This is a genomic window from Kitasatospora sp. NPDC056138, assembly GCF_042264695.1.
Classification (GTDB): Bacteria; Actinomycetota; Actinomycetes; order Streptomycetales; family Streptomycetaceae; genus Kitasatospora.
Genome location: NZ_JBHJVK010000019.1, coordinates 1 through 57,671, shown reverse-complemented (window position 1 = coordinate 57,671; position 57,671 = coordinate 1). Strand labels below are relative to the sequence as shown.

Genomic DNA, 57,671 nt, shown 5'->3' with positions numbered 1-57,671 from the left:
GCCGTCTTCGTGGCCGGCATGGCCGCCGCCGGCAACGTCTACTACACCGACAGCAGCAACAACCTGGTCGCCCGCAGCGGCAAGGACGGCACCCAGATCTGGTACGCCGACACCGGCGCCCCCGCCGCCTACCCGCCCGCCAGCGACGACACCCAGGCGTACTGCCTGACCGAGCGGACCGGCCTGCAGGCCGTCCGGCTCTCCGACGGCAAGCAGCAGTGGAAGATCACCGTTCCCTCGGACGAGAAGCGGATGTTCACCCCGCCCCTCGCGGCCAAGGGAGCGGTGTACGCCAGCGACGGCACCCCCTCGGTCTGCGGTTGGGACGCCGCCACCGGCAAGGAGCTGTGGCGCTGCGCCCTGCCCAAGAGCGTCTCGGTGCTGACCGCTCCGGTGCTGGTCAAGGACACGCTGTTCGTGCCCGGTTCGTTCGGGGCGGGCGTGTACGCGGTCGACGTCAAGAGCGCGAGCCTGCGCTGGACCTTCTCCGTCCAGGGCGGCCCGTCGGACGACTGGTCCCTGAGCACGGACGGCGAGCGGCTGTTCGCGCAGTTCGGTCCGCACATCTACGCGCTGCCGCCGGAGTAGGGCCGCAGCAGAGCACCGGGCTGTGGCCCAGACCATGAGGTGATCGGCGGGGCGGCGTCGTAGAGTACTCAGACATGCAGGTCATCCAGTCCAGCAAGCTCGCCAATGTCTGCTACGACATCCGCGGCCCGGTGCTCGACGAGGCGATGCGACTGGAGGACCAGGGGCATCGCATCCTCAAGCTGAACACCGGGAACCCGGCCCTGTTCGGCTTCGAGGCGCCCCCCGAGATCCTCCAGGACATCCTGCGGAACCTCGCCGGTGCTCACGGCTACGGGGATTCCAAGGGCCTGCTCTCCGCGCGCCGCGCCGTGGTCATGCAGTACGAGGAGCGCGGCCTGCACGGCCTCTCGGTCGAGGACGTCTTCCTCGGCAACGGCGTCTCCGAGCTGATCCAGCTCGCCATGACGGCGCTGCTGGACGACGGCGACGAGGTGCTCGTCCCGGCGCCCGACTACCCGCTGTGGACGGCCTCGGTCAGCCTGGCCGGCGGTACCGCCGTGCACTACCGCTGCGACGAGCAGTCGGAGTGGTACCCCGACCTCGCGGACATCGAGTCCAAGGTCACCGACCGGACCAGGGCGCTGGTGGTGATCAACCCCAACAACCCGACCGGCGCGGTCTACCCGCGCGAGGTCCTGGAGGGCCTGGCCGAGATCGCCCGCCGCCACCGGCTGGTGATCTACGCGGACGAGATCTACGACAAGATCCTCTACGACGACGCGGAGCACGTCCCGCTGGCCACCCTGGCGCCGGACCTGTTCTGCGTCACCTTCAACGGCATGTCCAAGTCGTACCGGGTCGCGGGCTTCCGCTCCGGCTGGATGGTGCTCTCCGGCGACCGGGCGCGGGCCCGGAGCTACATCGAGGGCCTCAACGTCCTCGCCTCGATGCGGCTCTGCGCCAACATGCCGGCGCAGCACGCGGTGGCGGCGGCGCTCGGCGGACGGCAGTCGATCAGGGACCTGGTGCTGCCCGGCGGGCGGCTGCTGGAGTCCCGGGACGCGGCGTACCGGCTGCTGAACGAGATCCCCGGCGTCAGCTGTGTGAAGCCCAAGGGCGCGCTGTACGCGTTCCCGCGGCTCGACCCGCAGGTGTACAAGATCAAGGACGACCAGCAGATGGTGCTCGATCTGCTGCGGGCGCAGCGGATCCTGATCGTCCAGGGCTCCGGCTTCAACTGGCCCGAGCCCGACCACTTCCGGCTGGTCACCCTCCCGCGCCCGGAGGAGATCACGGACGCGGTCACCCGGATCGGCGACTTCCTCTCGGGGTACGCGCAGCCGTAGTTCCCCGCGGGGGAACGGACGAACGACCGACGGCCGGGGTCCCGGCCCGGACGGTCTCCGCCTGATCGGAGGAGGCCGCCCGGCTTCGGGACTCCGGCCGTCGGTCGTGTCGTTCGAGTACCGCCGCCCCTGGTGAGGGTAGGAGCGGCGGCGTCTCGGTTCCCGGGCCCGTCAGCCCAGGCGCTTCACCAGCGCGCGGTACTCGTCCCACAGCTCGGTCGGCGTGTGCTCGCCGAAGAGCTCGAGGTGGGCCGGGACCAGCGCCGCCTCCTGGCGCCAGATGTCCGCGTCGACGGAGAACAGCAGGTCGAGGTCGTCCTTCGGGATCTCCACGCCGTCGAGGTCGAAGCCCTCGACGGTGGGCAGCACGCCGATCGGGGTCTCGACGCCCTCGCCGGTGCCCTCCAGGCGCTCGACGATCCACTTGAGCACCCGGCTGTTCTCGCCGTAGCCGGGCCAGACGAACTCGCCCGCGCCGTTCTTGCGGAACCAGTTCACGTAGTAGATCTTCGGCAGCTTGGCGGCGTCGGCCTGCCGGCCGATCTTCAGCCAGTGGGCGAAGTAGTCACCCATGTTGTAGCCGCAGAACGGCAGCATCGCGAAGGGGTCGCGGCGCAGCTCGCCGACGGTGCCCTCGGCGGCAGCGGTCTTCTCGGAGGCGATGTTCGCGCCCAGGAAGACGCCGTGCTGCCAGTCGAAGGACTCGGTCACCAGCGGGACCGCGGTGGCGCGGCGGCCGCCGAACAGGATGGCCGAGATCGGCACACCCGCCGGGTCCTCCCACTCGGGGGCGATGGTCGGGCACTGCGCGGCCGGGACGGCGAACCGGGCGTTCGGGTGGGCGGCCGGGGTGCCGGACTCGGGGGTCCAGTCGTTGCCGCGCCAGTCGGTCAGGTGGGCCGGCGGCTCGTCGGTGAGGCCCTCCCACCAGACGTCGCCGTCGTCGGTCAGCGCGACGTTGGTGAAGACGGTGTTGCCCCAGAGGGTCTCGATCGCGTTGGCATTGGTGTCCACGCCGGTGCCGGGGGCGACGCCGAAGAAGCCGGCCTCCGGGTTGATCGCGTAGAGGCGGCCGTCCGCACCGAAGCGCATCCAGGCGATGTCGTCGCCGATGGTCTCGACCTTCCAGCCCGGGATGGTGGGCTGGAGCATGGCGAGGTTGGTCTTGCCGCAGGCGCTCGGGAAGGCGGCGGCCACGTACGTGGGCCGTGCCTCGCCCGTGGGGCCGACCGGCGGGGTGAGCTTGAGGATGAGCATGTGCTCGGCCAGCCAGCCCTCGTCGCGGGCCATGGTCGAGGCGATCCGCAGCGCGTAGCACTTCTTGCCGAGCAGGGCGTTGCCGCCGTAGCCGGAGCCGAAGGACCAGATCTCGCGGCTCTCCGGGAAGTGCGAGATGTACTTGGTGCTGCTGCACGGCCACGGCACGTCCGCCTCGCCCTCGGCGAGCGGGGCGCCGACGGTGTGGACGGCCTTGACGAAGTCGCCGTCCTCCCCGAGCTGGTCGATCACGGCCCGGCCCATGCGGGTCATCACGCGCATCGACACGGCGACGTAGGCGGAGTCGGTGATCTCGACGCCGTACGCGGCCAGCGGGGAGCCGACCGGGCCCATCGAGAACGGCACGACGTACATCGTGCGACCCTTCATCGCACCGCGGAACAGACCCGTCTCACCGGCGAAGATCTCCCGCATCTCGGCGGGGGCCTTCCAGTTGTTGGTCGGGCCGGCGTCCTTCTCCTCCTCGGAGCAGATGTACGTCCGGTCCTCGACCCGGGCGACGTCCGAGGGGTCGGAGGCAGCGTAGTAGGAGTTGGGGCGCTTCTCGGAGTCGAGCTTCTTGAAGGTGCCCTGGGCGACGAGCAGGTCGGCGAGGCGCTGGTACTCCTCGTCCGAGCCGTCACACCACTCGATGCGGTCCGGCTGGGTCAGCTCCGCGATCTCGCTCACCCAGGCGAGCAGGCGCTTGTGGCGGGTGGGCGCGGATGCGAGAGCAGAGTTCTCGTACGACACGATCGCTCCGTTTCACGCCATCTCGGACAGGAGAAGGCGTTGCGGGGGTTTGAGGGTGGTTACACCGTAGCTCCGACGCACCGGCCCGAACACGGCACCTTGGCGCTTTTGACGGAAGTTTTGCGCCATTGTGTCGAACTAGCGGCCGCTCCCACGGCTCCGGAGGGCCGATCAGGACCCTCCGACGACGGGCCCGAACACTCCAGAACGTCCAAAAGTGAGTAGGGCCACTTCCTACGCATTGGTAACCTACGGTTCCGTAAGTAGCATGTTGGCCATGACTGCCGACCAGAGCACGGCCACTGCGGCCCTCCTTGAACCGGTCAAGCCGAAGTGGCGGGGTTGGTTGCACGCCGCGATGTTCCCGGCCTCACTCGCCGCCGGGATCGTGCTCATATGTCTCGCCGGGTCGACGGCGGCCAAGGTCGCCTGCGCGGTCTACTCGGTCAGCGCCTGGCTGCTGTTCGGCGTCAGCGCCGTCTACCACCGCTTCAGCTGGGGTCCGCGCGGCGAGGCCGTGCTGCGCAGGCTCGACCACGCCAACATCTTCCTGATCATCGCGGGCAGCTACACGCCGTTCACGATCCTGCTGCTGGACGGCGGGCGACGGCAGGTCCTGCTCTGGCTGGTCTGGGGCGGTGCGCTCGCCGGGATCGCCTTCCGGGTGTTCTGGGTCGGCGCCCCGCGCTGGCTCTACACCCCCTGCTACCTCGCGCTCGGGTGGGCGGCGGTCTTCTTCCTGCCGGACTTCCTGCGGACCGGCGGGGCCGCCGTCCTCACCCTGCTCATCGTCGGCGGTGTCCTCTACACCGTGGGCGGCGTGGTGTACGGGCTCAAGCGGCCCGACCCCTCACCCCGCTGGTTCGGGTTCCACGAGGTGTTCCACGCCTTCACGCTGGGCGCGTTCATCGTGCAGTACGTCGGCGTCTCGCTGGTCGCCTACGGCACGGCCGGCTGAGGCCGGCGCGGCCGGGCTCAGTGGTGGTCGAGCCGGGCGCGGGCCCGGCGGCAGCGCTCGCAGTGGGCCGCGTCCGCGCCGTGGACGGGCGGCCCGGCCAGCGCCCGGCTGCGGAACCGGCGTCCCACCCATCCCATGAACACCAGCGTCTCGGCGGCGGCGACCGCCCAGACCGTCCGCTCCCCGCCGAGCAGGTAGCCGACGACCACCGCCAGCGCTGCCGACACCCCCGCCACAGCCCCCCAGAGCTGTCCATACCTGATCGCCATCGGCGCCCCTCCAGCCGCATGACCGCATGACACGACGTCTCCACCCACGGTGACATGCGCTCCTGCCCGTGGGGGCGAACGGGGGATCAACGTTGCATCAATTCCGCGTGCAGACTTCCCGGGCGCGCGCGGGCTCTCAGGGGCGCGCAGGCTCTTCGGGGCGCCGGGGCCCGCCGGGGGCGCGGGCTCGCAGCGGATAGGGGACGGCGCGGGACGGAAGGCACCGGGCCGAGCCGGCCCCGCGGAGAGCCCCTGTGGAGAACGGCGAGCAGGATGCGCCGCCGCGCCGGGAGGTCGCGCCCGGAGGCCGGCCCGCCGGCCCCGGTCTCCCGTACGGCCCCCGCGCCGCCGCACACGGACAGGAGCGGCCCGGAGGTCCGAGACCTCCGGGCCGCTCCGCCGTCCGCCCGGCTTCAGCCCCGGGCCCGGCGGCGGGCCGCCAGCCCCGCCCCCGCCAGTGCGGTGGCACCGAGCGCGGAGCCCGCCAGCAGCAGCGGCACGCCCGCCCCCGTCCCCGCGGGTCCGGTGCTCCCCCCGGGTTCGGCACCGAGCCGGTATCCGCCGCCTTCGCCCGCCCGGTCGTAGCCGGAGCCCGGCAGCTTGTCGGCGTAGCGCCGGTGCACCAGCGTGCGGTACTCGGCCAGGCTGACCCCGGCCGCGCCGACCGAGCGGCGCGCCTCGTCGTCCAGCGGCAGCACCCGGCCGCCGCGCAGCACGTACCAGGCGTTCACCTGCGGCTCGCGGAAGGCCGTGCCGCCCCCGCCGGCCGCAGCCCTGGCCGGGTAGTCGGTCTCGTCACCGCCGGAGGCGATGTTCACCACCCGCCAGCCGGAGCCCTGCCGCACCGTCCAGACGGAGGCGGTCTGCCCGTCCCCGGCGACCACCTTGCTGGCCACGAAGTCCGGCCTGGCGACCGGCGCGCCGGCCGTCCCCTGCACGAAAGCCGCGTCCAGGGTGTAGACGGGGACGGTCGCACCGCTCAGCCGCGGGGCCGCCCGGGCGGCGGCCCGGGCCTCGTCGGCCGCGGTGATGCCGAGCGACTGGTTCGGCGGGACGCCCTTGCGGGCGAAGAAGTGGCTCAACCGGCCCTGGACGGCCGGGGCCTGGACCGCGCTGCGGGCGGCCGCCAGGTCGGCGGCGGCCACCGGCCGCGGGGCGCCGACGCCGTCCGCCGCCGGGGCGAGCGGTGCGGTGGCCAGGCCGAGGGCGGCGGCGAGGACGGTGGCGGCGGCGACGCGGCAGAGGTTCCTGCGGATCTCGGTCATGGTCGTCACCTCACGCGCCGATCCGGTAGAGCGAGTGGGTCCAGGAGAACGAGCCGTTGTCGACGTAGTAGGTGTAGTCCGCCCAGTTGTAGCGGTAGTTGGACGGCCACGGGTCTCCCCAGTACACCCAGTTGCTGCTGGTGTCGTAGCCGTACAGCACGTGCATGTGACCGCCGCCCGAGCTCCACTGGATCCGGGTCTCGATCGGCCGGTTGGCGTCGATCTCGCTCTGCACGGTGGAGTAGCGCAGGTAGCTGTTGACGTACCGGCCCGGGTTGATCCCCACCCGGCTCAGCGCGGACTGCACGTCGTCCAGGGCCGCCTGGCTGTTGGGGCAGCTGGAGTCGGTGGCCCGGCCGAAGGCGGCGTTGCAGAACTGGTTCTGGCTGTAGTCGTAGCCGAAGTAGGTGGCGATGGTGTTGCCGCTCGCCGCCCAGCACCAGTTGTCCCGCTGCTGTTGCTGCATGCTGATGTCGAGCTTGCGCCAGGTGCCGGCGGCCGACGCCGGGCGCTGCTGGGCGGTGAGCCTGGTCTGCGCCGCCGGGTGGCCGGGCCGCTGCTCGACGGCCTGCGCCGGAGTGGTGGCGGCGGAGTTGAGGACCGGCGCCAGGACGCCGAGCGCGAGCGCGGCGAGCGCGCGGCGCAGGCGTATCCGAGGTTGTGACATGTGGGTTCCTCCTGCGGAGTGCACAGGTAGTGCGCTGGGGGACCGCGTCCGGACGCGTTGAGAGCGAGCATCGACCCGCCCGGCGGGGGTGGTCAACGGACTCCGGGCAGGGGTCGGCACCGGTGTGAACGGGCACACCCAGGTGTGAACGCGGCACTACCCCACGGCCCGTCAGTTGTCCAGACCAGATGACAATCCACCGCGCCCGTGTGAATATTCACGGTCAACCGGACAGACCGCGGGAAGCCAGACGGGAGCGGGACATGCAGCCCATCGTCCAGACCGAGCTCTCGGCCGTCCTCAGAACCGGCCCCTTCCACCTCGCCCTGCGGACGGCCATCGCGACCCGGGGACTCGCCCTGCACCGGGTGCAGCAGCACCTCGCCCAGCGCGGCGTCCACGTCGGCGTCACCAGTCTGAGCTACTGGCAGCAGGGTCGCCGTAGACCGGAACGAGCCGAATCCCTGCGCGCGGTCCGGGTGTTGGAGGACGTCCTGGACATCCCCGAGCACTCGCTCACCCGGCTGCTCGGCCCCCGGCGGAACGCCACCGCCCAACCGGCCTCCCCCGTCGTGCGGCCCTACCGCGACCTGATCACCCCCGCGGCCGCCGTGGACCGCCTGCTCGCCAGCATCGCGAGCCCCCGCGACACCGGCCTGCACACCGTCACCCACATCGAGCGCGTCCGGGTCGGCGCCGACCGCCGGATCCTCTGCCGGGACTCCCAGCACGCCCTGCGGGCCCACCGCGACGGCACCGACCGCTACCTCGCCCTCTACCAGGGCGACCCCGGCTGCGACATCGACCGGGTCACCGTGCGGGCCGAGGAGAACTGCCGCCCCGGACGCATCCGTCGCGACCCGGACTCCCAACTCCTGCTCGTCGAGCTGCTGCTGGACCGCCGGCTGCGCGCCGGCGAGACCCACCTGCTCGGGTACGGCTTCGACGACACCCCCGGGCACGCGCCCAGCTGCGAGTACATCCGGGGCTTCAACTCGGGCGCCGGCCAGTACGTCCTGCAGATCAGCTTCGACCGGGACGCCCTGCCCGTCCGCTGCCACCGCTTCCTCAGCCACGCCCCCGGCGAGAAGCCCCGCGAGACCGAGGAGCTGACCCTGGACGGACAGCACCGCGTCCACCTGGTGGCGAGCGGACTGCGGCCGTGCCTGCTCGGGGTCGGCTGGGACTGGGAGTGACCGCCTGCCCCGCGGGCCCGATGGCCGGATCAGCCGAAGTCGAACACCACGCAGTCCTCGACCGGGCGGTACCCCAGCTTCCGGTAGATCGAGTTGCTGACCGGGTTGGCCAGGTCGGTGTAGAGCACGACCTCGCTCGCACCCGCCGTACGGGCGTGGACGGAACCGGCCGCGACCACGGCACTCGCGTAGCCGCGGCCGCGCAGCTCGGGCGGGGTGAAGACCGGGCCGATCCGGGACATGCCCGCGACCACCGGACTGACCCCGGCGAACGCGACCGGGCGTCCCCCGTCCTCCCAGACGTGCAGACCGCCCTCGGCGGTACGCCGGTCGACCGCCGGCGCGTGGTCGGTCCGGTCCGAGCCGCCGATTTCGGTCGTGAACGCCCCGAACCACCGGATCAGCAGCTCCCGGTCGCCCGCACCCGCCCGCCGGGCCCGGCCGCTCGGGGCGGGCGACGGCTCGGTCAACTCGCCCAGCCGGTAGAGCCGTTCGTTGACCCTGACCCGCACCCGCACGCCGGCCTCCCGGCCCCAGGCCGCCGCGAACGCCTCCGCCGGCGCCTTGCCCCCGCCGACCCCGCACAGCTCGGCGCCCCGCGCCCGCAGCAGTGCGGCCAGTTCCGCCGCTGCCGCCGGCGGCGTCAGCCCGAGCCGGGGAGGAGACGGCGGTGTCTGCACGAAGACCCCGCCGACCGGGGCTCCCGGCCCGGCCCGCCACCAGCCGAAGCCGGGCTGCTGCTGCGCAAGGCGCTCCGGGGCCGCCGCAACGAGCCGGTCCAGCAGGGTGAGCAGCACCGTGTTCTCGGCGGGGTGCGCGGCGAGGAAGTCACCGGCCTCGGCGCGGAATTCGTCCGGCGACGAGCTGAGGGTCCAGGTCATGGCCCATTGTGCCCAGCGCCCGCAGCAGCCCGCAGCCGATATACCGGCCCCCTCACCCTCCCGGCGAGCGGTCCGCGTCGCCACGTGCCACCGCACTCTGAGTGTCCACGTCGGACGGCCGCGCTGCGACCGGTTCGGACACGACGGCGTGCCTCCCCCGACGGCCGGCCGGGGGGGGGGACGCCCCCGCGCCCGTGGGACGCCACCCCCCCGCCCCCGGCCGGCCCCCCCCCCCCCCGGGGCCCCCGGGGCCCGCCGGCCCCCCCCCCCGGGCCCCCCCCCCCCCCGCCCGCGCCCGCGGGCCCCCCCCCCGCCGCAGCGCCGGTGCTACTCCTCCCGCGCGCCCAGGCTCGCCGCCAGCACCGCCGGGTCCGCCGTCGGGGCATCGCAGGTGAAGTGCCGGCAGACGTACGCGGCGGGCCTCCCGTCCAGCAGCGGACGGTCCGCGAGCAGCGGGACGTCCACCGCTCCGGGCTCCCCGACGGCGACCACCGCGCCGGGGGCGGTGCCGAGCAGCGCGGTGCGGCGCAGTACGGCGGTGGCCGGGTCCGCGGCCGGGCCGACCACGGCGACCTCGCGCGGGCCGTCGACGAGCGCCTCGGCGGCGGCCAGCCCCCAGCCGATGAAGCGCGGCGCCCGGCTGCCGAGCGCGCCGACGATGCCCAGGGCCCGCTCGGCGGCACCGCGGTGGCGGTCGGAACCGGTGTAGGCGGCGTACGTGAGCAGGGCGTTGGCCGCAGCGGTCCAGCCGGAGGGGGTGGCGTTGTCGGTCGGGTCCTGCGGGCGGCGGATCAGCTCCTCCGCGTCGTCCGCCGTGTCGTACAGGGCTCCGGACGCCGGGTCGGTGAAGTGCGCCAGCACGGTGTCGAGCAACCCGCCCGCCAGGTCCAGCCATTCGGCCTCGCCGGTGACGGCGTAGAGGGCGAGGAAGCCCTCGGCGGTGTCGGCGTAGTCCTCCAGGACTCCGGTGTTCTCCCCCGCCTTGCCGTCCCGGGAGGTGCGCAGCAGGCGCCCGTCGGCCGTCAGGTGGACGGCGAGCAGCAGGTCCGCCGCGCGTTCGGCCGCCTCGACCAGGTCGGGGCGGTCCAGCAGCGCGCCGGTCTCGGCGAGGGCGGCGATGGCGAGCCCGTTCCAGGCGGCCACCACCTTGTCGTCGCGGGCGGGCGCGGGCCGCTGCGCACGGGCCTCGAACAGCCGGGCGCGGATCCGCTGGTAGTCGGCCGGGTCCTCCGGCTCTCCGAGGAGTTGGAGCACCGAGCTGCCGTGCTCGAAGGTGCCGGTGACCTCGAAGAGCTCGACCGCCAGTGCGCCGTCCCGCTCGCCCAGCACCCCGGTCAGCTGCTCCGGTGTCCAGGCGTAGTAGGCGCCCTCGACGGACTTCCCGGTGCCGGGGTCGATGCTGTCGGCGTCCAGGGCGGAGGCGAAGCCGCCCTCTGCCGTGCGGAGTTCACGCAGCAGGAAGTCGGCGGTCTCCCGGGCGATCCGGCCGGCCAGTGCACTGCCGGTGGCCCGCCACAGGTGCGCGAAGACCCGCAGCAGCAGGGCGTTGTCGTACAGCATCTTCTCGAAGTGCGGCACCACCCACTCGGCGTCCACCGAGTAGCGGGCGAAGCCGCCGCCGAGCTGGTCGTAGATGCCGCCCCTGGCCATCGCCTCGCAGGTCCGTTCGGCCATCTGCAGCGCCGCCTCGGAGCCGGTGCGGGCGTGGTGCCGCAACAGGAACTCGATCACCATCGACGGCGGGAACTTGGGCGCTCCGCCGAAGCCGCCGCGCTTCTGGTCGAAGCCCCGGCTGAGCGCGACCAGCGCCTGGTGCAGGTCCGCCTCCCCCGGCGGGTTCAGCGCCCCGCTCCCCGCGCCGTAGACCGAAGCCCGCTCGGCCAGTTCGTCCCTGATCCGGGCGGCCACCTCGCCGACCTCGTCCCGCCGCTCCTGCCACGCCGCGGTGACCCCCTCCAGCACCTGCCGGAACGCGGGCATCCCGTGCCGGGGCTCGGGCGGGAAGTAGGTGCCGAAGTAGAACGGGTCCTTCCCGGGGGTCAGGAAGACCGTCATCGGCCACCCGCCCTGCCCGGTGGCCGCCTGCACCGCCTCCATGTAGACGGCGTCCACGTCCGGCCGCTCCTCGCGGTCCACCTTCACCGCGACGAAGTGCTCGTTGGCGTACGCCGCCACGGCCTCGTCCTCGAAGCTCTCGTGGGCCATGACGTGGCACCAGTGGCAGGCGGCGTACCCGACGGACAGCAGCACCGGCACGCCCCGCCGCCTCGCCTCCTCGAACGCCTCCGGCCCCCAGGGCCACCAGTCCACCGGGTTGTCGGCATGCTGCAGCAGGTACGGCGAGGTGGCGCCCGCGAGTCGGTTCGGCATGCGCTCATCCTCGCGCATCCGGGGCCCTTCAGGGCGGCAGGCTCAACCGGAGGACCGGCGTCGAAGCGCCGTCCTCAGCGGGGGCGGTGGACGGACGGGCCGGCGAGGCGACCGCCGGCCCGGGAGGTCACTCCTTGGCGGCCTCGGGCTCCTCGACGAAGTCGACGCGCTTGAACTGCTTGTTCATCGACTTCACCAGGAACCAGGTGGCGACACCCAGGGCGGCGAAGACGACGAAACCGAGAAGGCCGGGGGTCACCTTGTTCTCGTCCAGGGCGAGGCCGGTGGCGAGGTCGGTGAAGCTCATCGGGGTGCTCATCTCTCCATGGTGACCCGGCCTGACATCGGCCGGGTCACCGGGGTGGTACGTGTCGTGCAGGGACTGCCGAGCGGCAGGTCAGGCCACGCGGCTGGGGGTCCGCAGACCGGCGAAGAGGTCGTCCTCGGGCAGGTCGGTGTCGATCAGGGAGCGGGCCAGCTCGTAGTCCTCGGTGGGCCAGATGTCGCGCTGGATGTCCAGGGGTACGCGGAACCAGGGACCGTCCGGGTCGATCTGGGTGGCGTGCGCGATCAGCGCCTTGTCCCTGGTCTCGAACCAGTCCTCGCAGCGGACCCGGGAGGTGATCTCGCGCTCCTTGCGGCCGCTCTTCTCCCAGCCCGCGATCCACTCGCCGTACGGGGAGTCGAGACCGTGCTCGGTGAGGTAGGCGTGCAGGGCGCGGATCCGACCCATCGGGAAGCCGTGGTTGTAGTACAGCTTGGACGGCTGCCAGGGCTCGCCCGCCTCCGGGTACGCGTCCGGGTCACCGGCGGCGTCGAAGGCCAGCATGGAGATCTTGTGGGTCATGATGTGGTCCGGGTGCGGGTAGCCGCCGTTCTCGTCGTACGTCGTGATGACGTGCGGCCGGAACTCGCGGATCAGCTTCACCAGCGGCGCCGCTGCCTCGGCCACGTCCTGGAGGGCGAAGCAGCCCTCCGGGAGCGGCGGCAGCGGGTCGCCCTCCGGCAGGCCGGAGTCCACGAAGCCCAGCCAGGCCTGCTTCACGCCCAGGATCTCGCGGGCCGCGTCCATCTCCTTGGCGCGCACCTCGTGAATGTTCGCCTCGATGAACGGGTCGCCCTGGAGCTTCGGGTTCAGGATGGATCCGCGCTCCCCGCCCGTGCAGGTGGCAACCAGGACGTCCACGCCCTGGGAGACGTACATGGCCATGGTGGCCGCACCCTTGCTGGACTCGTCGTCCGGGTGCGCGTGCACCGCCATCAGTCGCAACTGCTCAGTCAACGCCTGGTTCCTTCCGGGAATATCCGGTTCGTCGGGCCGGCTCCCCCGCCGCCTCCGGCGCGGACGTGCCCCTCCTATAGTGACTGACTGAAGGGCTCGTCCATTCCCTCCGTCGGCCGACCGCCCCTCGTCGAAAGGACCGAGCCCGCCATGACCGCCAGCCCTACGCCCACCCAGGTTCTTCCCGAGGGCCGCTACAGCCGTCGCAGCGACCAGGAGGCCGACCGCAGGCTGCGGATCGCCGCCGTGGTCTGCGGGGTGCTCTTCCTCGGCCTGGTGGCCTGGCTCGGCGGCTCGTACCTGCTGCGGGCGACGGTGATGAGCGGCTCGGTCCCGACCTTCCAGCCGGTCTCCGCGCACGAGGTGCAGCTCCAGCTGTCGGTGCACAAGAACGACGGCACCGGCGGGGTCTGCACCGTCCGCTCCCAGGACAAGGACGGCGGCGTGGTCGGCCAGTACGACTTCCCGGTACCGGCCGCGGGCAGCAGCTACACCCGGGTGGTCACCCTGAAGACCACCGACTGGGGCACCACCGCCGAGCTCCTCGGGTGCACTCCCGCCAAGTAGCGCGGATCCTGCCCGGCAGCGCAGCGGCCGGAAGCCCGGCAGCCCGGGACGGAACCGGGCGCCGAAAGTGCCCGGCCGAGGCATACTCCCCGGTCCGGACGGGAATCCGTCCCGCAGGCTCGCTCCTGGCCTCTCCCACTCGGGATCGGAAGTTGTTAGGCTCGTGGTTTCGCCCCTTCCGCGCCGGACGGCCCGGGAGCGGGCGTTGCTTTGTAGTACGACCGCCCCACCTTTTCCAGATACGACGGCACCACCCCTGCTGACGACCAACCCTCAGCACAGCCCAGCACCGACGAGGAGCACCCGTGACCCAGACCAGCGAGAACGTGACCTGGCTCACTCAGTCCGGCTACGACCAGCTCAAGGCCGAGCTGGAGCACCTGACCGGCCCCTGGCGCATCGAGATCGCCCAGAAGATCGAGGCCGCGCGTGAGGAAGGTGACCTCAAGGAGAACGCCGGCTACCACGCGGCCAAGGAGGAGCAGGGCAAACAGGAGCTGCGCATCCGCCAGCTCACCCAGCTCCTGGAGCGCGCCAAGGTCGGCGAGGCCCCCGCGGACTCCGACGTGGTGGCCCCCGGCATGATCGTGACCGTCGCCTTCGACGGTGACCTGGACGACACCATGGTCTTCCTGCTCGGCTCCCGCGAGGTGGTCGGCGACGACCTGGAGATCTACTCGCCGCAGTCGCCGCTCGGCCGCGCGATCGACGGCAAGAAGGTCGGCGACGACGCCGGCTACGAGCTGCCGAACGGCAAGCAGGCCAGCGTGCGGATCGTCGAGGTCAAGCCGTACAACGGCTGATCCGGCCCCTGCGGACACCAGAGCGGCCGTGCCCCTTCGGGGGCACGGCCGCTTCGGCGTTCCTGCCGGGCGGCACGCAGCCGCCCCGGCTGCGGTCAGCCGGCCGCCGAGCGGTACTTGCGCACCGAGAGCCAGGAGAACACCGCCATGATGACCAGCGACCACGCGACCGAGACCAGCGCGGCGTGCTGCATCGGCCAGGCCGGGTCCACCGGGCCGACCTGGTTGCCGAAGAGGTCGCGGGCGGCCTGCACGGTGGCGCTGAACGGGTTCCAGTACGCCACCGTCTGCAGCCAGCCCGGCATGCTGGTGATCGGCACGAAGGCGTTGGAGACGAAGGTCAGCGGGAAGAGCCAGATCAGACCGGCCGAGGTGGCCGCCTCCGGGCTGCGGACCGAGAGGCCGATCAGCGCGCCGATCCAGGAGAAGGCGTAGCCGAGCAGCAGCAGCAGCCCGAAACCGGCGAGCGCCCGCAGCAGGCCGTCGTGGATCCGCCAGCCGACCAGCAGCGCGACCACGGCCAGCACCAGCAGGGTGAACGCGGTCTGGCAGAGGTCGGCGAGGGTCCGGCCGACCAGCACCGCCGAGCGGGCCATCGGCAGCGAGCGGAACCGGTCGACCAGGCCCTTGGTCATGTCCTCCGCGATGCCGGCGGAGGCGCCGGCCACCGCGAAGGTGACGGTCTGGGCGAAGATGCCCGCCATCAGGAACTGGGTGTACGTGGAGGAACTGGCCTGCGTCCCGGGGATCTGGATCGCGCCGCCCATGACGTACGAGAACAGCAGGACGAACATCACCGGCTGCATCAGCCCGAAGACCACGATCTCGGGTATCCGGGTCATCCGGCGCAGATTGCGTCTGGCGACCACCCAGGAGTCGTGCAGGGTGGCGGCGACGCCGCGGCGCTGCACGGGGACGGCGTGGCCGATGGCGTGTTCGGTGGCCGTGGTGCTGGTCATCAGGCGCCCTCTCCGTGGCTGTCTTCGCGGGCCTGCCCCTTGCGGCCCGCGGCTGCGGGCTGCTGCTCGCCGTTCCCCCCGGCCTCGGCGTTCTCCCCGGCCTCGGCGGCGTGGCCGGTGAGGGAGAGGAAGACGTCGTCCAGGGTGGGGCGGCGCAGGCCGATGTCGTCGATCTCGATCGAGCGGGCGTCCAGTTCGCGGATCACGTCGGCGAGCACCTTGGCGCCGCCGCTGACCGGAACGGTGATCCGGCGGGTGTTCTTCTCCACCGCCGGGTCGCCCTTGGCGTAGGGGGCGAGGGCGGCGAGGGCCTCGGTGAGGTCGTCGCGCTCGTGCACCACCACCTCCACCCGCTCGCCGCCGATCTGCGCCTTGAGCTGGTCGGCGCTGCCCCGGGCGATCACCCTGCCGTGGTCGACCACGGCGATGTCGTGGGCGAGGCGGTCGGCCTCCTCCAGGTACTGGGTGGTGAGCAGCAGGGTGGTGCCCTGCTCGACCAGGGTCTCGATGACCTCCCACAGCGCCAGCCGGTTGCGCGGGTCGAGGCCGGTGGTCGGCTCGTCCAGGAACATCACCGGCGGGCGGACCACCAGCGCGGCGGCGAGGTCGAGGCGGCGGCGCATACCGCCGGAGTAGGTCTTGGCGGTGCGGTCCATGGCCTCGGTGAGGTTGAACCACTCCAGCAGCTCCAGCGCCCGGGCCTTCGCGTCGCGGGCGCTCATCTGGTAGAGCTCACCGACCATCTGGAGGTTCTCGCGGCCCGTCAGGTACTCGTCCACGGCGGCGTACTGGCCGGAGAGGCCGATCAGGCTGCGCACCTGGTTCGGGTGCTTGAGCACGTCGACCCCGGCGACCGTGGCCCGCCCCGAGTCGGGCCGGAGCAGCGTGGTGAGGACGCGGACGGTGGTGGTCTTCCCGGCCCCGTTGGGGCCGAGCAGACCGAGCACCGTGCCTTCGGGGACATCCAGGCTGACGCCGTCCAGGGCGCGGACGTTCCCGAAGGTCTTGACCAGGTTCTCGGCTTGGATGGCTGGCGCCATGGGCCTGCCTCATCTCCTCTAGCGATTCGCACGTTCTGTCCGCTGTGACCCGAAAAGGTCACTTGGCCCATCGGGGCCAAACGCGATACATCGCGAGAATGGCAGATTGCGATATATCGCGTCAAGACTCAGACCTCCGGCATGCCACCGTGCCGTGAAGCCTTGATTCCGATCCTGCCGGCCGCCACTGACAGGGCCCGCCGGACGGTCGGCGCCCGCCGGGCTACTGGGTGACGACGTACCCCGCGTCACCCAGCTCGCTGACCACCAGGGCGCAGTGCCCGGGACCCTTGGTCTCCAGGTGCAGGTCCACCTCGACCTCGGTCAGTCCGAGCCTGGGGTCGATCCGCACGTGCGCCACGTCCAGCACGTTGGCGTCCACCTGGGTCAGCACCGCCAGCAGGTCCGCCAGCGACCCGGGCTTGTCGGCGAGGCGGACCCGCAGCGACAGGTAGCGGCCGGCCGCCGCGAGGCCGTGCCGCAGGACCCGCTGCATCAGCTGCGGGTCGATGTTGCCGCCGGACAGCACCGCGACCACCGGGCCCTGGAAGCTCTCCGGCTGCTCCAGCATGGCCGCGATCGGGCTGACGCCGGCCGGTTCGACGACCATCTTGAGCCGTTCCAGGCTGAGCAGCAGGGCCCGCGAGAGCGCGTCCTCGGAGACCGTACGGATGCCGTCCGCCAGGGTGTTGACCACCTCGAACGGGATGTCACCGGGGCGGCCGACCATGATCCCGTCGGCCATGGTGCCGAAGTGGTCCAGCGTGACCGGCCGCCCGGCGGCCAGCGAGGGCGGGTACGCGGCGGCCGAGGCCGCCTGGACGCCGATCACCTGGACGTCGGGTCTCAGCGGCTTGACCGCCGCCGCGATCCCGGCGATCAGACCGCCGCCGCCCACCCCGACCAGGATGGTGCGCACCTCCGGGCACTGCTCCAGGATCTCCAGGCCGACCGTGGCTTGGCCGGTGACGATGTCCCAGTGGTCGAAGGGGTGGATGAAGACCGCGCCGGTCGCCTCCGAGTACCGCCGCGCGGCCTGCAGTGCCTCGTCCACGGTGGCGCCGTGCAGCCGCACCTCCGCGCCGTACTCCCGGGTGGCGGCGACCTTCGGCAGCGGGGCGGCGACCGGCATGAACACGGTGGAGCGCACCCCCAGCAGGGAGGCCGCCAGCGCCACGCCCTGCGCGTGGTTGCCCGCGCTGGCCGCGACCACCCCGCCGGCGCGCTGCACCGGGGAGAGCCCGGCGATCCGCACATACGCGCCGCGCAGCTTGAACGAACCGGTGCGCTGGAGGTTCTCGCACTTGAGGTGCACCGGGGAGCCGATCAGCGCGGACAGGTGCCGGCTGCTCTCCATCGGGGTGACCCGGGCGACCCCGGCGAGCATCTTGTGCGCACCGCGGACGTCGTCCGTGGTGATCGGCCAACTCTGCATGCGGCCAGTCTCGCAGGCCACGGCCGGGCCGCGCCCACCGCCGAGCCGCCCGGCCGACCCCTCAGGGCGCGGGGAACCGCGCGGCCGGCGCTCCGCGGAGCCGCCCGGCCGCCCGCGAGGCGGTTCCCCGCACCCGTGCGGGTGCTCAGCCCAGCGCCCGCTCGAGGTCGGCGAGCAGGTCGTCGATCGACTCGATGCCGACCGAGACGCGGACCAGGTCCGCGGGGACCTCCAGGGCGGAGCCCGCCACCGAGGCGTGGGTCATCCGGCCGGGGTGCTCGATCAGCGACTCCACACCGCCCAGCGACTCGCCGAGGGTGAACAGCCCGGCGCGGTTGCAGACCTCGACCGCCGCCTCCTCACCGCCGACGACCCGGAACGAGACCATGCCGCCGAAGGCCTTCATCTGCTTGGCGGCGATGTCGTGGCCCGGGTGCTCGGGCAGGCCCGGGTAGAGGACCTGGGAGACCTTGGGGTGGCGGCTCAGCAGCTCGACGACCTTCTCGGCGTTGGAGCTGTGCCGGTCCATCCGGACGCCCAGCGTCTTGATGCCGCGCAGCACCAGCCAGGCGTCGAACGGGCCGGAGACCGCACCCATGGCGTTCTGGTGGTAGGCCAGCTGCTCGCCGAGCTCCGCGTCGGCCGCGACCAGCGCGCCGCCGACCACGTCCGAGTGCCCACCCATGTACTTGGTGGTGGAGTGCACCACCACGTCCGCGCCGAGCGCGATCGGCTGCTGCAGGTACGGGCTGGCGAAGGTGTTGTCGACCACCAGCAACGCGCCCGCGCCGTGCGCGATCTCGGCCAGGCCGGCCAGGTCGGCGATGCCGAGCAGCGGGTTGGAGGGCGTCTCCACCCAGACGGCCTTGGTGTTCGGGCGCAGTGCCGCCCGCACGGTGGCCAGGTCCTGCATGTTGGCGACGTCGAACTCCACGCCCCAGCGGGTCAGCACCTTGGCGAAGAGGCGGAAGGTGCCGCCGTAGGCGTCGTTGGGAATGACGATGTGGTCGCCCGGCTGCAGCACGGTGCGCAGCAGGGTGTCCTCGGCGGCGAGGCCGGAGGCGAAGGCGAGGCCGCGGCTGCCGCCCTCCAGCGCCGCGAGGCACTCCTCGAGTGCGGTCCGGGTGGGGTTGGCGGAGCGGCTGTACTCGTAGCCGCCGCGGAGGCCGCCGACGCCGTCCTGCTTGTAGGTGGACACCTGGTAGATCGGCGTGACGACGGCCCCGGTCTGGGGGTCTGCTTCCTGACCCGCGTGGATGGCAAGAGTCTCGAAGCCCTGGGGAAGCTGGTGCTCGGTCATACCGGTGAGCCTAGTGCTCGGTCGGACCACCGCTCGGCGAACCGGTCTGACACCGTCAGTCCTCGGCCGGTTTTCGGTCCTGCCGCGCCCAGCCGCTACGATCTCCACACTCTGCACACATGTCCGGTGCGGCGGAGCGGACGAGCGGGGACCTGGCGCATGAGCACGACCCGGGACTCCACCCGGGCCGTCGCGCCCGCGCCGCGGCTGCCCGTCCCCGGCGAGGACCTCGTCCCCGCCCTGGACGCCGCGCAGTTGCGCGCCCTCCTCGCCGGCACCGGGCCCACCGTCCACTGACCCGGCTCCGGTCCGGCCGTCCGGACCTCCGTGCCCGGGCCCCGTCCGGCCCGGGCACGGAATCCCACCGGAGTACGGGACGTTGCACCAGGGGCCACCCACCCGTACCGGCCCGCCGCCCACCGGCGGGCCGGGCCTGGAGTCACCTGGAGCAGGCCTTGCTGTTCAACCGCCACAAGAACGCCCTGGTCAACGCCGAGCAGGCGCTGCCCGGCCGGGAGTTCACGCCGTTCGCCCTCACCGAACCGCACACCGTGCTCGGCACCCCGCTCACCGGCCCGTACCCGGCCGGGCTGGAGGTCGCCGACTTCGGGCTCGGCTGTTTCTGGGGCGCCGAGCGGAAGTTCTGGCAGCTGCCCGGCGTCTGGACCACCCTCGTCGGCTACCAGGGCGGCCACACCGCCAACCCCACGTACGAGGAGGTGTGCTCGGGGCTGACCGGGCACACCGAGGTGGTCCGAGTGGTCTTCGACCCGGCAGTGGTCCCGTACGAGACGCTGCTCAAGACCTTCTGGGAGTCCCACGACCCCACCCAGGGCTTCCGGCAGGGCAACGATCACGGCACCCAGTACCGCTCCGCCGTCTACACCCACTCCGTTGCCCAGCTCGCCACCGCCGAGGCCTCCCGGGACGCCTTCCAGCCCGCCCTCACCGCCATCGGCCTGGGCGCCATCACCACCGAGATCCTCCCGGCCGGTCCGTTCTACCCCGCCGAGCCCTACCACCAGCAGTACCTCTCCGACGCCAAGAACCCGAACGGCTACTGCGGCCTCGGCGGCACCGGGGCCAGCTGCCCGATCGGCGTCGCCAGGGCGGACGGCTGACCCCGGCCGCCCACCCCGGCGGCTGACCCCGGGCCGCCTCAGGCCCTGTGGCGGGCGGACGTCAGGTCGCGGAGCGCGCCGGGGAGCCGGCGGCCGCCCTGCGGCCCTCGGCGAACTTCCTGAGGTCGTCGAAGTCGAACCCCGACCGGTTGAACATCAGGATCGTCTCCCTGGACAGCCCGTCGGCGACCAACTCCCGGATCTGGTCCTCGGTCAGCGGAGCGGCCGGGGACGGCCTGGTGGTCCCGCTCCCGCCGGATCGGCCGTGGCCTCCGGGGAGGCCGGCCAGGTCGGGGTCGGCGCCCGCGGTCAGGGCGTCGAAAACGTCGAGCAGGTCCGCCGCGGTGAAGGTCGCGGCCCCGCTCGGGGCCTGGGGAGCGGGGCCGTCCTGGGCGAAGGAGAGCTTCAGCCGCAGATGGGCGTCGGCGGCCGAATCGTCCAGCAGCTGGGCCAGGTCGAAGCCGAGCGAGGAGACCGCCCCGTCCTTCACGAAGACGTCGAGCCCGGCCCGGTGGCTCGGGACGTCCGCCGGGAGCCGGTCCAGCAGCCTGGAGCCGGCGGGGAGGTCCTTGGTGAACGGCTTGAACGAGGCCAGCAGGTCGTTCACCAGCGCACGCAGCGGCGCGGAGACCACCAGGTGCCGGACGCCGTCCTGGCTGCCCCAGTCCTCGAAGTCGAGCTCACGCTTGAGGACTTCCTTCAGCACCTGGCCGGCGTCCCGCGGAGCACCGGCACCGAGCGAGGGCGCGGGGGCGGGCAGACCGCGGTGCCCGGGTGCGCCCTGCCCGCCGCCGAGCGCCCCGAGTCCCTTGGCGTCGAAGGCGACCCACTTGTCCGCCAGCACGGCCCGGGCCAGGCCGAGGTCGCCCGGAACACCGTCCACGACGTCGTGGTACTCCGTCATGTCGGCGCCGAAGAGCCTGGCCAGGCCCTCGGTGTCAGCCTTCAGGAAGACCGTGCCGCCGACCTTGCGGGTCTCGGCGTAGGACCTGCCGTCCTTACCGGTCAGCCGGTACGCGTAGTCGAGGCCCGGTGCGGTGGTCAGCTCGTCGCCGACGGTCCCGTCCTTGCCCTGCCGGGCGAAGTCCAGCTCCTTCAGCGGTCTGTCCGCGTGGAAGGAGTAACCGAGGGTCAGCCCCGCCAGGCCCCCGGCCTCCGTCCGCGACAGCGGTTCGTCGGTGTGGGCCGCCCGGTCGAAGGCGAGGATCTGGTCCGCACTCGCGTCCAGCGACAGCTCACCGTTCAACGAACCGCCCTCGCCCAGTTGCGCGAAGGCGCGTGAAACCTGGTCGGCGGTGCCGAGTTGACGTACGGAACTGCATCCGACCGGGCCGGTGGCGAGGAGGACGGTACCGGTGACGGCGGCGAGGGCGGCACGACCGGCCCTGCGACGAACGGTGTTGATGAAATTCTCCAGATTTCCGTATGCGAAAGACGAAACATATGAAATCACAGGCGTATTGCCCGTCCATGCCTGGTTGTTGACCCCTGCGCGGGGTGGGAACGACAGCGGCCCCGCAGGCTCCGGCGGAACCTGCGGGGCCGACGGTCGATGAGCAGACCTGGCGTCAGTCCTAGCTCTCCAGCATGTCCTTGAAGTCGTCGTAGGTCAGGCCGCTCTCCGCCATCAGCCGGATCGTCTCCTCGGGGACACCGCCCGCCTTGGCCAGCTCCTTGACCTGGTCGTCGGTCAGCTTCGAGCCCGTGGCCCCGGACGCTCCGCCGGCGCCACCACCCTCACTTGAACCGGAACCGGAGCCCGAACCCGTTCCGGCACCCGCACCCGCACCCGCACCCGCACCCGCACCCGCACCCGGGTGGCGACCGGCGCCGTCGGCCTCACCGATGCCGCCCATCAGGACGGCGGTCATGACGCCCTGGAAGTCGGCTGCGGTGAACTCGGTTGCACCGGAAGGCGCCTGAGCGGCGGAGGCGTCCTTGCCGAAGGAGACCTTGACCGGCAGGTGGACGTCCTTACCGGCCTTCTCCGACAGCTGGGCGAGGTCGAAGGAGGCGGACGTGAGGGCCTTGTCCTTGAGGTAGAGGTCCAGGTCCAGCTTGCGGTCCGGGACCCCCGTCGGCGCCGCGGTCGGCAGACCGGCCAGGTTCGGAACGTCCTTGGCCAGCGGCCTGAACGCCTTCAGCAGGTCGTCGACCAGCCCGCGAGCGGGAGCGGAGACCACGATGTGGTCGGTGCCGTCCTTGGTGCCCCTGTCCTCGAAGGCGAGCCGCCGGGACAGGATGCCCTGGACGGACTTGCCGAGCTCCTGGGTGGCCCCGGCGTCCAGGGTCGGCGCGGGCGCGGCACCGCCCGTAGCGGCACCCTTGCCGGCCTTCCCCATGGTCTTGGGGTCGAAGGAGATCCACTTGCCGGCCAGGGCGTCCTTGGCCGCCTTGGCGTCGGCCGGGAGCGAATCGGCCAGTTCTCCGATCGACGGCGCTTCCCCGCCGACCAGCTTGAGGAGGCCCTCGACGTCGAGCTTCGCGTACATCCTGGCGTCGACCTGGCGGACGTCCGCGTAGACCTTGCCGTCCTTGCCGGCCAGCGTGTACGAGAAGTTGAACGCCGGGTCCGAGTACACCGCGTTGTGGTCGCCCGAGCCCTTGGCCTTCCTGAAGGAGTCGAGGTCCTTCAGCGGCTTGTCGGAGCTCACCGAGAAGGCGAGGGTCAGGCCGGCGACGGCCTGGGCGCTCTGCTGATCCATCGGCTTCCCGGGGTCCACCGCCTTGTTGAAGGCGACGAGCTCCGCCGGGGTGGCGTCGACGGACAGCTCGACCTTCAGCGACTTGCCATCACCCAGGCCGTCGAGGGCGGTTGACACCTTGTCGGCGGCGCCGAGCTCCTTGACGGTGCCACAGGCGGCCAGCCCGGTGGCGAGCACGACAGTGCAGGCGATGGAGGCGAGGGCGGCGCGGCCGACCCCTCGGCGGGCGGTGTTGATGGGACTCTCCCCTGTCGAACCGGGCTCCCCGGCACCGCAGTCGGGCGCGGCGGGGAGCATACGAAACCTCCCACAGATAAGCACGCATCCAACGCCCAGTCATGTGATTATCGCTTCATTAACGCCCCTTGACTTCGCGCATGGAACAGCCGAATCCGAGCGCCCTCACACGCACCGCCGCCACCCCCGGATCCCCAGCGGCTCCAACGGCCGGGCCTCCGCATCCTGCGGCTCGCCCCGCCCGGGATCCTCCCCTGCCGGTCGTGACCGCGCAGCACCCGGCTGCCGTCGTGGAACCCCTCCGGCCGGCCCTCGCCCGCTCCGGGACGGGACGGGTCGGGTCGGGCGGACCGGGACCGGAATCGGAATCGGAATCGGGCTAGATCGCGCTGCCGGCCTTCCAGTCGGCCCAGGACATGTTCCAGCCGTTCAGGCCGTTGGACGGGTCGACCGTGCGGTCACCGGAGTTGACGACCTCGACCACGTCGCCGACCATCGAGCTCCGGAAGAACTTCGCGCCGTTGGTACCCGCGTCCCCCGCCCCCTTGACGTCCCGCAGGGCTATGCAGCCGTGGCTGGTGTTGGAGCGGCCGAACGCGGAGGCGGGCGACCAGTAGTTGCCGTGGATGAAGGTGCCCGAGGTGGTCAGGCGCTGGGCGTGCGGCACGTCGGGGATGTCGTACTCGTCGCCGAGGCCCACGGTCGAGGAGTTCATCCTGGTCTGCTGGTACTGCTCGGATATCACCAGCTTGCCCGCCCAGGTGCGGTGCTGGGGAGAGCCGCCGATGATCGGGTAGGTGGCGGTGACCCGGCCGTCGGTGGTGACGGTGAGGATGTCGGCACTGAGGTCGGCGACGCTGGTCTGGCTGCGGCCGACGGTGAAGCGCACGTCCCTGGACTGGGTGCCGTAGACGCCGTCCGTCCCCTCGACGTCCTTGAGCCGCAGCCTGAGGATGACGCTGGTGCCCTTGGTCCAGTACGACTCGGGGCGGAAGTCCAGCCGGGTGCTGGAGAACCAGTGCCCGACGACCTCGACGCCCGAGTCGGCGACCACGGTGATGGCCTGCTGGACGGCCTTGCGGTTGGTGACCGGCCTGCTGAACCGGATGGTGACCGGCATGCCGACACCGACGACCGAGCCGTCCTCGGGCGAGAAGTAGCCGACGAAGGTGTCAGCGGGGGTGGCGGTGGCGAAGCGGGTGTCGGAGTCGGCCGCCAGGCCGTCGCCGTCGACGGCCACGGCCGAGACGCGGTACCTGGTGCCGCTGCCGAGCTGCCCGGTGGAGGTCCAGCCGGTGCCGTCGGAGGCCAGCCGGCCGGATATCTCCTCGCCGGTCGAGTCGACGAGCTTGACCGACGTGAGCCTGCCGTCGGCCACGGTGACCGTGACGGGCCGGCCGAAGGAGGCGCCGGTGCTGCCGTCGGCCGGGGAGACGGTGATCTTCGCAGCCGAGGTCTTCGGGGTCGGCGTCACGTCGGCACTCGCGCTCGCACCCCCACCAGTGCCGCCACCGGCAGCGGCGCTGGCACTGTCACTGCCGGCTCCGGCGCCGCTGCCGCCTACCCGGCCGGTCCTGCCGTCACAGGCGGCGACCAGCAGGACCGGGGCGCCGAGCAGCCCCGCGATGACGCCACGACGGGTCCAGCCGCCGGGGACGGGACGCTGCTGATTCTCCGGTGCCGTCACTTCGCGATCTCCTGTTCGTCGGGGCGTTACGGACAAAACAACGCGATACAGGGCGAAGCGGTTCCGTCACTTAGTGGATGAGATCGTATGAGATTACACAAGATCCACTCAAGACCCCTCGATAACGGACAAAACCGCCCGCTCCGGGTATCCGGAACGGGCGGTTTCGTGAGGGGCCGGGATCAGTCGTCCTGACCGACCTGGTACTCGTCCCAGGACTCCTCGTCCGGGTCGAAGTCGGTCCGGGCGGACTCCCAGGTGGCGGAGGTCAGCTCGACCCCGGGGACGTCGCCCAGCAGGGCGACCGGGTCGACGAAGTGGGCAAGCGAGCCGGACGGGTCCAACTCGATGGCCTCGACGGACTGGGCACGCTCCTCGTCGTCGAGGTACTCGTCGCCCTCGACCTGGGTCAGGGCGGCGGTCTTCAGAGCCTGCTCGTCGGTGATCTCGGCAATGAGCTCGATGGTGAGGCGAACGTAACGCGGGGCGTCCTGCTCCGGCAGGTCAGTGCTGGTCATGTGTGCGAGCGTAGGCGAGCCGGACCGCCCGGCGGAAACGGCACGGGCCGGTCCACGGAATGTGGACCGGCCCGACCGCCCCTCCGGACCGGCTCCCCCACCCGGGAGCCGCCGGAGACGCGCCGTACGGCGCGGTGGGTGCCGCAGGGGCCGCCACACCCTGTCGGCCAGCCCCGGCCGGACGGCCGGGGCCTGACAGGGGCGGGACGACAGCAGCCCCCACGCGGGCCCCTCCGCCACCGGAGACCGGGGGCGGAGGAAGGACACGGTGGGCCGGGTCAGGGCCGACCGTCGTGTCCGGGCGACCGCAGGACCGGGGAGCCGCTCCCTGCCGCTGCTGTCACCTTGCTCGGCGTGTTGCCGTTGACCCCTACGATGCCCGACGGTTGTTAACCCAGTGCTGCGTGGACGTGACGCCGGTGTACCACTTCGCATGGAGACGGATTCCCACCCCGTCGGCGGAGAGCCCCTGCTGACGCTGCTTCAGCGACCCCGGTGGCCCCAGCAGCTTCAGTGACCTCAGTGGCCGCCGCGGCCGGCCAGGAAGGCCAGCAGGTCCTGCCGGGTGACGATGCCCTGCGGCTTGCCCTCGACCAGGACGACGGCCGCGTCGGCCTTCTCCAGGACGGTCATCAGGCTGGTCACCGTCTCGCCCGAACCGACCACCGGCAGCGGCTTGGACATCACGTCGCCCAGCGTGTCGGAAAGCTGGATGCGCTGGGCGTACAGCCCGTTCAGCAGCTCGCGCTCGACCACCGAGCCGATCACCTCGCCCGCCATGATGTCGGGGTGGCCGGCGCCCGGCGAGACCACCGGCATCTGCGAGACGCCGAACTCGCCCAGCACGCGGACCGCCTCGCCGACCGTCTCACCCGGGTGCATGTGGACGAACTGCGGGATGCCCTCGTGCTCGACGGCGTCCTTGCGGGCCAGCACCTCGCTGATGTGCGCCTCGTCGGTCTCGGACGGCAGGAAGCCGTAGTCGGCCATCCAGTCGTCGTTGAAGATCTTCGAGAGGTAGCCGCGGCCGCCGTCCGGCAGCAGCACCACGACGACGTCGTCCGGGCCGAGCCGCTTGGCGACCTCCAGCGCGGCCACCACGGCCATGCCGCAGGAGCCGCCGACCAGCAGGCCCTCCTCCTTGGCCAGGCGGCGGGTCATCTGGAAGGAGTCCTTGTCGGAGACGGCGACGATCTCGTCGGCCACCTCACGGTCGTAGGCGGTCGGCCAGAAGTCCTCGCCGACGCCCTCGACCAGGTACGGACGGCCGGTGCCGCCCGAGTAGACCGAGCCCTCGGGGTCGGCGCCGACGACCTTCACCGTGCCGCCGGAGGCGTCCTTCAGGTAGCGGCCGGTGCCGGAGATGGTGCCGCCGGTGCCGACGCCCGCGACGAAGTGGGTGATCTTCCCCTCGGTCTGCTCCCACAGCTCCGGGCCGGTGGAGTGGTAGTGCGAGGCGGGGTTGTCCGGGTTGGAGTACTGGTCCGGCTTCCACGCGTTGGGGGTCTCCCGGACCAGGCGGTCGGAGACGTTGTAGTAGGAGTCCGGGTGCTCGGGGGCGACGGCGGTCGGGCAGACCACCACCTCGGCGCCGTAGGCCCGGAGCGTGTTGATCTTGTCGGTGGAGACCTTGTCAGGGCAGACGAAGATGCACTTGTAGCCCTTCTGCTGGGCCACGATCGCCAGACCGACGCCGGTGTTGCCCGAGGTCGGCTCGACGATCGTGCCACCGGGCTTGAGCGCACCGGAAGCCTCGGCGGCCTCGATCATGCGCATCGCGATGCGGTCCTTGACCGACCCACCGGGGTTGAAGTACTCGACCTTCGCCAGCACGGTCGCGCTGATGCCCTCGGTGACCTTGTTGAGCTTCACCAAGGGCGTGTTGCCGACCAGCTCGATGATCGAATTGTGGTACCGCACGGGGGTCCTCCCGGTAAGTGCGATGCGGGTGATGTTCGGTACTGACCAGCCTAGGGCCTGTACCGGAAGTCCAGCCGGGCCCCGGATGGCCGACGCGCGCCGATAGCGTCCGGCTCCGGCGGGTACCAGCAGGGGGAGACAGGCAGGAACAGCACCACGCGAAGGGGGCCGGGGTGTCAGGATCACGGGAGTCGCGGGCCCGGGTCGCCCGTCGGATCGCCACTGCGGCGGCGTACGGCGGCGGCGGAATCGGATTACTCGGGGTCGGAGTGGCGGGCCTGCTGCTCACCGAGACCAGGCTGGCGGTGCGCGCGGTCGGCCTGCTGGACGGCGACCCGCCCAAGGCGGACGGGGTGTACGGGGCGGCCTTCGCGGATCCGCTGGAGATCGAGCCGCCGCTGGTGCTGGCCTTCCTCGGCGACTCCACCGCCGCCGGGCTCGGGGTGGCGCGCGGGCACGAGACACCGGGGGCGCTGCTGGCGGCCGGGCTCGCCTCGGTGGCCGAGCGCAGGGTACGGCTGCTGAACGTCGCCAGGTCGGGCGCCCGCTCGGCGGACCTGGCCAGGCAGGTGGAACTGACCCTGCCGCACCGGCCGACCGTTGCCGTGATCATCATCGGCGCCAACGACGTCACCCGGCACAGCTCGGCCGCGCAGTCGGTGCGGCAGCTGGGCGAGGCGGTGCTGGCGCTGCGCTCGAACGGCTGCGAGGTGGTCGTCGGCACCTGTCCCGACCTGGGGACGATCAAGCCGGTCCGGCCGCCGCTGCGCTGGGTGGCCCGGCGGCTGAGCCGCCAGCTGGCCGCCGCGCAGACCATAGCGGTGGTGGAGAGCGGCGGCCGGACGGTGTCACTGGGCTCGCTGCTCGGCCCCGAGTTCGCGGCCCGTCCGGAGATGTTCGCCGCGGACCGGTACCACCCCTCCTCGCAGGGGTACGCCACGGCCGCGATGGCCGTGCTCCCCTCGCTCTGCGCGGCCCTGGACCTCTGGCCGGACGACGCGGCGCCCGACGGCGGACGCGAGTCGGTGCTGCCGGTGGCGATGGCGGCGGCCACGGCGGCCGGGCACTCGGGCACCGAGGTGGCGGCGGCCGACCCGGGCACACCGGATTTCGGCCGGCGCTGGGCACTGGTCAAGCACCGGCTGCGGTTCGGGCTGCCCGGAGCCGGGCAGCAGAACGGTACGGCGGACGTCCCGCCGGAACAGCAGGCGCAGGCCGCGGGGTAGGCCGCGTCGGCCAGCTCACACGCTGCCGCAGGTGACGCACGGGCTACCAAGCGGTAACTTTCCTCCCGAGCGTCCCACTTGGTGCAGCCGCGCCCGGCGGCGGACGCCCGGAACCCCAGGTCACCCAGCGAGGAGCCACCATGCCCGAAGCCGTCATCGTCAGCGCCGCCCGTTCGCCGATCGGCCGGGCCTTCAAGGGTTCGCTCAAGGACGTCCGCCCGGACGACCTCACCGCGCAGATCATCGGTGCCGCGCTCGCCAAGGTGCCCGAGCTGGACCCGCGCCAGATCGACGACCTGATGCTCGGCTGCGGCCTGCCCGGTGGCGAGCAGGGCCACAACCTGGCCCGGATCGTCGCGGTCCAGATGGGCATGGACTACCTGCCCGGCGCCACCATCACGCGCTACTGCTCCTCCTCGCTGCAGACGACCCGGATGGCGCTGCACGCGATCAAGGCGGGCGAGGGCGACGTCTTCATCTCGGCCGGCGTGGAGACCGTCTCGCGCAGCGTCAACGGCACCTCGGACGGGATGCCGGGCACCCAGAACCCGCTCTTCGCCGACGCCGTGGCGCGCACCGCGCACCGCGCGGAGGTGGGCGGCGGGGAGTGGCACGACCCGCGCGAGGACGGGCTGATCCCGGACGCGTACATCGCCATGGGTCAGACCGCCGAGAACCTGGCCGCGCTCAAGGGCGTCACCCGGGCCGACCAGGACGAGTTCGGCGTCCGCTCGCAGAACCTGGCCGAGGCTGCGCTCAAGGCCGGGTTCTGGCAGCGCGAGATCACGCCGGTCACCACCCCCGACGGGACCGTGGTCAGCGCGGACGACGGCCCGCGCGCCGGAGTCACCCTGGAGGGCGTCTCCGACCTGAAGCCGGTGTTCCGCCCCGACGGCACCGTCACGGCCGGCAACTGCTGCCCACTGAACGACGGTGCGGCCGCCCTGGTGATCATGTCCGACACCAAGGCCCGCGAGCTCGGCATCACCCCGCTCGCCCGCGTCGTCTCCACCGGCGTCAGCGCCCTCTCCCCCGAGATCATGGGCTACGGCCCGGTCGAGGCGTCCAAGCAGGCCCTCGAGCGCGCCGGACTGGGCATCGGCGACATCGACCTGGTCGAGATCAACGAGGCCTTCGCGGCCCAGGTCATCCCGTCCTACCGGGACTTGGGCATCGACCTGGACCGGCTGAACGTCAACGGCGGTGCGATCGCCGTCGGCCACCCCTTCGGCATGACCGGCGCCCGGATCACCACCACCCTGATCAACTCCCTGCAGTGGCACGACAAGCAGTTCGGTCTGGAGACCATGTGCGTCGGCGGCGGCCAGGGCATGGCGATGGTCATCGAGCGGCTGAGCTGAGCCGGCGGCGGACCGCCGGGCCTACCCGCCCGGAAGCAACACCCGTTAGTCAACCCCCCGTTCGGGGGTGACAGACGGTGATTGAGGGCCGGATCACACCTCGACTGTGATCCGGCCCTCGTTTTCTGCCCGGAGTGGCGTTTTGCGAACACCCTGAAATCGGTCAACTCCGCAGCGTATAACGGGTCCGGCTAACAATTTGAGGACAAGGAGGCACGTCACACTCAAATCGGACAACTGCCACTGCAGTAACAGCGCCCCATACGGCAGTGTGGACGTGTAACCCCGTTCCACTCCTCGCTAGGAGTACGTTCCGTGAGCGCCGTCGACACCATCCTGCTGCTGATCCTGATCGCCGTGTGTACCGCCGTCCTGCTCCACGTACGTGGCCTCTCCCGCCGCCTGGACGAGCAGCGGGCCGCTGCAACCGCCCCTTCCCCCGCCGTGGTTGACGAAGCCGTCATACGCCGCGCGGTGACCGAGGCACTGGCCGCGGACCGCGAGCGGGAGATCGCCGAGGCACGCGCGTTCTGGGCCGAGCAGGAGGCCAAGGCGGCCGAGGACGCCCCGCTCTTCGACTCGCCCTTCAGCGGCCCGCAGTTGAGCGTCGCCGAGGAGTGGCCGCTGTTCTTCCCGCGCCCCACCGGACCGCAGGAGGCGGTGGACAACGCGGGCATCATGGATCCCGAGTTCGGCGAGGCGCTGCGCTCCGCACTGGAGGACCTCGTCAGCGAGGACCACGGCGGCGAGTACGGGCTGCCCGGCGCCGACGGCGGCGGCCGGGGCGGTACGGGCCACCCGGTGCACCCCGCCGCCGGCCACCCCGCGCACGGCGGTACCGAGACGTCCGGCGAGGCCCGCGCCCGCCGCGAGGCCGACCTGCTCGCCACCGGCCTGGAGGCCGGCCTGCTGGACGCCGAGCCGACGGCCGCCCCCGACCCGCGCCGCCACCCCTCGCACCCCGACTTCGTCCCCAGTCCCACCCCGTCCCGGGAGTGGACGGACACCAAGCTGACCACCCTGGCCGAGGAGCACATCGCCCTCACCGACGTCCGCCCCGGGCCGCTCGGCACGCTGGACGTGTACGCCTTCGCCGACGGCACCACCCTGTGCGTGGCGCCCGGCGACCGGGAGGCCGCCTACCGCCTCATCGACGCCGTCCGGGCCGGCGAGGACGTCCGGCTGCTCGGCGGCTCCCGCTTCTCCGGCTCGTACTCGCTGACCTTCTGCACCGACGAGGAAGCCGTCTACGTCCTGGCCGACCGCGTCGTCGCCAGCATCTGACCGGTCCGGGCGTCACCCGGAGCCGCTCGCGCAGCCCGGTTCCTCAGGGGCGCGGGGACAGTGCGTGGACCCGTGCCCCTTCCGGGGCCGGTCGCGCGGTTCCCCGCGCCCCTGTCGCGTGCTGTCGCGCCCTTCCGCGCCGTGTCGCGCCTTGCCGTGCCGCGCCTCAGTCGACCAGTCCGGCGACGGCCAGCACCGCGGCCAGCGCCTCGGCCAGCTGCGGACCGTCGGCCACCGCGGCGAACTCGTGCCCGGCGACGGCGAGCTGGTCGCCGACCGCGAACGGGCCCGCGTCCGGGAAGTCGTGCGGCGGCTCACCGGCCGCGGCCAGGGCGGCGGCGGCCAACTGCCGGGCCAGTGCCAGCCCGGCGGCGGCCCGTGAGGGGTGTCCCGGCACCGCGCCCAGGAGACGGCTCTGCGGCATCGCTCGGTAGCGGTCCGCCAGGCGCTCCACGGCGTCCAGCAGGGCGCTCCGGTCGGCGGACGTACGAAGTTCGGCGGACATGCCCCCGAGGCTATCCCGTCCGCCCCACGGTGCCCACGAGCCGCCCGGCCCCGCACCGCCGCCCGCACCGACCCCGGAGGCCACCGGCGCAGGGGCGCCGGCCCCGAAGGCCACGGGCCCCGGAGCGGGTGCTCCGGGGCCCGTGAGTGGCCGACTGGCGGCGCCGGGTCAGTCGTCGCCGCGCAGGATCGCGATCAGCCGGAGCATCTCCAGGTAGATCCAGACCAGCGAGAGGGTCAGCCCGAAGGCGGCCCGCCAGGACTCCTGCTGCGGAGCCCCGCCCTGGATGCCCGCCTCGATCTCGGCGAAGTCCAGCGAGAGGAAGAACGCGCCGAGGCCGATGCCGAGCAGGCCCACCAGGATGCCCAGCGGACCGGAGCGCAGGCCCATGTCGGCGCCGAACACCGACGCCACCATGTTGACCAGGAGCAGGATCACGAAGCCCATGGCGACCGCCATGCCGATCCGCGTGTAGCGCGGGGTGACCCGGATCCGGCCGCTCCTGTAGGCGATCAGCATCGCCGCGAAGACCGCGGCCGTACCCAGCACGGCCTGGATCGCGATGCCGGGAAGGGGGGTGTTCAGCGCCTTGGTGATCGCCCCGAGGAAGAAGCCCTCGAGCGCCGCGTAGGTCAGGATCAGCGGGGCGCTGACGCTCCGCTTGAAGCTGATCACCAGGCCGACCACGAAGGCCGCGAGCGCCGCGACCACGGCGAGGCCGTAGTTCTGCGCGGGGAGCGCGAACCAGGCGACCGCACCGCCGGCGACCAGGGTGAGCAGCGTGAGGGCCGTCCTGGCCACCACGTCGTCCATGGTCATCCGGCCGGTCTGCAGCGGACCGGCGGGCGGTGCGCCGTACATCTCGGCCAGCTGCTCGGCGGTGAGCTGCCGTCCGTACTGCTGCTGCGCGTACGGGTTGTTGTCGTAGGGGTTGCCGGCATAAGGACTTCCGGCCTGCGGCTGCTGGGTCGCTGCTGTGCCGAACCCTGCGTATCCGGTGCCGCGGGTGAAGGACCCCTCCCGCGAGAAGACCGGGTTGCTGCTTCTCATGCTCATTCCCTCCGGGGGCGGCAAGGCACCACCCACGCCCCCCAAGGGTAATGCCTTGGCAAAGAGAAGCGCCTACGCCGCGAGGAGGATCTCGCAAACGCGGCAACAGGACGGAGCTGGTGCCCGGGGCCGGACTCGAACCGGCACGGCCTCTCGGCCAAGCAGTTTTAAGCTGCCCGTGTCTGCGTTCCACCACCCGGGCGTGAACCGCTCCGCCCCTGTACGGGCTACCCCTGAGACTAGTCTCCCGGCCGCCCCTTTCGCATGTTCCCAGCATGGAATTTGTCATGTTTCCTTGCCATCTGACGAACCGTCTGCGATTTGGACAGGCATGGGCTGATATTCGGCCATCAGCACTTCATCAGGGTCAACGTCATACCCGAGGAGGAGACGCACTGGGCCGCGTACGACCAGCGGTGGTGAGCTCAACCGTTCCCCGGAGCGACTAAATTCCATGATCACTGACGGACCATGGAATAGCGGCTGGAGCTGTGCGCCCCGGCCGACCGGACCATCACCGATCAACCACAGTGCAAGGAGTCCTCCGTGACCACGACGTCCGCGTACGCCGTCCAGACCGGCCAGGCGGCCGCCCGCGCCACCGGCCTCAACAAGGTCTACGGAGAGGGCGAGACCCGCGTGGTCGCCCTGGACAACGTCAGCGTGGTGTTCCCGCAGGGCGAGTTCACCGCGATCATGGGGCCCTCGGGGTCCGGCAAGTCCACCCTGATGCACTGCATGGCCGGCCTGGACACCGTCTCCTCCGGCTCGTCGATGATCGGCCAGACCGAGCTGGTGGGTCTGAAGGACAAGCAGCTCACCAAGCTCCGCCGGGACCACATCGGCTTCATCTTCCAGGCGTTCAACCTGCTGCCCACCCTGACGGCGCTGGAGAACATCACGCTGCCGATGGACATCGCCGGCCGCAAGGTCGACAAGGCGTGGCTGGACCGGGTGGTGGACACCGTCGGTCTCTCCGGCCGCCTCTCGCACCGCCCGAGCCAGCTCTCCGGCGGCCAGCAGCAGCGTGTGGCCTGCGCCCGCGCGCTGGCCGGCAAGCCGGACATCATCTTCGCCGACGAGCCCACCGGCAACCTCGACTCCCGCTCGGGCGCCGAGATCCTCTCCTTCCTGCGCAACTCCGTCCGCGAGCTGGGCCAGACCGTGGTGATGGTCACCCACGACCCGGTCGCCGCCTCCTACGCGGACCGTGTGGTCTTCCTCGCCGACGGCCGGATCGTGGACGAGCTGATCGCCCCCACCGCCGACAGCGTCCTGGACCGGATGCGCCGCTTCGACGCCAAGGGCCGGACCAGCTGAGCGGCCGGACCGACTGACTCCCAGCCAGCAGCCGCCCGCTCCGACCCTCCCAGGACGCACCCATGTATCGCACCGCACTGCGCAATGTGCTGGCCCACAAGGGCCGCCTGTTGATGACAGCACTCGCCATCCTGCTCGGCACGGCCTTCGTCTCCGCCACCCTGGTCTTCTCCGACACGCTCGGTGAGGCCATGAAGAACAGTTACGCCAAGAGCTACACCGACGTCTCCGTTCTGGTCACCGACAACTCCGCGGGCACGCGCTTCGGCCCCAGGGGCAAGGACGACGCCCGGAAGTCCGAGAAGCTCACCGACGCCACCGTCCGCGAGATAGCCGCCCTGCCCGGGGCGGACAGGGCGCGCGGCGTGGTCAGCGGCTTCATCGGGGTGGCCGACAAGAAGGGCAACCTGATCGGCGAGGTCTGGAGCGCCCTGGGCAGCAACTACGTACCGGACGCCACCGGCAAGGACAGCCGGTACCCGCTGGTGGACGGCCACGCCCCGGCCGGCCCCAAGGAGGTCGCGATCGACAGGGCGACCGCCGACAAGGGCGGCTACCACGTCGGCGACACCATCCGGATCGCGAGCAACGGCCCGGCCATGGACGCCAAGCTGACCGGCATCGTCACCACCGACGACCCGCAGATCACCTCCGGCGGCACGCTCACCCTGATGGACACCGCCAGCGCCCAGAAGCTGCTGCTGACGCCCAGTCAGTACAGCTCCATCTCGGTGCTGGCCAAGTCCGGCACCAGTGAGTCCGCGCTGCTCGCCGATGTCACCAAGGCCCTCCCCAAGGGCGACAACTTCCGCACCGAGACCGGTCAGCAGCTCACCGACGAGCAGACCAAGGCGATCGCCACCGGCACCGACGGCATGAAGACCATGCTGCTGGTCTTCGCGATCATCTCGCTGTTCGTCAGCATCTTCATCATCGCCAACACCTTCACCATGCTGGTCGCCCAGCGCACCAAGGAGCTGGCCCTGCTCCGCGCGGTCGGCGCCAGCCGCTCCCAGGTCACCAAGTCGGTGCTGGTCGAGGCGCTGGCCCTCGGCGTCGGCGCCTCGGTGACCGGTCTGCTCGCCGGTGTCGGCATCGGCGCCGGGATGCAGTCGCTGATCCACGCGACCAGCGCCGGGATGCCCACCGGCCCGCTGGTGATCGCCCCGGCCACGGTCGTGGTGACGCTGGTGGTCGGTGTCCTGGTCACCGTCCTGTCCGCCGTGATCCCCGCCGTCCGCGCCTCCCGGATCGCCCCGGTGGCCGCCATGAGCAGCGGCGACCAGCCCGCCACCCAGAAGAGCCTGGTGGTCCGCAACGTCATCGGCTCGGTGATCACCCTCGGCGGCCTCGGCCTGGTCGTCATGGGCGCCGCCACCAAGAGCAGCTCCGGCCGGATGCCGGTCGGCTTCGGCGTCGCGCTCGCGATGATCGGCATCTTCGTGGTGCTGCCGCTGCTGTCGCGTCCGGTGATCGCCCTGGTCGGCCCGCTGATGGCCAAGCTGGCCGGCACGCCCGGCAAGCTGGCCCGGCGGAACGCGGTGCGCAACCCGCGCCGTACCGCCGCCACGGCCGCCGCGCTGACCATCGGCCTCACCCTGGTCACCGGCCTGACCGTGCTGGGCGCCTCGATCACCGACATGGTGGACAAGGCCGTCACCAGCTCCATGAAGGCCGACTACGACATCACCACGGCCACCGGCGGGCTGACCCCCGAGCTGGCCGCCGCCATCGGCAAGGCCCCCGGGGTCGCCGTCGCCAGCCCCGTCAACAAGTCCTACTCGGAGTTCAACGGCAACTCGCACTCCATCTTCGGCATCGACGCCGCAGGCTTCGAGCAGCTGATCCAGCCGAAGATGCTCAGCGGTTCGGCCTCGGCGCTGAAGCAGGGCCAGATCCTGGTCGACGACTCGATGGCCAAGAAGGAGAACCTCGCGGTCGGCTCCACCGTCAAGGTGAGCTTCCCCGAGCACGAGGGGACGATCACGGTCGGCGGCGTGTACGAGGGCAACGCGATGATCTCCGAGGTCGTGATGGCCAACACCGACCTCGCCAAGCAGGACTCCACGACCTACCTCAGCGACGTCCTGGTCAAGGGCACCGACGGCGCCAGCCCCGCCCTCAAGCAGTCCATCAAGGACGCCACCGGCAACAACCCGGTGGTCCAGGTCAAGACCAAGCAGGACATGCGCGACGAGTTCAACAAGATCATCACCTTCGCGCTGAACATGATGTACGGCCTGCTGGGCATGGCCGTGGTGATCGCGGTCATCGGCGTGATCAACACGCTGGCCATGTCGGTCTTCGAGCGCAAGCGCGAGATCGGGATGCTGCGGGCGATCGGCCTGGACCGGCGCGGCATCAAGCGGATGGTCCGCCTGGAGTCGGTGGTCATCTCGCTGTTCGGCGCGGTGATCGGCGTCGCCCTCGGCACCTTCGCCGCCTGGGCGGTCAACCGCACCCTGACCTCCAGCCTGCCGACGCTCGGCACCGTGATCCCCTATGGCCAGCTGCTGCTGTTCCTGGCCCTGGCCGGCCTGGTGGGTCTGTTCGCCGCCCTGTGGCCCGCCCGCCAGGCGTCCAAGCTGGACATCCTGACGAGCATCAAGACGGACTGACGGTCCGACCCACTCGACCCCCTTCGGGGGCGGAGGGCGGTACCACCGGTATGGCCGGTGGTACCGCCCTCCGGCGTCCTGCGGCCCCCGCTCCGGCTGTCCCGCCGCCCGACCCGGCCGCACACCACGTACGACGAAGGCCCCTGGAACCCGACGGGTTCCAGGGGCCTTCTCGTTACTTCTGTACTCCGCCCGGTCGCACGGCCGGCTGAGCACCACGGAGGTCGTGGTCCGGCGACACTGCCGGGCGGAGAGCCTCCGACTCGTACCCGGGTCACTCCTTCGCCCGGATCTGGTCGCTTACTTGCTGCTTGCGAGTTCCTTCTCGGCGGGCTTGGCGGCCTCGACGGGCTTGGGAGCGGGGGCGGCGGCCTCCTGGAAAGCCCCGAACGGCTTCTCCATCTCGGCCAGACCCACGGTCTCGCGCTTCAGGAACATCGCCAGGGTCCAGTCGGTGAAGACCCGGATCTTGCGGTTCATGGTCGGCACCCGGCTGCCGTGGTACAGGCGGTGGAACCACCAGGCCGGACGGCCCTTCAGCTTGTACTTGCCGAAGAGGATCGCCACGCCCTTGTGCAGGCCGAGGCCGGCGACCGCACCGAGGTTCTTGTGCTTGTACTCGGCCTGCGGGAAGCCGCGCATGCCGGAGATGACGTTGTCGCCGAGGACGATCGCCTGACGGACCGCGTGCTGCGCGTTCGGCGGGCACCAGGCGCCCTCGCCGACGGCGAGGTCCGGCACCTGGGCGTTGTCGCCGGCGGCCCAGACGTAGTCGAAGCCCTGGACCTGCAGGGTCGGCGCGGTGTCCACGTGGCCACGCGGGCCGAGCGGCAGGCCGAAGTTGTTCAGGACCGGGTTGGGCTTGACGCCCGCCGTCCACACGATGGTGGAGGCATCGGCCTCGACGCCGTTCTTCAGCACCACGTGCTGGTCGACGCAGGAGTCCATCGAGGTCTCGATGTAGATCTCGATGTTGCGCTCTTCGAGCTTCTCCTTGGTCCACAGACCGAGGTCCGGGCCCATCTCGGGGAGGATCCGGTTGGCCGCCTCGACGAGGATGAAACGCATGTCCTCGCGGCTGACGGTCTTGTAGATCTTCGCCGCGTCGCGCGCCATGTCCTCGACCTCGGCGATGGTCTCGACGCCGGCGAAGCCGCCACCGATGACCACGAAGGTGAGGGCCTTGCGGCGGACCGCCTCGTCCGTGGTGGACTCGGCCTTGTCCAGCTGCGCCATGACGTGGTTGCGGAGGCTGATCGCCTCCTCGACCGTCTTCATGCCGATGCCGTGCTCGGCGAGGCCGGGGATCGGGAAGGTGCGGGAGACCGAGCCGGTGGCGACGACCAGGTAGTCGAAGGGCAGCTCGTAGGAGTCGCCGGCCGAGGGCTGGATGGTGGCGACCTTACGGGCGTGGTCCACACCGGTCACAGAACCGGTGAGCACCTCCGCCTTCTTCAGGGCGCTGCGCAGCGGCGCGACAAGGTTGCGAGGCGCGACGTTGCCGCCGGCCGCCTCCGGGAGGAAGGGCAGGTACGTCATGTACGACCGCGGGTCGACGACCGTGACGGTCGCCTCTCCGTAGCGCATCTTCTTGAGGATGCGCATCGCGGCATACAGGCCGACGTAACCACCGCCGACAATGAGGATGCGAGGACGCTCCGTGGTGCTCATATCCGAAAGTATCCAGCACCGTCCGGCGAGCCTTTCGTGAGGCCCATCACAGCACTCTGGACACCGCCTGCTACACTACGCGGCCCCGCTCACCCGGGTGCGACACCCCCGGTGGGGCGCCCGATGCGCGCCGTGAGCGCCGCACTGCGGACGGCACTCCTGAGCAGCAACGATCCTTGCGGCACCGGGGTTCCCGCGCGTCATTTCGATTTCACCGGCGAGTCGGGAAGCCCGCCTGCGATCCAGCGAGCCGGTCGGCGAGTCGACCTTCGGTCCCGCATAACGGACGTAGCGGGCAGCGAAGTGCGACGAAAGACTGGATCGCCATGTGAAGAAATTCACGAAGTTTTTCGCGGCGGGCCGGACAGCGACCGGCCCCGGGGCCGCGAAGGGCGCCCCGGGGCCGATTCGGTAAGGGGCCGTCCGGCTGAGCGGGGCCGACACCTGTGGACCCGACAGAGTCGGGCCGGGTGCGTCAGGCGATGCTCCAGGCGATGCCGTCCAGGATGTCGTGCTCGCTGACGACCACCTCGGCGGCACCCGTCCGCTCCATGATCTCCAGCAGCACCAGGGCACCGGCCGCGATCACGTCCACCCGGCCGGGGTGCATGACGGGGATCGCCGCGCGCTGCTCGTGGGTCGAGCTCAGCAGCCGGGCGGTCACCTCGCGGACCGCGGTCACCGACAGCCGGGAGTGGTGGATCGCGGCGGAGTCGTACTCCGACAGGTCGAGCGCGATCCCGGCCACCGTGGTGACCGTGCCGGCCAGGCCGACCAGGGTCGCCGCCCGGTCCAGCGGGACCACCTCGGCGGCCTGGTCCAGCGCGGCCCGGATGTCCGCCTGGGCGGCGGAGATCTGGCCGAGCGTCGGCAGCTCGGTGCCGGCGAAGTGCCGCTCGGTCATCCGGACACAGCCGATGTCCACCGAGCGGGCCGCCTCGACGTCCGCACTGCCCAGCACGAACTCGGTGGAGCCGCCGCCCAGGTCGAAGACCAGGTAGGGGGCCTCGAAGTCGCCGCCGGTCAGCTCCTTGGTGGCGCCGATGAAGGAGAGGTGCGCCTCCTCCTCGCCGCTGACCACCTCGGGCTCGACGCCCAGGATCCCCCGGACGCCCTTGGTGAACTCCTCGGCGTTCTCGGCGTCGCGGGAGGCGCTGGTGGCGACCATCCGGATCCGGTCCGGACCGACCCCGTGCTCGGCGATGACCGCGGCGTACTCACGGCAGGCCGCGAAGGTCCGCTCCAGCGCCTCGGGCGCCAGCCGGCCGGTGCTGTCGACGCCCTGACCGAGCCGGTTGATGATCATCCGGCGGTCGCGGTCGGCGATCGCGCCGGTCTCGGGGTCGAGATCGGCGATCAGCAGCCGGATCGAGTTGGTGCCGCAGTCGATCGCGGCGACCCGGGTGGCGGTCATTCGCCCTCCTCTTCGGCCTGGCGCTTCTTCGCGGCGCGCTCGGCGGTCTTCTGTTCCTTGGCGGCGATCACCGCGGCGTGGTCCTCGGTCTCGGCCCGCTCCGCCGCCACCTTGGCCTCGCTCTCGGCGAGTTCGGCCGGGCTGACACAGGGGCCCTTGGCCCACCAGTCCTCCAGCATGCCGAGCGCCTCGTCGCCGAGCGGGTTGACGCCGGGCCCGGCCGCCAGCGAGTGGCCGACCAGCACGTGCAGGCACTTCACCCGGTCCGGCATGCCGCCGGCGCTCGGGAAGCCCTCCAGCACCTCGATGGCGTCACGGCGGGCGATGTAGTCCTCGTGCGCCTTCCGGTAGGCGGCGGCCAGCTCCGGATCCTCGGCGAGCCGGGCGCTCTGGTCCTTCATCACACCGTCCGCCTCCAGGGTGCCGATCAGCGAGGCGGCCTTGGGGCAGGTCAGGTAGTACAGCGTCGGGAACGGCGTGCCGTCCGGCAGCCGGGGCGCCGTCTCCACGACGTCCGGGTTGCCGCAGGGGCAGCGGTGCGCGACACCGCGCAGGCCGCGCGGCACCCGGCCGAGCTGGGCCGCGATGGCCGCGACGTCGGAGTCGGCGACAGGAGGGGTCTGGGAGGTGGACGGGTTCTCAGTGGTCATTGGGGTGCTGTCTCTGGCGAGGGGCGGGTGCGGGGGCAGTTGGCTGAGCGGTGGTGGGGGCGGCGGGCACGGTGACGGGCGGAGCGGCGGCATCGGCCACGGGAGGCGAGTCGGCCAGTGTGACCGAGCCCCAGACGCTGGTGTACCAGGGCACACCGGCCCTGGCGGCCGGACCGGCCGCCACCACACCGGGGGCGGGCTGGGCGGCGGGCGGGCTCGGGTCGATCGAGACGAACGGCGTCTCACCCGGCAGTGCGTAGTGCAGCCGCTCGCGGGCCTGCGCCATGACGAACGCCGGGTCCTGCCAGCGCGCCCGCTCCCGGCCGAGCCGCTCGACCTGCTGGGTGGCGCGCTCGGCCTTGGCACGCTGGGCGTTGATCTCCGAGCGCTGCGCGATGAACTGGCGGGTGGGATACGCGAGGATCGCCACGAGCGAGCACAGGACCAGGACGAGCACCGTGGCCCTACTGGTGAACCGTGGCCGCCCGGCGATCCCGGGGATCTTCCACCTCGCCATGTACCCCTCCCGTCGGCCCCGCGCGCCGGTGCCCCGCCGCCCAACCCTACGGGGTGGGGCGGCGGGGCACCGATGACCGGCCGAACGTGTCAGCCCTCGTACTGTCGGCCCTCGTGCTCGCGGCGCTGTTTACTCCGCGGCGCGGAAGCGCGGGAACGCGCCGCGACCGGCGTACTCGGCGGCGTCGTCGAGGATCTCCTCGATGCGCAGCAGCTGGTTGTACTTGGCGACGCGCTCGGAGCGGGCCGGGGCACCGGTCTTGATCTGGCCGCAGTTGGTGGCGACGGCCAGGTCGGCGATGGTGACGTCCTCGGTCTCACCGGAGCGGTGCGACATCATGCAGCGGTAGCCGTTGCGCTGGGCCAGCTCGACGGCGTCCAGGGTCTCGGTCAGCGAACCGATCTGGTTGACCTTCACCAGCAGCGCGTTGGCGGTGCCGGTCTCGATGCCCTTGGCCAGGCGGGCCGGGTTGGTGACGAACAGGTCGTCACCGACCAGCTGGACCTTGTCGCCCAGCTTGTCGGTCATGGCCTTCCAGCCGTCCCAGTCCGACTCGTCCAGCGGGTCCTCGATGGAGACCAGCGGGTACGCGGCGACCAGCTCGGCGTAGTACTCGATGAGCTCGGCGGCGGAGAGCGCCTTGCCCTCGAACTGGTAGGCGCCGTCCTTGTAGAACTCGGACGCGGCGACGTCCAGCGCGAGCGCGACGTCCTTGCCCGGCACGTAACCGGCCTTCTTGATGGCCTCGGTGATGAGGTCCAGGGCCTCGCGGTTGGAGTCCAGGTTCGGCGCGAAGCCGCCCTCGTCGCCCAGGCCGGTGGAGAGACCGCGCTCCTTCAGCACGCCCTTGAGGGTGTGGTAGACCTCGACGCCCCAGCGGACCGCCTCGGAGAACGACTCGGCGCCGATCGGCGCGATCATGAACTCCTGGATGTCGACGTTGGAGTCCGCATGCGAACCGCCGTTGAGGATGTTCATCATCGGGACGGGCAGCACGTGCGCGTTCGGGCCACCGAGGTAGCGGAACAGCGGCAGGTCGCTGGCCTCGGAGGCGGCGTGCGCCACGGCGAGCGAGACGCCCAGGATCGCGTTGGCGCCCAGCGAGGACTTGTCCGGGGTGGCGTCCAGGTCGAGCATGGCCTGGTCGATCAGGCGCTGCTCGGTGGCGTCGTAGCCGACCAGCTCCGGGCCGATCTGCTCGATGACGGCGAGGACGGCCTTCTCCACGCCCTTGCCGAAGTAACGGTTCTTGTCGCCGTCACGAAGCTCCAGGGCCTCGAAGGCGCCGGTGGAGGCGCCGGACGGGACAGCGGCACGACCGGTGCTGCCGTCGTCGAGGCCGACCTCGACCTCGACCGTGGGGTTGCCACGCGAGTCGAGAATCTCACGGGCTACGACGACATCAATGGACGGCACGAGGCATCTCCTAGCGGAAGCAGGTCCTACGGACAGAGGGTGCAGTCTGCGGACGATTGCGGAGTCGTTACGACCAGAGCCTAACCGCACCGGGCCCTCTGGCCACGCTGGCCTTGGCCCCGTCTCAGCGTGTGGCCCGCTACTCGCCGGTAGTTCACCTGAATGACGACGAGTGGGCCGTTTCCGCAGCACGCGCGGAAACGGCCCCTCATGCCACGGGGGATCAGCTCAGGTGCAGCACCTGGCCGGGGACGATCAGGTCGGCGTTGCCGCCGATGGTGGAGCGGTTGGCATCGTAGAGGTGCTGCCAGCCGCCGGAGAGGTGCTGGGCCTGGGCGATGCCCGACAGCGTGTCACCGTCCCTGACGGTGTAGCTGTCACCGGAGGCGCTCTGCGTGGTGGCGGCCGCCGGAGCCGGGCTCTGGGCCGGGGCCTGCCGGGCCGGGGCCTGCTGGGCGGCGCCACCGGCGAACTGGTTGTAGATGCTCTGGTGGCTGGTCCAGTACCAGCCGCCGTTCTTCTGGTACCAGTACTTGCCGGAACCGGCGTCGTACCCGGCGTGGCCGGGGAAGCTCGGGGCGGCACTCGACGGGGAAGCGTCCTGCGAGGACTGCTTCTTGGCGCTGCTGCTCTTGGTGCTGCTGCTCTTGCTGCTGTACGAGCTGGACTTGGAGCTGCCGGTGTCGACGTCGGCCGCCGAACCGTCCTTGCCCAGGCCCGCCTCGACCGAGCAGACCGGCCAGGCGCCGGGCCCCTGCGAGGCGAGGACCTTCTGGGCGACGGCGATCTGCTGGCCCTTGCTCGCGTGGTTGGCCTGGTCGGCGTACTGGCCGCCGCCGTACGCCTTCCACGTGCTGGAGGTGAACTGGAGACCGCCGTAGAAGCCATTGCCGGTGTTGATGCTCCAGTCGCCGCCGCTCTCGCACTCGGCGACCTTGTCCCAGGTCGACACGGAGGCGGCGTGCGCGCCGGTGGCGGCGAGCAGCGGCATCGCGAGGCCGACGCCGGCCACACCGGCGACGGCGATGGCCTTCTCGGCCTGGGTCTTTCGACGGTGACGGCCCGAACCGGTGAACAGCATGAAGGTGTCCTCTCCGCACGCCTGCGAGGTGAGCTGTCGGGTTCGGACCGGGAGGTTGGCCCGGCCGCGGTAGGCGGGACAGGAATGGCTTCCTGCCCTGCTGAGGCGGCTTCACCCCAAGCCGTGGGGACGGCGACGAAACCTGGGTCCCCCGCCCTTGCCCAAGGGTTCTGGTCGGTGTCCCGAGGCGCGGCGGGCAAGGTTTGGCGTTCCGCGCAACGGGGTTCGCAACTGCGAACTCAACGGAGACTACGCATACCCTCACACCAATCACAAGCTCATATCCCGTACATCACACGGGAATTACGGTCTGTTTATGTGCGCTTACAAACGGTGTGGCTTTGTCCGGTTTGATGCGTATTCAGAGAGTCGCAAACAGGGCAAATCAGACACGCCGTCAGCCCGACACGCCCGGTTTGCCTGGTGTCCGGAAGCCTCCGGACACCATGTGGCACATCTCACCGAAATCCCAAGAATGACTGCCGGATTGCGGGGAAGATCAGCGCTGTTGCGCGGTAAAGGAAACCGGCAGTTCGCGCAGTCCACGCATGATCAGACCACCTCGCCAGCGCAGTTCAGCGGGGTCGGCGGCGAGTTGAAGGTCCGGCAGCCGGGTGAGCAGCGTCGCCAGCGCGGCCTGCCCCTCGAGTCGGGCCAGCGGGGCGCCGATGCAGTAGTGGATGCCGTGGCCGAAACCCAGGTGCGGATTGTCCTTTCGCGCCAGATCCAGGGTGTTCTCCTCGGCGAACCTGGCCGGGTCGCGGTCCGCGGCCGCGAGTACCACCAGCACCGGGTCCCCGACCGGGATCTCCACGCCGCCGATGCTCAGCGGGCGGGTCGCGAACCGCCAGGTGGCCAGCTCCACCGGACCGTCGTAGCGCAGGAGTTCCTCCACGCCGGTGGCCAGCAGCTCCTTCTCCCCGCGCAGAACCGACTCCTGCAGCCGGGCCCGCTGCTCCGGGTGGCGGAGCAGCGCGAACAGGCCGTTGCCGATGAGGTTGACGGTGGTCTCGAAGCCCGCGAACAGCAGGATGAACGCCATCGCGGCGGCCTCGTTCTCGGTGAGGTGCTCACCGTGGTCACTGGCCCGGATCAGACCGGAGATCAGATCGTCCCCGAGGTCGGCCCGCTTCCGGTGGATCAGCTCGGCCAGGTAGGACCGCATGCGCTTCACCGCCCGGCCCACACCGCCGCGCTGGCCGCCGTGGTGGCGGATCATCATCCCGGCCCAGTCCCGGAAGTCGTCCTGGTCCTCCGGCGGGACGCCCAGCAGGTCGCAGATCGCATAGATGGGGAGCGGGAAGGCGAACTCGTGGATCAGGTCGGCCGAGCCGCGCCCGGCGAAGCCGTCGATCAGCCGGTCCGTCAGCTGCTGCACCCGCGGTTCGAACTCGGCCACCCGGCGTGGGGTGAACGCCTTCGACACCAGCCGCCGCAGCCGGGTGTGGTCCGGCGGGTCGATGTTCAGCAGGTGGGTCATCAGGTCCGCCTGCCGCTCCCCCGGGATGCCCACCCGGCCGCTGCGGTGCGCCTGCTCGCTGTGGTGGGCGGGGTTCTTGGACAACCGGCCGTCGGCCAGCGCCTGCCGGGCGTCGGCGTACCGGGTGACCAGCCAGGCGTCCACCCCGCTCGGCAGCGTGGTGCGGTGCACCGGCGCGTGTTCGCGCAGCCAGGCGTACGCGGGGTAGGGATCGGCGGCGAACTCCCAGGTGAAGAGTTCCGGCTGCGGGGTGGATTCGGGCGATTCCGGCATGCCACGACGGTATCCGGCGGCAGGGGCGACACATCGCCACGGGCGGCGTCACGTGGGCGGCACCACTGGTGGGCAGCACCGGCGGGGCGTCATCGGCGGGACCACGCGGGCCGCGGGCCGCCGAGGATCCGCCGGGCGCTCTCCCGGGGCGCGGCGCTTCGAACGGGCGACCGGAGGTGGACCGGCCGGAGGCGGACCCGCCGAAGGTGACAGGGTGATGACGGCCAGGTGACCGGGGCTGCTGGGGTCCGTGACACGCTCACCCCGCCGGCCGGACCGTCCTCGCAGGAGTGAGCCTGGTCACCTGGCGGGTAATGAGTGTCGCGGAGGCTCGCGCAGTGCCTACGATCCTCCGCAATGACTCTGATGGACGGCAGTGCGGAGTCGTCCACAGGGCACAGCTCAAGGAGGAGCAGGCCATGCGAGTAGCCGGGGCAGTGGTGGTCATCGCGGTACTCGACGGTGGGTCCGGCGACGGCCTGGCCCGCCGGTTCGCCGCGGCGGGCGCCGCCGGGATCCTGGTCGCCGACCTGCGGGCCGGCGTCGCCGAGGACCTCGCCGCCGAACTCGACCGTCCCGGCTGCCCGGTGGTCGGTGTGTCCGGCGACATCCACCAGCCCAGCGACGTGGCCGCGCTGGTGGACACCGCTGCCAAGCACCTCGGCCCGATCGACCTGTTCTGCATCGCGGGCCCGGACGGCGAGCGGATCGTCACGCTGGCCGAGCTGCCCGGCCACCTCGCCCCGCTGGCCGAGCTGCTCGCCCTGCTCGGCGACGCCATCAGCGAGGTCGTCCCGCCCCAGCGCAGCCCGCTCCAGCAGCACGTGGACCTGCCCCGCTCGGCCTAGCCTGCCCGCGCCGGGAGCACCGGCCGCTCTGGGAGCACCGGAAGCACCGGCGGCGTGGGCACGGGGTGGCCGGCACCTCGGGCGCGGGGCGTGCGCGCCCGAGGAACGCGCGCCGGGGAGCGCAGGTCGGAGCGCCCGTCTCCGCTGCAGAGCTGCGCCCCGCGCCCTTGGCTTCCTCGCGCCCTCGGCCGCCCCCATGCCCTTGGCCGCTCCCGGCCGGCCGGGCACTCCGTCAGTCGGTGGCGAGCCCCTCCGCTGCGCGTACCGCGCCGCGGTAGCCGCGCGCAGCCGCGCGGAGCGCCGCATCGACGTCCACACCCGCGTCGTGGGCCCGCTGGACCACGGCGAGCAGCAGCTCGCCCGCCGACTCGGACGTCAGCTCGGCGGGCAGCTCGTACGGCTCGTCCGGCACCCCGGTGAAGCCCGCCCGGCGGACCCGGGAGACCAGCTTGGCCGCGTACGCCAACGCGGGCAGCCCGGCCGGGACGCCGTCCAGGACGGACTCGCGCTGCTTCTCGGCCGCCTTGAGCTGCTCCCAGTTGGCCTCGACCTGGGCCGTCCCGCTCGCCTCGACGTCCCCGAAGACGTGTGGGTGGCGGTACATCAGCTTCTCGACGATGTCCCCGGCCACGTCGTCGATGGTGAACGGGTCCTCTCCGTGCTCCTCCGCGATCCGGGAGTGGAAGAACACCTGGAGCAGGACGTCGCCGAGTTCCTCGCGCAGCGTCTCCCGGTCGTCCTCCTCGATCGCCTCGACCAGCTCGAACGCCTCCTCGACCAGGTACTTCACCAGGGAGGCATGGGTCTGCTCGGCGTCCCACGGACAGCCGCCGGGCGAGCGCAGCCGGTCCATCACCGAGACCAGGTCGAGCAGCCGGGCACCGGGCAGGTCGTACGAGCCCGGGAGGATCTCGATCTCCGGGACCTGCCCCGCCTCCTCCACCGCGATCCGGGCCAGCGCGTCGGTCAGGCCGGGGTCGCCGTCCGGGCTGCCGAGCCAGACGGCCGGGGCGGACCCGGTCAACAGCCGGGCCAGCGCCGGGGCGCTGCCCTGCTCGACCAGCTCCACCTCGACCCCGGCCTGGCGGAGGGCGGGCAGCTGCGGGTGCGCCGGATCCCCGGCCAGCACTCGGTCGGCCCCGCGCAGGGCCTCCCAGGCCGGCCAGGACAGCAGCCCGGGGGCGACCCGGTGGGTGGTGGTGAGCAGGATCAGCTTCGCAGTGTCGTCCACGCTCCGAACCTACCTGCCCGCCCACCCCGGCCACCGCCCCATTCATCCCCGCCGCCCCGTGCAGGGGGCTCCCGGGCGGAGAACGGACCCCGGTGGCGGGAACAAGGGTTCGCCCGAGGGGCGCGAGCAAGCACGCGGAGCGGGCGGCCCCGAGGCACCGCCCCACCCGGGGGGTGTCAAGGCGCATCGCCCCACCGGCGGCGCGGAGGTGCAACCGATCCGGGGACTCCGGCCGGCCGCTGGATCCCTCCGATGCACGCAGTTCCCCGCGCCCCCGGAGCGCACCCATGCCCCCGCGTGCACCTGGGGTGCTCCGCCCCTTGGGGGTGCCCGTGCTTCCGGGCCCTGGGGCGGGCCGACCCCGTCAGCTGGAGGTGGCGCGCTGCGGGAGCCAGTCGGGGGAGGTGTCGACCAGGGAGACCTGCTGCGGATCCCAGGTGCCGTAGCGCGGGTTGACCACGACCTTGAGCTCGGTGCCGGCTGCGGCGAGGGCCTTGCGGACGACCGCGTCCCCCTCGGCTGTCCGGGCGTCCTTGCCCTCGGCGGCGGCCAACTTCTGGATGCCGAGCTGCTGCCGGTAGAAGGCGTCCGTGTCCCCGGTGGAGACGCCCTGCTTGAGCAGCAGCTCCCGCTGGAGCTCGCTCTCCCCGCCGAGCAGCTTCGCGTCGGCGTCCCGGGCCTGGCTGATCTCGGTCCGGCTGATGTCGAGTTGGCGGTCGGACAGGGCGCGGTCGACCACCCGGCTGAGGACCAGGTCGGCCAACGCCCGATTGGTCAGCCCGGCGCGTTCGGTGCGCGGCCCGCTGCCCTGGGCGTCGACCTCGTCCCGCAGTGCGGACACCTTGGCCTCCACGGTCGCGATGGTGATCCGCTGCCCGCCGAGCACGGCCGCCGCACCCTGGCGCGCCGGGCCGCCGCAGGCGGTGAGGGCCGCTGCGGCGATCAGGACGCCGACGGCGCCGACGGCCGTACGGGTTTGGCGCTGGGCGGAGTTGGTGCGGATCACGTGTGGCCTCCCTGGCAGGGGTGCCCCCGGCCCGAGGCGCGGGGGACGGTGTGGCTGATGCGGTGTCCGATGGTTCTCCTGGCAGGTACAGACAATAGGGAGCGGCGCGACGCCTTGCCCAGACCTTGCACCGAATGGGTCATGCGGATCCACCGAACAGCGGTTCAGCGACCGCCGGTTCGCGGGAACGGACCGGGTGTCGACCACCCCGCCGCGCGCGGATCGACGACTCGCGGATCGACGGCAGGCTGTTCGACGACAGGCTGTTCGACGACAGGCCGAACGGCCGGTACGGCCGACAGTGCCGGAGCGGTGACCGGGCCGGTCCCGGTGCGGCGGGCGTTCAGCTGGTCCAGGGTCTGCCGCAGGCGCTTGACGTCCGGGTGGTGCGGCCCGAACCGCCGCTCACGGTCGAAGAGCAGTTGCAGCAGCCCCTGCCACGCCGCTGCCACGTCACCCGAGGCCGTCGCCAACAGGCCGATGCGCTCGCGGAGTTCGAAACTCGGCTCGGGATCGGTGTCCAGACCGGCGTCGAGCCTGGCCTGGTAGGCGGCCAGCAGGGCGTGGTACTCGGCACCGGCCTCGGCGCCCTGCCCGAGGTGCTCCAGGCAGGTGGCGGCCTCCCGGCGCGCATCGAGGGCCTTCGGGTGCTGCGCGCCGTACTCGGCGGCCGCCGCCGCGGCGAGCAGCCGGCACTCGGGCAGTGCCGCCCGGTACTGGCCCTCCTGCAGCAGGGTCCGGGCGTAGATGGCCCGGATGGTGCGTACGGGCGGTGCGGCGTCGCCGAGTTCGGACTGTGCCCTGGGCAGCAGACGGGCGGCGAGGTCGATCACCTCGGCGTGGCGGCGGGCCGCGACCAGGTCGGCGAGTTCGGCACAGGCGGCGGTCAGGTCGGCTTCACTCGAAGGCTGTTGCCGCGCTCCGAGGACCGGACCGACCTGACCGACCGGCGCGGCCGGCCCGGCCGGTCGGGCCTCGAGCCGTACCGGCCGCTGCGACCGCGGTTCGGCCACGGGCGCCGCCGGGACCGGCGCGGGCTGCGGCTGGTGCGGGTACCGGTAGGGGCTGGTCGGATCGGGCAGCGGGGCGTACCGGGGCTGCGGCACGCCGGTGGCCGCCGGCAGCAGCGGGAGCAGCCGGGCGTGGACGTGCTGGACGTCGGCAGGCCGGTCGGCCGGCTGTTTGGCCAGCAGGTCGAGGACCAGCGCCTCCAGCTCGGCCGGGGTCTCGGGACGCAACTCGCGCAGCGGGAGCGGGGCTTCCCCGAGGTGCCGGTGGAGCAGGCCGAGCGCGGTCGGGGCCCGGAACGGGGCCTCGCCGGCCAGCATCTCGTGCAGCATGCAGCCGAGCGCGTAGAGGTCGCTGCGCGGGTCGGCGGCGGTCGCCAGGGCCTGCTCCGGCGCCATGTACGTGGGGCTGCCGACGGGGACGCCGGTGAGTGTGAGCCGGGTCGCGTCGGCGTCCAGCGCGGTGGCGATCCCGAGGTCAAGCAGCACCACCCGGCCGTCCTCGCGGACCATCACATTGCTCGGCTTCAGGTCGCGGTGGACCACGGGCACGGCGTGCACGACGGCGAGCGCCGCGCAGATCTGGGCAGCCACCGCGACCGCCCACTCGATCGGGAAGGGGTCCTCCTCGGCCATCAGGTCGGCCAGGCTGAGACCGGGGATGCGCTGCATGACCAGGTACAGCTCGCCGTCCTGCTCGCCCGCGTCGAAGACGGTGACCAGACCGGGATGGTCCAGCGCGGCGGTGATCCGGCACTCGCGCAGGAACCGGCGGCGCAGCTCGTCGCCCCGGCTGCGGCGGCTCTCGGCACCTCCCCGGCGGTCCGTCGCAGCGGCCGCCGTGGCCGCCAGCAGCAGGTCGGTGCGGAGCAGCTTGACGGCGACCCGGCGGTCCAGCCGCTCGTCGTACGCCGCCCAGACCTGGCCCATGCCGCCGTGGCCGATCTTCTCGGCGAGGCGGTAGCGGCCGTCGATGACGCGCGGCTCGCTCACTGGCGGGGCTCCTGGACCTGGCGGCGCAGCAGTTCGCCGAGCTGCTGGAGGTCGTCCGCGGTCCGGGGCTCCGGGAGTCGCGCGGGGCCCGGAGCCGGAGCAGGAGCCGGAGCAGGGGCCGGAGCGGGGGCCGGAGCAGACGACGATGCGGGGTCAGGAACCGCGTTCGATGCAGGGGTTGATGCGTAGGCCGGAGCGGGCACGACCGTCCCGAGCACCGGGGCCTGGGCGGGAGCCGGGGAAGGGGACGGCCAGGGCCAGGGCCAGTCCTTCGGCCCGGGCTTCGCCGAGACCAAGGCCGGCCCCGGCTTCTCGGGCGGCGCCGCCGACATCGCCCCCGGCGACAGCGGCATGGGCTTCATCACCTTCGAGGTCCCCGAGGGCACCCGGATCGACCGGGTGCAGTTCACCCTGGACAGCGGGATGGCCCCGCAGACCGGCCAGTGGAAGCTCTCCTGAACCGCACCGGCCGCCGCCGGCAGGCACCGACGACGGCGGTCTCAGGCCCGACCGGACCTGAGACCGCCGAACGACCGGAGCACAGCCGCTACTTCTTCGACCCCGCCAGGTCGTCGAACATCGTGGTGAGGAACTCCGCGCACCAGCCGAGAAGGTCCCGCCCGACCAGCGGCTTGCCGCCGATCCTGCCGGTGCTCGGCCGGGGCACCAGCACCTGCCCGGCCGCCGCCTTCACCTGGCTGCGGGGGTAGAGCCGGTTCAGCCGCAGCTGCTGCGACTCCCGCAGCTCGACCGGGCCGAAGCGCACGTTCGGCCCCTGCAGGGTGATGTCGGCGACGCCGCAGCGGCGCGCGAACAGCCGCAGCCCGGCCACCAGCAGCAGGTTCTCCACCGGCTCGGGCAGCTTGCCGTAGCGGTCGGTGAGCTCCTCACGGACGTGGACGATGTCCTCCTCCGAGTTCACCGCCGCGATCGAGCGGTACGCCTGCAGGCGCAGCCGCTCCCCGGGGGCGTAGTCGTGCGGCACGTGGGCGTCCACGGGCAGCTCGATCTTCACCTCGAGCGGCTCCTCCTCCGGCTCCCCGCCGCCGGCCAGCGACTCGCGGAACTCGGCCACCGCCTCGCCGACCATCCGCATGTAGAGGTCGAAGCCGACGCCCGCGATGTGCCCGGACTGCTCGCCGCCGAGCAGGTTGCCCGCACCGCGGATCTCCAGGTCCTTCATCGCCACGTACATGCCGGCACCCATCTCGGTGTGCTGGGCGATGGTGGCCAGCCGCTCGTGCGCGGTCTCGGTGAGCGGCCGCTCCGGCGGGTACAGCATGTACGCGTAGCCGCGCTCCCGCCCGCGGCCGACCCGGCCGCGCAGCTGGTGCAGCTGGGAGAGGCCGAAGGTGTCGCCGCGCTCCACGATCAGGGTGTTGGCGTTGGAGATGTCGATGCCGGACTCCACGATCGTGGTGGAGACCAGGACGTCGAACTCCTTCTCCCAGAAGTCGACGACCACCTTCTCCAGCTGGGTCTCCCCCATCTGCCCGTGCGCGGTGGCGATCCGCGCCTCGGGCACCAGGTCCTTCAGCCGGGCCGCGGCCTTGTCGATCGACTCGACCCGGTTGTGGATGTAGAACACCTGCCCCTCGCGCAGGAGTTCGCGCCGGATCGCCGCCGAGATCTGCTTCTCGTCGTACGGGCCGACGAAGGTCAGCACCGGGTGCCGCTCCTCCGGCGGGGTGGTGATGGTGGACATCTCCCGGATCCCGGTGACCGCCATCTCCAGGGTGCGCGGGATCGGCGTCGCGGACATGGTCAGCACGTCCACGTTGGCCCGCAGCTTCTTCAGCTGCTCCTTGTGCTCGACGCCGAAGCGCTGCTCCTCGTCGACGATGACCAGGCCGAGGTCCTTGAACTTCGTCTCGTTGGAGAACAGCCGGTGGGTACCGATCACCACGTCCACCGAGCCCTCGCGCAGGCCCTCCAGGACCGCCTTCGCCTCGGTGTCGGTCTGGAAGCGCGAGAGCGCCCTGACGTTGACCGGGAAGTTGGCGTACCGCTCGGCGAAGGTGGAGAAGTGCTGCTGCACCAGCAGCGTGGTCGGCACCAGCACCGCCACCTGCTTGCCGTCCTGGACCGCCTTGAAGGCCGCCCGCACCGCGATCTCGGTCTTCCCGTAGCCGACGTCGCCGCAGATCAGCCGGTCCATCGGGACGGACTTCTCCATGTCCGCCTTGACCTCGGCGATGGTGGTCAGCTGGTCGGGCGTCTCCGCGTACGGGAAGGCGTCCTCCAGCTCTCGCTGCCAGGGGGTGTCCGGGCCGAAGGTGTGCCCGGGGGCCGCCATCCGGGCCGAGTACAGCTTGATCAGGTCGGCGGCGATCTCCTTGACCGCCTTCTTGGCCCGCTGCTTGGTCTTGGCCCAGTCCGCGCCGCCGAGCCGGTGCAGGGTCGGGGCCTCGCCGCCGACGTACTTGGTCACCTGGTCCAGCTGGTCGGTCGGCACGAACAGCCGGTCGCCGGGGTGGCCGCGCTTGGCGGGGGCGTACTCCAGCACCAGGTACTCGCGGGTCGCGCCCTGGACGGTGCGCTGCACCATCTCCACGTACCTGCCGACGCCGTGCGCCTCGTGCACCACGTAGTCGCCGGCCTGGAGCGCGAGCGGGTCGATCGCGTTGCGACGGCGGGACGGCATCCGGCGCATGTCCTTGGTGGAGGACTTCTGACCGGAGAGGTCGGTCTCGGTGATGACCGTCAGCTTGAGGCCCTCGTCCACGAAGCCGTGCTCGATCGAGCCGCAGGAGACGTGGACGACGTCCCGGGTCGGGGCCTCGGTGAGGTCGGCGACCAGCCGGGCCGGGATGCCCTCGTTGCCGAGCACCTCGGCGAGGCGGGCGGCCGGACCGTGGCCCTCGGTCACCATGACGACCCGCCAGTCGGCGTTCAGCCGCTCCTTGGCATCGGCGATCGCGCGGGCGGTGTCGCCCCGGTACGCCTCGACCGCGTGCATGCCGAGGCCGAGCGTGTTGGCGTCGAACTCCAGGATCTCCGAACCCGCCGAGGACGCGGAGTCGCTGGTGGCGAACGGGCTGACGGACCACCAGGGCAGGCCGACCTCCGCCGCGTGCTCGCGCACGTCGGCCAGCGACCGGAGCGAGGCCGCCGAGACGTCGATCATCTCCAGGTCGATCGGCCGGTCGGCACCCGCGGCCGCGGCCACCCAGGAGGCGTGCAGGAACTCCTGACTGGTCGCCACCAGGTCGGCCGCCCGGGTCCGCACCCGCTCGGGATCGCAGACCACCGCGACCGAGCCCTGCGGCAGCACGTCGAGCAGCAGCTCCATGTCGTCCACCAGGACCGGCGCCAGCGACTCCATGCCCTCGACCGCGATGCCCTGGGCGATCTTGTCCAGGATCTCGCCCAGCTCGGGGTGGTCCTGGGCCAGTGCGGCGGCACGGGCCCGGACCTCGTCGGTGAGCAGCAGCTCACGGCAGGGCGGCGCCCAGAGGCCGTGCTCGGCGATCTCCAGCGACCGCTGGTCGGCGACCTTGAAGTAGCGGATCTCCTCGACGTCGTCGCCCCAGAACTCGACCCGGAGCGGGTGCTCCTCGGTCGGCGGGAAGACGTCCAGGATTCCGCCGCGCACCGCGAACTCGCCGCGCTTCTCGACCAGTTCGACCCGGGCGTAGGCGGCGGCCGACAGCCTGCGGGCCACCTCCTCCAGGTCGTGCTGCTCACCGCGCTGCAGTGCCACCGGCTCCAGCTCGGCCAGCCCCTTCACCTGCGGCTGGAGCACCGAGCGGACCGGCGCCACGATCACCTGGACCGGCCCCGCCGCCGGGTCGTCGGCACGCGGGTGGACGATCCGGCGCAGCACCGCCAGCCGGCGGCCGACCGTGTCCGAACGCGGCGACAGCCGCTCGTGCGGCAGCGTCTCCCAGGCCGGGAACTCGGCCACCGCATCGGCGGGCAGCAGCGAGCGCAGACTGGCCGCGAGGTCCTCGGCCTCCCGGCCGGTGGCCGTCACGGCGAGCACCGGACGGCCCTGGGCACCCGCCCGCCCGGCGAGCGAGCGGGCCAGTGCCGCGATCACGAACGGCCGCGCGGCCGGCGGACCGACCAGGTCGAGGTGCTGCCTGCCCCCTGCGGTGGTACCGGCAGCCGCCGCTTCGATCGCCTCGGCGAGGGCGGCATCCCGTACGACGACATCGAGCAGTCCGGACAGGCTCATACGAGTCTCTTCTTCGTCCTGTGGCTGGAGTGCCCAGGCGCCGGACGACCGGCCGGGCAACGCGAACGGCCCGGCACGCGGCGCGCCCGGGGAACTCCAGCCTACGCCGCAGCGCCGACGCGCACGTGAAGAGCACCGCCGGGGCCCGTCCGGATCACGCAGCGGAGATCACACGAACTGGACATACTCCTGTCACTGCCTGTCCATGGTGGTCACGCAGGATGGTGTGCGTGCCCGCCGCACCCAACCGTGGGGGATGGAGGCGGTGGCCACCGGCGCACCCCGATGGGGGTCGGGAGTGCGTGGCCGGGCGACCCTGGGTGGGGGCGCCCGTGCCCATTCGCCGGGAGTCGTGGCGCCCTTTCCTGGAGGGCGCCACGGGTCCTGGCCCACTGTGCGTCCGCACCTGCGGGTGGACCCGCGCGCCCGGCAGGCCCCGGCGCAGCGGCCCCGGGGCCGGTCCGCCCTCAGCGGCGGTGGACGACCTCGCTCGGGTACTCCGCGCCGTCGTCCACGATCACGATCTTCGGGATGATCCGCGTCGCGGCCTCCGGCACCTTGGCGGCGGGTGCGGGCGCGGCGGGCGGCGGGGTGGTCGGCCTCGGCGGGACGGCCTGCAGTGCGTGCAGCGCGGTGGTGGGCTTCTCGCTGGTGGCGGGCGCCTCGGCCGCGCGGGTCTGGAGCTCCTGGGTCGTGGCCTCGGCCGGCTCCGGGGCCCGGCGCGCCGGTTCGACGGCGGCCCGCTGCGGTGCGGGGGCCGGCTCCAGCGCCCGTACGGCCGAGGCCCCCTCGACGGCGCCGACCGCCGCACCGGTCAGTGCGGCCAGGGTCTGCTTGATGTGGTCCAGGTGCACCTGCACCTGCTCCTGGCGCTCGGCGAACTCCCGCTGCTCGTGCTCGCTCGCCGTCTGGATCCGCTCGGCCTCCCGGCGGGCGTCGGCGAGCAGCCGGTCGGCCTCGACCTGGGCCTGCGCGTCGGCGGTGCGGATCTCGGCCAGCACCTCCTCACGGTGCTGCTCGGCCTCCTTGAGCCGGCGCTCCGCGATGGCGGCGATCTTCTCGTCCTCGGCGTCCGCCCTGGACTCGGCGGCGGCGAACATCTCGTCCGCACGGCGCCGCAGCTCGGCCAGCTTGGCCTCGGCCCGCTCCTCCGCCTCGGCCGCGCTCACCCGGACCTTGGCGGCCTCCGCCGTGGCGACGTCCCGGGTGCTGCGGGAGTCGCGGTCGGCCTCGGCCCGCAGCCGCTCGGCCTCGGCGCGGGTGCGCTCCTCGGTACGGCGGGCGGCCTGGTCGGCCTCGTTGCGGGTGGTGGTGGAGAACTCCCGCGCCTCGGTGGCAGCCTTCTGCCCCGCCTCGTACGCGTCGTCCCTGGCGTCCTCGGCGGCGCGCTCGGCGGACTCCCGGACGGCGACCGACTCGGCCTGGGCGATGGCCATCAGCCGGGCGGCCTGCTCGCTGAGGCCGGTGTAGTCGGGTTCGGGGGCGTCGGCGGCGGCCTGGACGATGTCCGCGAGCCGCTTCTCCATCTCGCGGATGCCCGAGCCGAGCACGCTGAGCCGTTCCCAGGCCCGGTCCCGCTCGGACGTCAGGGACATCATGGCCCGGTCGACCTGTTCGGGCGCGTACCCGCGCCGGGTCAGCATGAACCCGTGCTGGGAGACGGCGTCGCTCATGGGCTCTTCCCCTCGTGCTCGCGGGCTGCGCAGCCCATGGTCGGACGTGGACGAGGACGGGGCCGGTCGGCCCATCCTCTTGACCTATTTTGCGCAGACAGGGACGAAACCCAAACAGGACAGCGCCGCTCGACCGCGTGAACGACCACGCCGATCGGCCCTGTTCCGATTGCTCGAAACCTCCCGTGCACCACGCATGACCAGTAAGGACGCCGCACGGTCCGCCGACGGTTCCGCGGCTGCCGGTGGCCCGTCACCGGTGTCCTGAACCGGGCCCTGCGCACCGCACGGTGACGGGCCGCACCGGGGATCCGGCACGGCCCGTCGTCCCGTACGTCCCGTGCGACGGGTTCGGCACGGGGAGCGCGAGGTCAGAGGATGCCGTCCCAGAACTGTTCGAGCAGCACGCCCCACCAGGTCTCCGGCGACTGGAGGGCGGCCGGGTCGACGGCGAGGAGCTGGGCCTGGAAGTCGGTGGTCCACCGGCCCGCCTGGTCCGGCGTCAGCCCGTGGCGCAGGCGCCACATCCGGCCGAGCAGGGCCAGGCTGCGGACGAACTCCGGCACCCCGCTGTTGACGAAGCGCGGGGGCTCGCCGCCCGGCTCGATCTCGACCGCGACCACCGCCGCCGTGCCGTACTGCACACAGAGCTGGCGGCCGTAGTCGTTGCCGAGCACCAGGTAGCCGCCGAAGTCCGGCCCGGGCGGCAGACCGCGCTCGGCCGCCAGTTCGGCCAGGGTCGGGATGGGCCGCCCCTCCTGCGCATGGGCCCAGAAGAACGGGGCGAAGTCGCGCGGCAGCCCGGCCCACACCAGGGTGTGCGCCACCGCCTCGGGCACGCCCTGCCGGGAGACCGCGCGCTGCTCGAAGCGGAACACCCCGGGCCCGAAGGACTGCCCGAGCTCACCCGCCAGCTGCTGCGGGGCGAGCGGCGGCAGCGGCGGCACACTGCCGGGCGGCGGCAGCGGCGCACGGACCGGCCGCGGCCGCTGCGGAGCGGCGGCCAGCTGGTGCAGCTGGTCGACGTGGTCCACCAGCACCGCCATGCCCGCCTGCCGCGACTGGTGGTCCCGTCCGTACGGGGCGGTGTGGCTGAGCCTGACGTTCGGCCAGGAGGCCCGCACCATCCGGGCGCAGTAGCCCCCGGGGACGTCGCAGAGCTCCAGGTCGGTGTGGAGTTCGAGCACCTGGTCCGGCGGGACGTTGAGGCGGCGCAACTCGTGCATCGCCTTCCACTCGGGGTGCGGGGTGCCGGGCTCGCTGCGGTGGATCAGCTTCTGCTCGGAACCGTCCGGACCGCGGTAGCTGACCACGGCCACCGTGCCGGGCCCGATCGACGGCACACCGGGGACACCCGGCGCGGCCGGCGCCAACGGCGCGGGCACCACCGGCGGCGGGGGTACCGCGGGTCCGGGCGCGCCCGGCGCCCCGACGGCCGGGTAGCCGTAGCCGACGCCCGGCACCGGGACGGGCCCCGGCGGGGGCGGGGCGGCCGGCGTCCCGGGCATGCCCGGTCCGGTCGGCGGACCGGGCGGCGGGACGGCCGGGCCACCGTGCGGCGGCGTGCCGTGCGCGTGCGGCGCCGGCGGCATCTCGATCGCGTGCGCCAGCTGGGTCGCCTCGTAGGCGATGCCCGCCGCGGCCGGGTTCGCCGGCGGCGGCGTCACCGGGGCGGCCGGAGCGGCAGGCGGCTGGGCGCCCCCGCCCCGCAGCTCGGCGGGCGGCGGGGGCGGCGGTGCACCCGGCGCGGCACGACCCGCCGCACCCGCGGCGGCCGGCCCGCCCGGGGCGTGCCGCAGC

General features: G+C 72.2%; 46 protein-coding genes, 1 tRNA gene and 1 riboswitch (1 of these 48 running past the window's edge). Of the genes, 14 read left to right on the top strand and 33 right to left on the bottom strand.

Annotated elements, in window-relative coordinates:
* Positions 1–588, top strand: the end of a protein-coding gene (locus ACFC1R_RS14745; protein WP_375938263.1) for a PQQ-binding-like beta-propeller repeat protein. Its footprint begins 1,692 nt before the window's first position; only the last 588 of its 2,280 coding nucleotides appear in the window; its start codon lies beyond the left edge, outside the window; the stop codon is at positions 586–588.
* A gap of 74 nt (positions 589–662) precedes the next feature.
* Entirely contained in the window at positions 663–1,877 is a 1,215-nt protein-coding gene (locus ACFC1R_RS14740; protein ID WP_375938260.1) for a pyridoxal phosphate-dependent aminotransferase, read from the top strand.
* A 171-nt stretch (positions 1,878–2,048) separates the two neighbouring features.
* Here the strand turns inward: ACFC1R_RS14740 and ACFC1R_RS14735 are convergent, their stop codons facing one another.
* Entirely contained in the window at positions 2,049–3,887 is a 1,839-nt protein-coding gene (locus ACFC1R_RS14735) for a phosphoenolpyruvate carboxykinase (GTP) (protein WP_375938257.1), read from the bottom strand.
* Positions 3,888–4,155: 268 nt separating this feature from the next.
* Between ACFC1R_RS14735 and ACFC1R_RS14730 the strand changes: the two genes are divergently transcribed.
* On the top strand, positions 4,156–4,845 hold the full coding sequence (locus tag ACFC1R_RS14730; protein ID WP_375938254.1) for a hemolysin III family protein: 690 nt from the start codon (positions 4,156–4,158) through the stop codon (positions 4,843–4,845).
* Positions 4,846–4,862: 17 nt separating this feature from the next.
* Here the strand turns inward: ACFC1R_RS14730 and ACFC1R_RS14725 are convergent, their stop codons facing one another.
* The 3 genes from ACFC1R_RS14725 to ACFC1R_RS14715 all read right to left on the bottom strand — a co-directional run bounded on the left by ACFC1R_RS14725 (position 4,863) and on the right by ACFC1R_RS14715 (position 7,046).
* On the bottom strand, positions 4,863–5,114 hold the full coding sequence (locus tag ACFC1R_RS14725) for a hypothetical protein (RefSeq protein ID WP_375938252.1): 252 nt from the start codon (positions 5,112–5,114) through the stop codon (positions 4,863–4,865).
* 413 nt (positions 5,115–5,527) lie between these two features.
* Positions 5,528–6,379, bottom strand: a complete 852-nt coding sequence (locus ACFC1R_RS14720) for a hypothetical protein (protein WP_375938249.1) — start codon at positions 6,377–6,379, stop codon at positions 5,528–5,530.
* Positions 6,380–6,389: 10 nt separating this feature from the next.
* Positions 6,390–7,046: a papain-like cysteine protease family protein gene (locus tag ACFC1R_RS14715; RefSeq protein ID WP_375938246.1), complete on the bottom strand. Its 657-nt coding sequence runs from the start codon at positions 7,044–7,046 to the stop codon at positions 6,390–6,392.
* A gap of 263 nt (positions 7,047–7,309) precedes the next feature.
* Between ACFC1R_RS14715 and ACFC1R_RS14710 the strand changes: the two genes are divergently transcribed.
* Positions 7,310–8,242: a hypothetical protein gene (locus ACFC1R_RS14710; RefSeq protein WP_375938243.1), complete on the top strand. Its 933-nt coding sequence runs from the start codon at positions 7,310–7,312 to the stop codon at positions 8,240–8,242.
* 29 nt (positions 8,243–8,271) lie between these two features.
* Here the strand turns inward: ACFC1R_RS14710 and ACFC1R_RS14705 are convergent, their stop codons facing one another.
* From ACFC1R_RS14705 to mca, 4 genes are all read right to left on the bottom strand, one after another.
* Entirely contained in the window at positions 8,272–9,123 is an 852-nt protein-coding gene (locus tag ACFC1R_RS14705; RefSeq protein WP_375938240.1) for a GNAT family N-acetyltransferase, read from the bottom strand.
* 327 nt (positions 9,124–9,450) lie between these two features.
* Complete coding sequence (locus ACFC1R_RS14700) at positions 9,451–11,493, bottom strand: thioredoxin domain-containing protein (protein WP_375938237.1); 2,043 nt, start codon at positions 11,491–11,493, stop codon at positions 9,451–9,453.
* 127 nt (positions 11,494–11,620) lie between these two features.
* Positions 11,621–11,812 (bottom strand): hypothetical protein, encoded by a 192-nt coding sequence (locus tag ACFC1R_RS14695; protein WP_375938234.1) that lies wholly within the window; start codon positions 11,810–11,812, stop codon positions 11,621–11,623.
* Positions 11,813–11,890: 78 nt separating this feature from the next.
* Positions 11,891–12,775, bottom strand: coding sequence for a mycothiol conjugate amidase Mca (gene mca / locus ACFC1R_RS14690; protein WP_375938231.1), 885 nt, complete (start codon positions 12,773–12,775; stop codon positions 11,891–11,893).
* Positions 12,776–12,925: 150 nt separating this feature from the next.
* Here mca and ACFC1R_RS14685 point away from each other — a divergent pair, with 150 nt between their 5' ends.
* Together ACFC1R_RS14685 and greA are read left to right on the top strand one after the other, a co-directional pair.
* Entirely contained in the window at positions 12,926–13,342 is a 417-nt protein-coding gene (locus tag ACFC1R_RS14685; RefSeq protein WP_375938228.1) for a DUF4307 domain-containing protein, read from the top strand.
* Positions 13,343–13,647: 305 nt separating this feature from the next.
* A complete protein-coding gene (gene greA, locus ACFC1R_RS14680) occupies positions 13,648–14,145 on the top strand; it encodes a transcription elongation factor GreA (RefSeq protein ID WP_375938225.1) in 498 nt (165 codons plus the stop codon).
* Between the two features lie 95 nt (positions 14,146–14,240).
* Here greA and ACFC1R_RS14675 read toward each other — a convergent pair whose 3' ends face one another.
* The 4 genes from ACFC1R_RS14675 to ACFC1R_RS14660 all read right to left on the bottom strand — a co-directional run bounded on the left by ACFC1R_RS14675 (position 14,241) and on the right by ACFC1R_RS14660 (position 18,879).
* Positions 14,241–15,104: an ABC transporter permease gene (locus tag ACFC1R_RS14675; RefSeq protein ID WP_375938222.1), complete on the bottom strand. Its 864-nt coding sequence runs from the start codon at positions 15,102–15,104 to the stop codon at positions 14,241–14,243.
* Complete coding sequence (locus tag ACFC1R_RS14670; RefSeq protein ID WP_375938219.1) at positions 15,104–16,144, bottom strand: ATP-binding cassette domain-containing protein; 1,041 nt, start codon at positions 16,142–16,144, stop codon at positions 15,104–15,106. Before ACFC1R_RS14670 ends, ACFC1R_RS14675 begins: the two co-directional genes overlap by 1 nt.
* A 223-nt stretch (positions 16,145–16,367) precedes the next feature.
* On the bottom strand, positions 16,368–17,579 hold the full coding sequence (gene ilvA, locus ACFC1R_RS14665) for a threonine ammonia-lyase (RefSeq protein WP_375938216.1): 1,212 nt from the start codon (positions 17,577–17,579) through the stop codon (positions 16,368–16,370).
* A 145-nt stretch (positions 17,580–17,724) separates the two neighbouring features.
* A complete protein-coding gene (locus ACFC1R_RS14660) occupies positions 17,725–18,879 on the bottom strand; it encodes a cystathionine gamma-synthase (RefSeq protein WP_375938213.1) in 1,155 nt (384 codons plus the stop codon).
* Between the two features lie 159 nt (positions 18,880–19,038).
* On the opposite strand from ACFC1R_RS14660, the gene ACFC1R_RS14655 reads away from it, so the two are divergent.
* Both ACFC1R_RS14655 and msrA read left to right on the top strand, forming a co-directional pair.
* Positions 19,039–19,176 carry a hypothetical protein gene (locus ACFC1R_RS14655; protein WP_375938210.1) on the top strand — a complete coding sequence of 46 codons (138 nt, stop codon included), beginning with the start codon at positions 19,039–19,041 and terminating at the stop codon, positions 19,174–19,176.
* A gap of 158 nt (positions 19,177–19,334) precedes the next feature.
* On the top strand, positions 19,335–20,000 hold the full coding sequence (gene msrA / locus ACFC1R_RS14650; protein WP_375938207.1) for a peptide-methionine (S)-S-oxide reductase MsrA: 666 nt from the start codon (positions 19,335–19,337) through the stop codon (positions 19,998–20,000).
* A 61-nt stretch (positions 20,001–20,061) separates the two neighbouring features.
* Here msrA and ACFC1R_RS14645 read toward each other — a convergent pair whose 3' ends face one another.
* The 5 genes from ACFC1R_RS14645 to ACFC1R_RS14625 all read right to left on the bottom strand — a co-directional run bounded on the left by ACFC1R_RS14645 (position 20,062) and on the right by ACFC1R_RS14625 (position 27,067).
* Positions 20,062–21,453 (bottom strand): hypothetical protein, encoded by a 1,392-nt coding sequence (locus ACFC1R_RS14645; RefSeq protein WP_375938204.1) that lies wholly within the window; start codon positions 21,451–21,453, stop codon positions 20,062–20,064.
* A 121-nt stretch (positions 21,454–21,574) separates the two neighbouring features.
* Entirely contained in the window at positions 21,575–23,002 is a 1,428-nt protein-coding gene (locus tag ACFC1R_RS14640) for a hypothetical protein (RefSeq protein ID WP_375938201.1), read from the bottom strand.
* Positions 23,003–23,321: 319 nt separating this feature from the next.
* Positions 23,322–24,629: an Ig-like domain-containing protein gene (locus ACFC1R_RS14635; protein ID WP_375938198.1), complete on the bottom strand. Its 1,308-nt coding sequence runs from the start codon at positions 24,627–24,629 to the stop codon at positions 23,322–23,324.
* A gap of 182 nt (positions 24,630–24,811) precedes the next feature.
* Positions 24,812–25,147 carry a hypothetical protein gene (locus tag ACFC1R_RS14630; protein WP_375938195.1) on the bottom strand — a complete coding sequence of 112 codons (336 nt, stop codon included), beginning with the start codon at positions 25,145–25,147 and terminating at the stop codon, positions 24,812–24,814.
* Between the two features lie 519 nt (positions 25,148–25,666).
* Complete coding sequence (locus tag ACFC1R_RS14625; protein ID WP_375938192.1) at positions 25,667–27,067, bottom strand: cystathionine beta-synthase; 1,401 nt, start codon at positions 27,065–27,067, stop codon at positions 25,667–25,669.
* Positions 27,068–27,240: 173 nt separating this feature from the next.
* Here ACFC1R_RS14625 and ACFC1R_RS14620 point away from each other — a divergent pair, with 173 nt between their 5' ends.
* The 3 genes from ACFC1R_RS14620 (at position 27,241) to ACFC1R_RS14610 (ending at position 30,938) form a co-directional block, all read left to right on the top strand.
* A complete protein-coding gene (locus tag ACFC1R_RS14620) occupies positions 27,241–28,293 on the top strand; it encodes an SGNH/GDSL hydrolase family protein (protein WP_375938189.1) in 1,053 nt (350 codons plus the stop codon).
* Positions 28,294–28,433: 140 nt separating this feature from the next.
* Positions 28,434–29,654 (top strand): acetyl-CoA C-acetyltransferase, encoded by a 1,221-nt coding sequence (locus ACFC1R_RS14615; protein WP_375938186.1) that lies wholly within the window; start codon positions 28,434–28,436, stop codon positions 29,652–29,654.
* Positions 29,655–29,969: 315 nt separating this feature from the next.
* On the top strand, positions 29,970–30,938 hold the full coding sequence (locus tag ACFC1R_RS14610; protein WP_375938183.1) for a hypothetical protein: 969 nt from the start codon (positions 29,970–29,972) through the stop codon (positions 30,936–30,938).
* 166 nt (positions 30,939–31,104) lie between these two features.
* Here the strand turns inward: ACFC1R_RS14610 and ACFC1R_RS14605 are convergent, their stop codons facing one another.
* The 3 genes from ACFC1R_RS14605 to ACFC1R_RS14595 all read right to left on the bottom strand — a co-directional run bounded on the left by ACFC1R_RS14605 (position 31,105) and on the right by ACFC1R_RS14595 (position 32,695).
* On the bottom strand, positions 31,105–31,443 hold the full coding sequence (locus ACFC1R_RS14605; RefSeq protein WP_375938180.1) for a hypothetical protein: 339 nt from the start codon (positions 31,441–31,443) through the stop codon (positions 31,105–31,107).
* A 168-nt stretch (positions 31,444–31,611) separates the two neighbouring features.
* Complete coding sequence (locus ACFC1R_RS14600) at positions 31,612–32,493, bottom strand: Bax inhibitor-1/YccA family protein (protein WP_375938177.1); 882 nt, start codon at positions 32,491–32,493, stop codon at positions 31,612–31,614.
* Positions 32,494–32,610: 117 nt separating this feature from the next.
* Positions 32,611–32,695, bottom strand: a tRNA-Leu gene (locus ACFC1R_RS14595).
* Positions 32,696–33,039: 344 nt separating this feature from the next.
* On the opposite strand from ACFC1R_RS14595, the gene ACFC1R_RS14590 reads away from it, so the two are divergent.
* Together ACFC1R_RS14590 and ACFC1R_RS14585 are read left to right on the top strand one after the other, a co-directional pair.
* The gene (locus tag ACFC1R_RS14590) at positions 33,040–33,813 is read left to right on the top strand and encodes an ABC transporter ATP-binding protein (RefSeq protein WP_045304143.1); all 774 of its coding nucleotides are present in this window, start codon (positions 33,040–33,042) and stop codon (positions 33,811–33,813) included.
* Between the two features lie 62 nt (positions 33,814–33,875).
* Positions 33,876–36,431, top strand: a complete 2,556-nt coding sequence (locus tag ACFC1R_RS14585; protein ID WP_375938173.1) for an ABC transporter permease — start codon at positions 33,876–33,878, stop codon at positions 36,429–36,431.
* A 300-nt stretch (positions 36,432–36,731) separates the two neighbouring features.
* Here the strand turns inward: ACFC1R_RS14585 and ACFC1R_RS14580 are convergent, their stop codons facing one another.
* The 7 genes from ACFC1R_RS14580 to ACFC1R_RS14550 form a co-directional block, all read right to left on the bottom strand.
* Entirely contained in the window at positions 36,732–38,102 is a 1,371-nt protein-coding gene (locus ACFC1R_RS14580; RefSeq protein ID WP_045304141.1) for an NAD(P)/FAD-dependent oxidoreductase, read from the bottom strand.
* Positions 38,103–38,577: 475 nt separating this feature from the next.
* On the bottom strand, positions 38,578–39,516 hold the full coding sequence (locus ACFC1R_RS14575) for an exopolyphosphatase (protein WP_375938169.1): 939 nt from the start codon (positions 39,514–39,516) through the stop codon (positions 38,578–38,580).
* Positions 39,513–40,166, bottom strand: a complete 654-nt coding sequence (locus tag ACFC1R_RS14570) for a DUF501 domain-containing protein (RefSeq protein WP_375938166.1) — start codon at positions 40,164–40,166, stop codon at positions 39,513–39,515. Before ACFC1R_RS14570 ends, ACFC1R_RS14575 begins: the two co-directional genes overlap by 4 nt.
* Positions 40,156–40,683, bottom strand: a complete 528-nt coding sequence (locus tag ACFC1R_RS14565; RefSeq protein WP_375938163.1) for a septum formation initiator family protein — start codon at positions 40,681–40,683, stop codon at positions 40,156–40,158. Before ACFC1R_RS14565 ends, ACFC1R_RS14570 begins: the two co-directional genes overlap by 11 nt.
* A gap of 129 nt (positions 40,684–40,812) precedes the next feature.
* Positions 40,813–42,099, bottom strand: coding sequence for a phosphopyruvate hydratase (gene eno, locus ACFC1R_RS14560; protein WP_375938160.1), 1,287 nt, complete (start codon positions 42,097–42,099; stop codon positions 40,813–40,815).
* Positions 42,100–42,322: 223 nt separating this feature from the next.
* Positions 42,323–43,180 (bottom strand): transglycosylase family protein, encoded by an 858-nt coding sequence (locus ACFC1R_RS14555; protein WP_375938157.1) that lies wholly within the window; start codon positions 43,178–43,180, stop codon positions 42,323–42,325.
* A 4-nt stretch (positions 43,181–43,184) separates the two neighbouring features.
* Positions 43,185–43,385: riboswitch (cyclic di-AMP (ydaO/yuaA leader) on the bottom strand.
* 294 nt (positions 43,386–43,679) lie between these two features.
* A complete protein-coding gene (locus ACFC1R_RS14550; RefSeq protein ID WP_375938154.1) occupies positions 43,680–44,933 on the bottom strand; it encodes a cytochrome P450 in 1,254 nt (417 codons plus the stop codon).
* Between the two features lie 419 nt (positions 44,934–45,352).
* On the opposite strand from ACFC1R_RS14550, the gene ACFC1R_RS14545 reads away from it, so the two are divergent.
* Positions 45,353–45,781, top strand: a complete 429-nt coding sequence (locus ACFC1R_RS14545; RefSeq protein ID WP_375938151.1) for an SDR family NAD(P)-dependent oxidoreductase — start codon at positions 45,353–45,355, stop codon at positions 45,779–45,781.
* Between the two features lie 232 nt (positions 45,782–46,013).
* Here ACFC1R_RS14545 and ACFC1R_RS14540 read toward each other — a convergent pair whose 3' ends face one another.
* The 6 genes from ACFC1R_RS14540 to ACFC1R_RS14515 form a co-directional block, all read right to left on the bottom strand.
* Positions 46,014–47,012 (bottom strand): MazG family protein, encoded by a 999-nt coding sequence (locus ACFC1R_RS14540; protein ID WP_375938148.1) that lies wholly within the window; start codon positions 47,010–47,012, stop codon positions 46,014–46,016.
* 364 nt (positions 47,013–47,376) lie between these two features.
* Positions 47,377–48,018, bottom strand: coding sequence for a SurA N-terminal domain-containing protein (locus ACFC1R_RS14535; protein WP_375938145.1), 642 nt, complete (start codon positions 48,016–48,018; stop codon positions 47,377–47,379).
* Between the two features lie 164 nt (positions 48,019–48,182).
* On the bottom strand, positions 48,183–50,018 hold the full coding sequence (locus ACFC1R_RS14530; protein WP_375938142.1) for a protein kinase: 1,836 nt from the start codon (positions 50,016–50,018) through the stop codon (positions 48,183–48,185).
* A 547-nt stretch (positions 50,019–50,565) separates the two neighbouring features.
* Positions 50,566–54,198 carry a transcription-repair coupling factor gene (gene mfd, locus ACFC1R_RS14525; protein WP_375938139.1) on the bottom strand — a complete coding sequence of 1,211 codons (3,633 nt, stop codon included), beginning with the start codon at positions 54,196–54,198 and terminating at the stop codon, positions 50,566–50,568.
* Positions 54,199–54,665: 467 nt separating this feature from the next.
* Entirely contained in the window at positions 54,666–55,871 is a 1,206-nt protein-coding gene (locus ACFC1R_RS14520) for a hypothetical protein (protein ID WP_375938136.1), read from the bottom strand.
* 371 nt (positions 55,872–56,242) lie between these two features.
* On the bottom strand, positions 56,243–57,671 hold a 1,429-nt coding region (locus ACFC1R_RS14515), incomplete at its 5' end, for an SUKH-4 family immunity protein (protein WP_375938133.1).

Bases quoted from the DNA above. Each gene is read 5' to 3' on its own strand.
- ACFC1R_RS14740 (WP_375938260.1), top strand. From the start codon at position 663: ATGCAGGTCATCCAGTCCAGCAAGCTCGCCAATGTCTGCTACGACATC.
- ACFC1R_RS14730 (WP_375938254.1), top strand. From the start codon at position 4,156: ATGTTGGCCATGACTGCCGACCAGAGCACGGCCACTGCGGCCCTCCTT.
- ACFC1R_RS14725 (WP_375938252.1), bottom strand. From the start codon at position 5,114: ATGGCGATCAGGTATGGACAGCTCTGGGGGGCTGTGGCGGGGGTGTCG.
- ACFC1R_RS14720 (WP_375938249.1), bottom strand. From the start codon at position 6,379: ATGACCGAGATCCGCAGGAACCTCTGCCGCGTCGCCGCCGCCACCGTC.
- ACFC1R_RS14715 (WP_375938246.1), bottom strand. From the start codon at position 7,046: ATGTCACAACCTCGGATACGCCTGCGCCGCGCGCTCGCCGCGCTCGCG.
- ACFC1R_RS14710 (WP_375938243.1), top strand. From the start codon at position 7,310: ATGCAGCCCATCGTCCAGACCGAGCTCTCGGCCGTCCTCAGAACCGGC.
- ACFC1R_RS14705 (WP_375938240.1), bottom strand. From the start codon at position 9,123: ATGACCTGGACCCTCAGCTCGTCGCCGGACGAATTCCGCGCCGAGGCC.
- ACFC1R_RS14700 (WP_375938237.1), bottom strand. From the start codon at position 11,493: ATGCCGAACCGACTCGCGGGCGCCACCTCGCCGTACCTGCTGCAGCAT.
- ACFC1R_RS14695 (WP_375938234.1), bottom strand. From the start codon at position 11,812: ATGAGCACCCCGATGAGCTTCACCGACCTCGCCACCGGCCTCGCCCTG.
- ACFC1R_RS14685 (WP_375938228.1), top strand. From the start codon at position 12,926: ATGACCGCCAGCCCTACGCCCACCCAGGTTCTTCCCGAGGGCCGCTAC.
- ACFC1R_RS14675 (WP_375938222.1), bottom strand. From the start codon at position 15,104: ATGACCAGCACCACGGCCACCGAACACGCCATCGGCCACGCCGTCCCC.
- ACFC1R_RS14670 (WP_375938219.1), bottom strand. From the start codon at position 16,144: ATGGCGCCAGCCATCCAAGCCGAGAACCTGGTCAAGACCTTCGGGAAC.
- ilvA (WP_375938216.1), bottom strand. From the start codon at position 17,579: ATGCAGAGTTGGCCGATCACCACGGACGACGTCCGCGGTGCGCACAAG.
- ACFC1R_RS14660 (WP_375938213.1), bottom strand. From the start codon at position 18,879: ATGACCGAGCACCAGCTTCCCCAGGGCTTCGAGACTCTTGCCATCCAC.
- ACFC1R_RS14655 (WP_375938210.1), top strand. From the start codon at position 19,039: ATGAGCACGACCCGGGACTCCACCCGGGCCGTCGCGCCCGCGCCGCGG.
- ACFC1R_RS14640 (WP_375938201.1), bottom strand. From the start codon at position 23,002: ATGCTCCCCGCCGCGCCCGACTGCGGTGCCGGGGAGCCCGGTTCGACA.
- ACFC1R_RS14630 (WP_375938195.1), bottom strand. From the start codon at position 25,147: ATGACCAGCACTGACCTGCCGGAGCAGGACGCCCCGCGTTACGTTCGC.
- ACFC1R_RS14615 (WP_375938186.1), top strand. From the start codon at position 28,434: ATGCCCGAAGCCGTCATCGTCAGCGCCGCCCGTTCGCCGATCGGCCGG.
- ACFC1R_RS14605 (WP_375938180.1), bottom strand. From the start codon at position 31,443: ATGTCCGCCGAACTTCGTACGTCCGCCGACCGGAGCGCCCTGCTGGAC.
- ACFC1R_RS14600 (WP_375938177.1), bottom strand. From the start codon at position 32,493: ATGAGAAGCAGCAACCCGGTCTTCTCGCGGGAGGGGTCCTTCACCCGC.
- ACFC1R_RS14585 (WP_375938173.1), top strand. From the start codon at position 33,876: ATGTATCGCACCGCACTGCGCAATGTGCTGGCCCACAAGGGCCGCCTG.
- ACFC1R_RS14580 (WP_045304141.1), bottom strand. From the start codon at position 38,102: ATGAGCACCACGGAGCGTCCTCGCATCCTCATTGTCGGCGGTGGTTAC.
- ACFC1R_RS14575 (WP_375938169.1), bottom strand. From the start codon at position 39,516: ATGACCGCCACCCGGGTCGCCGCGATCGACTGCGGCACCAACTCGATC.
- ACFC1R_RS14570 (WP_375938166.1), bottom strand. From the start codon at position 40,166: ATGACCACTGAGAACCCGTCCACCTCCCAGACCCCTCCTGTCGCCGAC.
- ACFC1R_RS14565 (WP_375938163.1), bottom strand. From the start codon at position 40,683: ATGGCGAGGTGGAAGATCCCCGGGATCGCCGGGCGGCCACGGTTCACC.
- ACFC1R_RS14555 (WP_375938157.1), bottom strand. From the start codon at position 43,180: ATGCTGTTCACCGGTTCGGGCCGTCACCGTCGAAAGACCCAGGCCGAG.
- ACFC1R_RS14550 (WP_375938154.1), bottom strand. From the start codon at position 44,933: ATGCCGGAATCGCCCGAATCCACCCCGCAGCCGGAACTCTTCACCTGG.
- ACFC1R_RS14545 (WP_375938151.1), top strand. From the start codon at position 45,353: ATGCGAGTAGCCGGGGCAGTGGTGGTCATCGCGGTACTCGACGGTGGG.
- mfd (WP_375938139.1), bottom strand. From the start codon at position 54,198: ATGAGCCTGTCCGGACTGCTCGATGTCGTCGTACGGGATGCCGCCCTC.
- ACFC1R_RS14520 (WP_375938136.1), bottom strand. From the start codon at position 55,871: ATGAGCGACGCCGTCTCCCAGCACGGGTTCATGCTGACCCGGCGCGGG.